The organism is Streptococcus iniae (genome assembly GCF_030732225.1).
Classification (GTDB): Bacteria; Bacillota; Bacilli; order Lactobacillales; family Streptococcaceae; genus Streptococcus; species Streptococcus iniae.
Window position 1 is genome coordinate 32,501 of the sequence record NZ_CP132230.1, and the last position, 52,500, is coordinate 85,000.

The 52,500-nt window shown below is 37.6% G+C and carries 58 protein-coding genes, 3 tRNA genes, 1 rRNA gene and 3 pseudogenes (1 of these 65 running past the window's edge); 60 read left to right on the plus strand and 5 right to left on the minus strand.

What is annotated here, in order from left to right:
- The 13 genes from Q9317_RS00215 to lacD form a co-directional block, all read left to right on the plus strand.
- A tRNA-Ile gene (locus tag Q9317_RS00215) sits at nt 1-42 on the plus strand (it extends 32 nt beyond the left edge of the window).
- Nucleotides 43-52: 10 nt separating this feature from the next.
- Nucleotides 53-140, plus strand: a tRNA-Ser gene (locus Q9317_RS00220).
- Nucleotides 141-209: 69 nt separating this feature from the next.
- The gene (locus tag Q9317_RS00225) at nt 210-1,025 is read left to right on the plus strand and encodes a rod shape-determining protein MreC (RefSeq protein ID WP_003098561.1); all 816 of its coding nucleotides are present in this window, start codon (nt 210-212) and stop codon (nt 1,023-1,025) included.
- Nucleotides 1,025-1,522 (plus strand): rod shape-determining protein MreD, encoded by a 498-nt coding sequence (locus tag Q9317_RS00230; protein ID WP_003098563.1) that lies wholly within the window; start codon nt 1,025-1,027, stop codon nt 1,520-1,522. The genes Q9317_RS00225 and Q9317_RS00230 overlap by 1 nt, the downstream gene beginning before the upstream one ends.
- 98 nt (nt 1,523-1,620) lie before the next feature.
- The gene (pcsB, locus tag Q9317_RS00235; protein WP_003098566.1) at nt 1,621-2,835 is read left to right on the plus strand and encodes a peptidoglycan hydrolase PcsB; all 1,215 of its coding nucleotides are present in this window, start codon (nt 1,621-1,623) and stop codon (nt 2,833-2,835) included.
- Nucleotides 2,836-3,104: 269 nt separating this feature from the next.
- Nucleotides 3,105-4,070, plus strand: a complete 966-nt coding sequence (locus Q9317_RS00240; protein WP_003098567.1) for a ribose-phosphate diphosphokinase — start codon at nt 3,105-3,107, stop codon at nt 4,068-4,070.
- A gap of 141 nt (nt 4,071-4,211) precedes the next feature.
- On the plus strand, nt 4,212-5,390 hold the full coding sequence (locus Q9317_RS00245; protein ID WP_003098568.1) for a pyridoxal phosphate-dependent aminotransferase: 1,179 nt from the start codon (nt 4,212-4,214) through the stop codon (nt 5,388-5,390).
- A complete protein-coding gene (gene recO / locus Q9317_RS00250) occupies nt 5,380-6,147 on the plus strand; it encodes a DNA repair protein RecO (RefSeq protein ID WP_003098570.1) in 768 nt (255 codons plus the stop codon). The genes Q9317_RS00245 and recO overlap by 11 nt, the downstream gene beginning before the upstream one ends.
- A gap of 123 nt (nt 6,148-6,270) precedes the next feature.
- Nucleotides 6,271-7,266: a phosphate acyltransferase PlsX gene (gene plsX, locus Q9317_RS00255; RefSeq protein ID WP_003098571.1), complete on the plus strand. Its 996-nt coding sequence runs from the start codon at nt 6,271-6,273 to the stop codon at nt 7,264-7,266.
- Nucleotides 7,267-7,271: 5 nt separating this feature from the next.
- Nucleotides 7,272-7,508, plus strand: a complete 237-nt coding sequence (locus Q9317_RS00260; RefSeq protein WP_003098573.1) for a phosphopantetheine-binding protein — start codon at nt 7,272-7,274, stop codon at nt 7,506-7,508.
- 204 nt (nt 7,509-7,712) lie between these two features.
- Nucleotides 7,713-8,444, plus strand: coding sequence for a GntR family transcriptional regulator (locus Q9317_RS00265; RefSeq protein ID WP_003098576.1), 732 nt, complete (start codon nt 7,713-7,715; stop codon nt 8,442-8,444).
- A 17-nt stretch (nt 8,445-8,461) separates the two neighbouring features.
- Nucleotides 8,462-9,637: an SIS domain-containing protein gene (locus Q9317_RS00270; protein ID WP_003098577.1), complete on the plus strand. Its 1,176-nt coding sequence runs from the start codon at nt 8,462-8,464 to the stop codon at nt 9,635-9,637.
- A gap of 10 nt (nt 9,638-9,647) precedes the next feature.
- A complete protein-coding gene (lacD, locus tag Q9317_RS00275; RefSeq protein ID WP_003098579.1) occupies nt 9,648-10,628 on the plus strand; it encodes a tagatose-bisphosphate aldolase in 981 nt (326 codons plus the stop codon).
- Nucleotides 10,629-10,668: 40 nt separating this feature from the next.
- Here the strand turns inward: lacD and Q9317_RS00280 are convergent, their stop codons facing one another.
- Nucleotides 10,669-11,388 (minus strand): GntR family transcriptional regulator, encoded by a 720-nt coding sequence (locus Q9317_RS00280; RefSeq protein WP_003098581.1) that lies wholly within the window; start codon nt 11,386-11,388, stop codon nt 10,669-10,671.
- A 160-nt stretch (nt 11,389-11,548) separates the two neighbouring features.
- On the opposite strand from Q9317_RS00280, the gene Q9317_RS00285 reads away from it, so the two are divergent.
- The 3 genes and pseudogenes from Q9317_RS00285 to Q9317_RS00295 all read left to right on the plus strand — a co-directional run.
- Complete coding sequence (locus tag Q9317_RS00285) at nt 11,549-13,333, plus strand: glycoside hydrolase family 35 protein (RefSeq protein ID WP_003098583.1); 1,785 nt, start codon at nt 11,549-11,551, stop codon at nt 13,331-13,333.
- Nucleotides 13,330-13,815, plus strand: coding sequence for a PTS sugar transporter subunit IIB (locus Q9317_RS00290; RefSeq protein WP_121791476.1), 486 nt, complete (start codon nt 13,330-13,332; stop codon nt 13,813-13,815). The genes Q9317_RS00285 and Q9317_RS00290 overlap by 4 nt, the downstream gene beginning before the upstream one ends.
- 45 nt (nt 13,816-13,860) lie before the next feature.
- Nucleotides 13,861-14,136 (plus strand): annotated as a pseudogene (locus tag Q9317_RS00295) (PTS sugar transporter subunit IIC); the annotation flags it as partial.
- Between the two features lies 1 nt (nt 14,137).
- Here the strand turns inward: Q9317_RS00295 and Q9317_RS00300 are convergent.
- A pseudogene (locus Q9317_RS00300) lies at nt 14,138-15,810 on the minus strand (IS1182 family transposase); the annotation flags it as partial.
- 123 nt (nt 15,811-15,933) lie between these two features.
- Here Q9317_RS00300 and Q9317_RS00305 point away from each other — a divergent pair.
- The 3 genes and pseudogenes from Q9317_RS00305 to Q9317_RS00315 form a co-directional block, all read left to right on the plus strand.
- Nucleotides 15,934-16,518 (plus strand): annotated as a pseudogene (locus Q9317_RS00305) (PTS sugar transporter subunit IIC); the annotation flags it as partial.
- The gene (locus tag Q9317_RS00310; RefSeq protein ID WP_003098592.1) at nt 16,505-17,314 is read left to right on the plus strand and encodes a PTS system mannose/fructose/sorbose family transporter subunit IID; all 810 of its coding nucleotides are present in this window, start codon (nt 16,505-16,507) and stop codon (nt 17,312-17,314) included. The pseudogene Q9317_RS00305 and the gene Q9317_RS00310, both read left to right, overlap by 14 nt.
- Nucleotide 17,315: 1 nt before the next feature.
- A complete protein-coding gene (locus Q9317_RS00315; RefSeq protein WP_003098595.1) occupies nt 17,316-17,720 on the plus strand; it encodes a PTS sugar transporter subunit IIA in 405 nt (134 codons plus the stop codon).
- A 242-nt stretch (nt 17,721-17,962) separates the two neighbouring features.
- Here the strand turns inward: Q9317_RS00315 and scrM are convergent, their stop codons facing one another.
- Together scrM and Q9317_RS00325 are read right to left on the minus strand one after the other, a co-directional pair.
- Complete coding sequence (gene scrM, locus Q9317_RS00320; RefSeq protein WP_003098599.1) at nt 17,963-19,099, minus strand: peptidoglycan hydrolase ScrM; 1,137 nt, start codon at nt 19,097-19,099, stop codon at nt 17,963-17,965.
- Between the two features lie 449 nt (nt 19,100-19,548).
- Nucleotides 19,549-20,160: a hypothetical protein gene (locus tag Q9317_RS00325; RefSeq protein WP_016355739.1), complete on the minus strand. Its 612-nt coding sequence runs from the start codon at nt 20,158-20,160 to the stop codon at nt 19,549-19,551.
- Nucleotides 20,161-20,524: 364 nt separating this feature from the next.
- On the opposite strand from Q9317_RS00325, the gene Q9317_RS00330 reads away from it, so the two are divergent.
- The 10 genes from Q9317_RS00330 to Q9317_RS00375 all read left to right on the plus strand — a co-directional run bounded on the left by Q9317_RS00330 (nt 20,525) and on the right by Q9317_RS00375 (nt 33,313).
- Entirely contained in the window at nt 20,525-20,749 is a 225-nt protein-coding gene (locus Q9317_RS00330) for a hypothetical protein (protein ID WP_003098601.1), read from the plus strand.
- Between the two features lie 193 nt (nt 20,750-20,942).
- A complete protein-coding gene (gene purB / locus Q9317_RS00335) occupies nt 20,943-22,235 on the plus strand; it encodes an adenylosuccinate lyase (protein ID WP_016355740.1) in 1,293 nt (430 codons plus the stop codon).
- Between the two features lie 99 nt (nt 22,236-22,334).
- The gene (locus tag Q9317_RS00340) at nt 22,335-23,237 is read left to right on the plus strand and encodes a helix-turn-helix domain-containing protein (protein ID WP_016355741.1); all 903 of its coding nucleotides are present in this window, start codon (nt 22,335-22,337) and stop codon (nt 23,235-23,237) included.
- 217 nt (nt 23,238-23,454) lie between these two features.
- Nucleotides 23,455-24,459 (plus strand): Holliday junction branch migration DNA helicase RuvB, encoded by a 1,005-nt coding sequence (gene ruvB, locus Q9317_RS00345; protein ID WP_003098617.1) that lies wholly within the window; start codon nt 23,455-23,457, stop codon nt 24,457-24,459.
- 249 nt (nt 24,460-24,708) lie between these two features.
- Nucleotides 24,709-25,161 (plus strand): low molecular weight protein-tyrosine-phosphatase, encoded by a 453-nt coding sequence (locus Q9317_RS00350; RefSeq protein ID WP_031239161.1) that lies wholly within the window; start codon nt 24,709-24,711, stop codon nt 25,159-25,161.
- An 8-nt stretch (nt 25,162-25,169) separates the two neighbouring features.
- Nucleotides 25,170-25,571 (plus strand): MORN repeat-containing protein, encoded by a 402-nt coding sequence (locus Q9317_RS00355; RefSeq protein WP_016355743.1) that lies wholly within the window; start codon nt 25,170-25,172, stop codon nt 25,569-25,571.
- Nucleotides 25,568-27,346, plus strand: coding sequence for an acyltransferase family protein (locus Q9317_RS00360; protein ID WP_003098625.1), 1,779 nt, complete (start codon nt 25,568-25,570; stop codon nt 27,344-27,346). Before Q9317_RS00355 ends, Q9317_RS00360 begins: the two co-directional genes overlap by 4 nt.
- 158 nt (nt 27,347-27,504) lie before the next feature.
- On the plus strand, nt 27,505-30,153 hold the full coding sequence (gene adhE / locus Q9317_RS00365) for a bifunctional acetaldehyde-CoA/alcohol dehydrogenase (RefSeq protein ID WP_003098627.1): 2,649 nt from the start codon (nt 27,505-27,507) through the stop codon (nt 30,151-30,153).
- 331 nt (nt 30,154-30,484) lie between these two features.
- Complete coding sequence (gene thrC, locus Q9317_RS00370; RefSeq protein ID WP_305981559.1) at nt 30,485-31,969, plus strand: threonine synthase; 1,485 nt, start codon at nt 30,485-30,487, stop codon at nt 31,967-31,969.
- A 42-nt stretch (nt 31,970-32,011) separates the two neighbouring features.
- Nucleotides 32,012-33,313, plus strand: a complete 1,302-nt coding sequence (locus Q9317_RS00375; RefSeq protein ID WP_003098630.1) for an MATE family efflux transporter — start codon at nt 32,012-32,014, stop codon at nt 33,311-33,313.
- A 347-nt stretch (nt 33,314-33,660) separates the two neighbouring features.
- Here the strand turns inward: Q9317_RS00375 and Q9317_RS00380 are convergent, their stop codons facing one another.
- Nucleotides 33,661-34,827, minus strand: a complete 1,167-nt coding sequence (locus Q9317_RS00380; RefSeq protein ID WP_071794717.1) for an IS30-like element ISSag9 family transposase — start codon at nt 34,825-34,827, stop codon at nt 33,661-33,663.
- Between the two features lie 313 nt (nt 34,828-35,140).
- Between Q9317_RS00380 and rpsJ the strand changes: the two genes are divergently transcribed.
- From rpsJ to Q9317_RS00535, 31 genes are all read left to right on the plus strand, one after another.
- Nucleotides 35,141-35,449, plus strand: coding sequence for a 30S ribosomal protein S10 (gene rpsJ / locus Q9317_RS00385; protein ID WP_003046044.1), 309 nt, complete (start codon nt 35,141-35,143; stop codon nt 35,447-35,449).
- A 247-nt stretch (nt 35,450-35,696) separates the two neighbouring features.
- A complete protein-coding gene (gene rplC / locus Q9317_RS00390) occupies nt 35,697-36,323 on the plus strand; it encodes a 50S ribosomal protein L3 (RefSeq protein WP_003098633.1) in 627 nt (208 codons plus the stop codon).
- 23 nt (nt 36,324-36,346) lie between these two features.
- On the plus strand, nt 36,347-36,970 hold the full coding sequence (gene rplD, locus Q9317_RS00395; protein ID WP_003098635.1) for a 50S ribosomal protein L4: 624 nt from the start codon (nt 36,347-36,349) through the stop codon (nt 36,968-36,970).
- Nucleotides 36,970-37,266 carry a 50S ribosomal protein L23 gene (locus Q9317_RS00400; protein ID WP_003098637.1) on the plus strand — a complete coding sequence of 99 codons (297 nt, stop codon included), beginning with the start codon at nt 36,970-36,972 and terminating at the stop codon, nt 37,264-37,266. The genes rplD and Q9317_RS00400 overlap by 1 nt, the downstream gene beginning before the upstream one ends.
- Before the next feature lie 17 nt (nt 37,267-37,283).
- Nucleotides 37,284-38,117 carry a 50S ribosomal protein L2 gene (rplB, locus tag Q9317_RS00405; protein WP_003098639.1) on the plus strand — a complete coding sequence of 278 codons (834 nt, stop codon included), beginning with the start codon at nt 37,284-37,286 and terminating at the stop codon, nt 38,115-38,117.
- 87 nt (nt 38,118-38,204) lie between these two features.
- Complete coding sequence (gene rpsS / locus Q9317_RS00410) at nt 38,205-38,483, plus strand: 30S ribosomal protein S19 (RefSeq protein WP_000533765.1); 279 nt, start codon at nt 38,205-38,207, stop codon at nt 38,481-38,483.
- Nucleotides 38,484-38,498: 15 nt separating this feature from the next.
- Nucleotides 38,499-38,843 carry a 50S ribosomal protein L22 gene (rplV, locus tag Q9317_RS00415; protein ID WP_000818141.1) on the plus strand — a complete coding sequence of 115 codons (345 nt, stop codon included), beginning with the start codon at nt 38,499-38,501 and terminating at the stop codon, nt 38,841-38,843.
- Between the two features lie 12 nt (nt 38,844-38,855).
- Nucleotides 38,856-39,509, plus strand: coding sequence for a 30S ribosomal protein S3 (gene rpsC, locus Q9317_RS00420; protein ID WP_003098640.1), 654 nt, complete (start codon nt 38,856-38,858; stop codon nt 39,507-39,509).
- A 3-nt stretch (nt 39,510-39,512) separates the two neighbouring features.
- Nucleotides 39,513-39,926, plus strand: a complete 414-nt coding sequence (gene rplP / locus Q9317_RS00425) for a 50S ribosomal protein L16 (RefSeq protein ID WP_003098643.1) — start codon at nt 39,513-39,515, stop codon at nt 39,924-39,926.
- A 9-nt stretch (nt 39,927-39,935) separates the two neighbouring features.
- Nucleotides 39,936-40,142 carry a 50S ribosomal protein L29 gene (gene rpmC, locus Q9317_RS00430; protein WP_003046054.1) on the plus strand — a complete coding sequence of 69 codons (207 nt, stop codon included), beginning with the start codon at nt 39,936-39,938 and terminating at the stop codon, nt 40,140-40,142.
- A 27-nt stretch (nt 40,143-40,169) separates the two neighbouring features.
- Nucleotides 40,170-40,430, plus strand: a complete 261-nt coding sequence (rpsQ, locus tag Q9317_RS00435; RefSeq protein ID WP_003098645.1) for a 30S ribosomal protein S17 — start codon at nt 40,170-40,172, stop codon at nt 40,428-40,430.
- Nucleotides 40,431-40,454: 24 nt separating this feature from the next.
- On the plus strand, nt 40,455-40,823 hold the full coding sequence (rplN, locus tag Q9317_RS00440; protein WP_000615920.1) for a 50S ribosomal protein L14: 369 nt from the start codon (nt 40,455-40,457) through the stop codon (nt 40,821-40,823).
- A gap of 85 nt (nt 40,824-40,908) precedes the next feature.
- A complete protein-coding gene (gene rplX / locus Q9317_RS00445; RefSeq protein ID WP_003098647.1) occupies nt 40,909-41,214 on the plus strand; it encodes a 50S ribosomal protein L24 in 306 nt (101 codons plus the stop codon).
- 26 nt (nt 41,215-41,240) lie between these two features.
- The gene (rplE, locus tag Q9317_RS00450) at nt 41,241-41,783 is read left to right on the plus strand and encodes a 50S ribosomal protein L5 (protein ID WP_003098649.1); all 543 of its coding nucleotides are present in this window, start codon (nt 41,241-41,243) and stop codon (nt 41,781-41,783) included.
- A 15-nt stretch (nt 41,784-41,798) separates the two neighbouring features.
- Nucleotides 41,799-41,984: a type Z 30S ribosomal protein S14 gene (locus Q9317_RS00455; protein WP_002987746.1), complete on the plus strand. Its 186-nt coding sequence runs from the start codon at nt 41,799-41,801 to the stop codon at nt 41,982-41,984.
- A 153-nt stretch (nt 41,985-42,137) separates the two neighbouring features.
- Nucleotides 42,138-42,536: a 30S ribosomal protein S8 gene (rpsH, locus tag Q9317_RS00460; RefSeq protein WP_003098651.1), complete on the plus strand. Its 399-nt coding sequence runs from the start codon at nt 42,138-42,140 to the stop codon at nt 42,534-42,536.
- Nucleotides 42,537-42,735: 199 nt separating this feature from the next.
- Complete coding sequence (gene rplF, locus Q9317_RS00465; RefSeq protein WP_003098652.1) at nt 42,736-43,272, plus strand: 50S ribosomal protein L6; 537 nt, start codon at nt 42,736-42,738, stop codon at nt 43,270-43,272.
- A gap of 95 nt (nt 43,273-43,367) precedes the next feature.
- A complete protein-coding gene (gene rplR / locus Q9317_RS00470) occupies nt 43,368-43,724 on the plus strand; it encodes a 50S ribosomal protein L18 (protein ID WP_003098654.1) in 357 nt (118 codons plus the stop codon).
- 18 nt (nt 43,725-43,742) lie between these two features.
- A complete protein-coding gene (rpsE, locus tag Q9317_RS00475) occupies nt 43,743-44,237 on the plus strand; it encodes a 30S ribosomal protein S5 (RefSeq protein ID WP_003098656.1) in 495 nt (164 codons plus the stop codon).
- A 14-nt stretch (nt 44,238-44,251) separates the two neighbouring features.
- A complete protein-coding gene (rpmD, locus tag Q9317_RS00480; protein WP_003098659.1) occupies nt 44,252-44,434 on the plus strand; it encodes a 50S ribosomal protein L30 in 183 nt (60 codons plus the stop codon).
- A 126-nt stretch (nt 44,435-44,560) separates the two neighbouring features.
- Complete coding sequence (rplO, locus tag Q9317_RS00485) at nt 44,561-45,001, plus strand: 50S ribosomal protein L15 (protein ID WP_003098660.1); 441 nt, start codon at nt 44,561-44,563, stop codon at nt 44,999-45,001.
- Nucleotides 45,002-45,017: 16 nt separating this feature from the next.
- Nucleotides 45,018-46,322 (plus strand): preprotein translocase subunit SecY, encoded by a 1,305-nt coding sequence (gene secY / locus Q9317_RS00490; protein ID WP_003098662.1) that lies wholly within the window; start codon nt 45,018-45,020, stop codon nt 46,320-46,322.
- Nucleotides 46,323-46,461: 139 nt separating this feature from the next.
- Nucleotides 46,462-47,103 carry an adenylate kinase gene (locus Q9317_RS00495; protein WP_003098663.1) on the plus strand — a complete coding sequence of 214 codons (642 nt, stop codon included), beginning with the start codon at nt 46,462-46,464 and terminating at the stop codon, nt 47,101-47,103.
- Between the two features lie 117 nt (nt 47,104-47,220).
- Nucleotides 47,221-47,439 (plus strand): translation initiation factor IF-1, encoded by a 219-nt coding sequence (gene infA, locus Q9317_RS00500; protein WP_001040189.1) that lies wholly within the window; start codon nt 47,221-47,223, stop codon nt 47,437-47,439.
- A 25-nt stretch (nt 47,440-47,464) separates the two neighbouring features.
- Nucleotides 47,465-47,581: a 50S ribosomal protein L36 gene (gene rpmJ / locus Q9317_RS00505; RefSeq protein WP_000868345.1), complete on the plus strand. Its 117-nt coding sequence runs from the start codon at nt 47,465-47,467 to the stop codon at nt 47,579-47,581.
- Between the two features lie 17 nt (nt 47,582-47,598).
- Complete coding sequence (gene rpsM / locus Q9317_RS00510; protein ID WP_003098664.1) at nt 47,599-47,964, plus strand: 30S ribosomal protein S13; 366 nt, start codon at nt 47,599-47,601, stop codon at nt 47,962-47,964.
- A 17-nt stretch (nt 47,965-47,981) separates the two neighbouring features.
- Nucleotides 47,982-48,365: a 30S ribosomal protein S11 gene (gene rpsK, locus Q9317_RS00515; protein ID WP_003098665.1), complete on the plus strand. Its 384-nt coding sequence runs from the start codon at nt 47,982-47,984 to the stop codon at nt 48,363-48,365.
- A gap of 49 nt (nt 48,366-48,414) precedes the next feature.
- Complete coding sequence (locus Q9317_RS00520) at nt 48,415-49,353, plus strand: DNA-directed RNA polymerase subunit alpha (RefSeq protein ID WP_305981560.1); 939 nt, start codon at nt 48,415-48,417, stop codon at nt 49,351-49,353.
- Nucleotides 49,354-49,367: 14 nt separating this feature from the next.
- Nucleotides 49,368-49,754 carry a 50S ribosomal protein L17 gene (gene rplQ / locus Q9317_RS00525; RefSeq protein WP_002986602.1) on the plus strand — a complete coding sequence of 129 codons (387 nt, stop codon included), beginning with the start codon at nt 49,368-49,370 and terminating at the stop codon, nt 49,752-49,754.
- 831 nt (nt 49,755-50,585) lie between these two features.
- Nucleotides 50,586-52,134: ribosomal RNA gene (locus Q9317_RS00530) — 16S ribosomal RNA — on the plus strand.
- Between the two features lie 218 nt (nt 52,135-52,352).
- Nucleotides 52,353-52,425, plus strand: a tRNA-Ala gene (locus Q9317_RS00535).
- The last annotated feature ends 75 nt before the right edge of the window (nt 52,426-52,500 follow it).

The window sequence follows — 52,500 nt, forward strand, 5'->3', positions numbered from 1 at the left end:
CTGATAAGCGTGAGGTCGGTGGTTCGAGTCCACTCGTGCCCATTATTATTTTGGAGAATTACTCAAGAGGCTGAAGAGGACGGTTTGCTAAATCGTTAGGTCGGGTAACTGGCGCAAGGGTTCGAATCCCTTATTCTCCGTATTGTTAAACGATAGTATCTTTGAAAAAAGATATTTCGTTTTTTTTTTGTTTTTTCGTGAGGCTTTTTATGTTTAAATATAGATTTTCGAGGTTCTTTTTTTTCTTCTTCTCTGTTTTAATAATTGCTGTTTCTTCACTCTTTTTTTTAAGTTCATCTTTTACAACGGTTCCATCTTTTTCGAATGAGTTTTTATCACGTTTAGATGTTTTTATTGCTAAACCTTTCCATTCGATTAATTCATCAATTAATGATTTAAAAAAACTATCTAGTGCGGTATCAAAAAATAAATCATTATCTTTAAAACTAGGTCAACTTGAAAACGAAAATCAGTTACTAAAACGCTATAAAAGAGAAAATATAGCGTTAAAAAAAATCCTTGATACTAAAATTGATTCGCCATTCTCACATGTAAGTAAGGTAATTGTAAGAACGCCACAATCTTGGACAGACTCATTAATTATTTCGTCGGGTTCAAATCAAGCTCTAAGAGAGAATATGCTTGTAACATCAGGAGGCTTTTTAGTTGGTAGGGTTTCAGGTGTTACAAGATCAAGTTCACATGTTGACTTATTAACATGTGGAAAACTTTTTAATCTTCCAATCAAAGTTGTGGATAAAAAACGGTCTATTTATGGGAATTTGAAGAACTTTAATACTGATTCTCAACTTATGATTGCTAGTGAATTTAACTCAAGTGACCCTATAGAAATTGGGACAAAGGTATATACTAGTGGTTTAGATGGAGAATCTGTTTCGGGTATTGTTGTTGGAAAGGTAGTTACTATTAAGGAGTCCCCTGATAAATTAAAGAGAGAAATTGGGATTCAATTATTTGCTGATTTTTCAACAATAGATTATGTTGATGTTTTAGGTGAGAAATGATGTCTTATAAATTATTATTTGCTTATTTTTGTTTGATTCCTCTTATGCTATTAGATGCTCATCTTTCTTTAGTAATGAGGTATCTTTTTGGTTTTAAAATCGAGATGGTTTCATTTTTAATGCTTATTTTCTTCTTCCATTTGGCCTGGAAGTCAAATAGGGTTTGTTCTGTCATTTTTTCTATTTTTTATGGTATTTTGTATGACTCTTATTATCTAAATGGAATGCCTAATATGCTCATTTCATTGCCACTTGCAACATGTTTTGCCATTTGCTTATTTGGACAAATGAAAAAAAAAGCAAGTGCTTTTCAGAAAACATTACTATTTTTAATTTTTTTATTCCAAATATTAGGAATTAATTTTCTTATTGTTGGACAATATCATTCAAACCAGGTAGCATTGTCATTTTTTATAACTTATAGTCTTATTCCGACCCTATTTCTAAATCTTTTGTTTTTTGTAATCATAACTCAATATTTTAAACGGTTTTTTTAGTGATTATTACATACAATTGTAACATGTGCGTAATATTAAACACTGTTTTTTCTGGTAAAATATATATTGTCTTATCGAAAAGGAGTAGTTTTTTTAAAATGAAAAAGAGAATATTATCAGCCGTTCTTGTAAGTGGTGTTACCCTAGGAGCAGCAACAACAGTTGGAGCAGATGATCTTGATACAAAGATTGCTGCGCAAAACTCAATTATTTCAAATTTAAATGCAGAACAAAAAGCTGCGCAAAACCAAGTTATTACTTTACAAGGGCGTCTTGGATCATTACAAGCTGAGCAAGAAAATCTTGTAGCTGAAAATGCTAAACTTGAGGCGCAATCAGTTAAGCTTGGTGAAGAAATTCAAACTCTTTCAAGCCAAATTGTTGCACGTAATGAAGCATTGAAAAAACAAGCACGTAGTACTCAAAAAGGGAATACAACTTCAACTTATATCAATACTCTTTTGAATTCTAAGTCAATTTCTGATGCGATTAACCGTGCAGTTGCTATTCGTGAAGTAGTTGTTGCTAATGCTAAAATGTTAGAACAACAAAAACAAGATAAAGCTGCTTTAGAAGAAAAACAAGCTGCTAATCAAGAAGCAATCAATACAGTTGCTGAAAACTTAGAAACAATTGCTTCAAATAAGTTTTCATTAGAAACTCAAGAAGCTAAGTTGCAAGTTGCTAAATTAGATCTTGCTTCTCAAATGACGAGTGCTGAAGGTGAAAAAGCTTCATTACTTAGTCAAAAAGCAGAAGCTGAAAGAGTAGCTGCAGAAGCTGAACGTGCACAAGAGCAAGCTAAAGCACAAGCGCAAGCACAAGCACAAGTTCAAGCAGAGTCAGTTCAGGCTGCACAAGCAGTTGCAACTCCAACTCCACAAGCAGCTCCAGCAGCTCCAGCCCCTGTTGCTCAGTATACACCAGCACCACAAGCAGCGCCAGTAGCACAACCAGTTTCAGCTCCACGCGTTTATAGTGGTGTTAACACTTATCCTGTAGGTCAATGTACTTGGGGTGCTAAATCATTAGCTCCTTGGGTAGGTAACTATTGGGGTAATGGTGGACAATGGGCTGCAAGTGCAGCAGCAGAAGGCTTTGCAGTTGGAAATACTCCAGTTGTAGGTGCTGTAGCAGTATGGACAGGTGGTGGTTACGGTCACGTTGCTGTCGTTACTGCAGTTGAAAGTGCATCTAGAATTCGTGTTATGGAATCTAACTACAATGGAAACCAATACATTGCTGATCACCGTGGTTGGTTTAACCCAACTTCAACATATCAAGGTTCAGCAGTTTATATCTATCCACGTTAATTAAGAGTAGAATAATTTGTTAACATAGGGAGGACTGTTTAGTCCTCTCTTTATTTGTGGCATTTTCTGGCTCTTTGTCAACTGTAGTGGGTTAGTGAAAGCTGGCTCTATAATTTTGCGGTGGATTTACCCACTACAGAAATTATAGAGTTTTATTTATTTAAAAACTTTAAGAATTCTTTATTTCTTTGCTTCATTAATTGAAATATATTTGATTAAATGGTCAAAAAGCGATAAAATGGTAAAGGATTAAAACTTTGGAGGAAAAAATGTCTTATTCTGATTTAAAATTGTTTGCTTTATCATCAAACAAGGAACTGGCTGAAAAAGTGGCTTCAACAATGGGAATTGAGCTTGGAAAATCAACGGTTCGTCAATTCTCAGATGGTGAAATACAAGTTAACATTGAAGAATCTATTCGTGGGCACCATGTGTTTATTTTACAATCAACAAGTTCACCTGTTAATGATAATTTAATGGAAATCTTGATTATGGTTGATGCTTTGAAGCGAGCAAGTGCAGAAACCATTAGTGTTGTTATGCCTTACTATGGTTATGCCCGTCAAGATAGAAAGGCACGCTCACGTGAACCTATCACTTCAAAACTTGTTGCAGACATGTTAGAGGTTGCAGGAGTTAATCGCTTATTAACAGTTGATTTACATGCTGCTCAGATTCAAGGTTTCTTTGATATTCCAGTTGATCATTTAATGGGTGCTCCGCTAATTGCAGATTATTTCGACCGTCATGGCTTAGTTGGTGAAGATGTTGTTGTTGTCAGCCCTGATCATGGTGGTGTAACGCGTGCTCGTAAGTTAGCACAATTCCTCCATACACCTATTGCAATTATCGATAAAAGACGCAGTGTTGATAAAATGAATACAAGCGAAGTAATGAATATTATCGGTAATGTTTCAGGAAAAAAATGTATCTTAATTGATGATATGATTGATACTGCAGGTACGATTTGTCATGCTGCAGATGCACTTGCTGCTGCGGGAGCTACTGCAGTTTATGCTTCTTGTACACATCCGGTCTTATCTGGTCCTGCTATGGATAATATTGAAAAATCTGCTATTGAAAAGTTAATTGTTCTTGATACAATTTATTTACCAGAAGAGCGGTTAATTGATAAAATTGAGCAAATCTCTATTGCAGAATTGATTGGGGAAGCTATAATCAGAATTCATGAAAAACGTCCACTTTCACCCTTATTTGAAATAGGTAAAAAATAAAAAAAGAGACTGTTGAAACAGTTTTCCTTGACAGTGTATTTGGAAAACTTTTTGGCAGTTTTTACTTTTTTAGTGGTGGTAAAGTGCACATTATCTGAATTTTATGTATAATAGGAGTATTATTCAAAGGAGGATGATGGTATGGATTTAAAAAGGAGATTTAATAAAAATCTGGATAATATTGAGGTTTCTTTAATTAGGCTTTTTGATCAGTCAATTTCAGATGTTCCTGGTATTTTAAAATTAACATTAGGGGAACCTGATTTTGCAACTCCAGAACATATTAAGACTGCAGCTAAAAATGCTATTGATGATAATCAGTCTCATTATACTGGTATGAGTGGATTAATGGCTTTAAGACAAGCTGCTTCAGAATTTGTTTTAGAAAAATACCATCTTACTTATAATCCCGAGACAGAAATTATGGTGACTGTAGGTGCTACAGAAGCTCTCTCAGCTAGTCTTTTAGCAGTTTTAGAGCCAGGGGACAAAGTTTTACTTCCGGCTCCTGCTTATCCTGGTTATGAACCAGTTGTGACATTGGCCGGTGCTGAAATTGTTGAGATTGATACTACTGCCAACGATTTTGTTTTAACAGCAGAAGCTTTGGAGGCCTCTCTTTTAGCTGAAGGAGATAAGGTTAAAGCGGTATTATTAAACTATCCAGCAAATCCAACGGGTGTTACTTATTCAAGAGAGCAAATCAAGTCATTTGCTGATGTTTTGCAAAGATACAATGTTTTTGTGATTAGTGATGAGGTTTATTCAGAATTGACCTATAACCAAGAAAGTCATGTGTCAATTGCAGAATATTTACCAGAACAAACCATTTTGATTAATGGTTTGTCTAAATCTCATGCTATGACAGGTTGGAGGATTGGTTTTATTTTTGCTCACCAAAGGCTTGCTGCTGAACTGGTTAAAACACATCAATATTTGGTAACAGCTTCGACTACACTAGCTCAGTTTGCAGCAATTGAAGCTCTAACAGCTGGTAAAAATGATACAGAACCAATGAAGGTTGAATACTTGAAACGTCGTGATTACATTATTGAAAAAATGACAGCATTAGGATTTGACATTATTAAACCAGATGGTGCCTTCTATATTTTTGCTAAGATTCCTAAAGGTTATGGAGAAAAGGATTCCTTTAAATTCTGTCAGGATTTAGCAAGACAGCAAGCTGTAGCTCTTATTCCAGGAATCGGTTTTGGACAGTACGGAGAAGGCTACATTAGGCTTTCTTATGCTGCAAGTATGGAGACAATTTCAGCTGCTATGGAACGGTTAGCATTATTCATGGAGAATTATGGAAACTAAAGAATCACTTGGCATTGTTCTTTATAATCGCAATTATAGAGAAGATGACAAATTGGTCAAAATTTTCACAGAGCAGGCTGGTAAACGGATGTTTTTTGTAAAACATGTTGGTAAGTCAAAATTAGCTTCTGTGATTCAACCATTGACAATTGCAGACTTTATTTTAAAATTAAATGAATCAGGGCTTTCATATATTGAAGATTATAATGGTGTTGAAGCATTTAAACATATTAATGCAGATATTTTCCCCTTATCTTATGCTACCTATGTTTTGGCTTTAGCTGATGCTGCTATTTCTGATAATGAAGCAGATCCTCATCTTTTTGCTTTTTTGAAAGAGACTTTAGAGTTGATGGAGGAAGGTCTCGACTACGAGATTTTGACTAATATTTTTGAGGTTCAAATTTTAGATCGTTTTGGGGTACATCTTAACTTTCATGATTGTGTGTTTTGTCATCGAGTTGGACTTCCTTTTGATTTTTCTCACAAATATTCTGGCGTTCTTTGTCCACAACATTATCAGGAAGATTTACATCGTAGTCATTTAGACCCTAATATTATTTATTTATTGGATAAATTTCAAGGCATTCATTTTGATGATTTAAAGAGCATCTCCCTGAAAAAAGATACAAAGGAAAAACTGCGTCATTTTTTAGATAGTTTATATGATGACTATGTCGGTATTCACCTAAAAAGCAAAAAATTTATTGATGATTTGGGAGAGTGGGGCAATTTGATGACATCTGATTCTAAGTAATGATGAAGATAAAAGGGTTTGGTTATCAAGCTCTTTTGCCATTTAGAGCGGTGTAAAGAACGTTTTTTTGTGCTATAATAAGGTCATTCTTATAGCTAGAAGGAATAGAGTTAAGGAGTAAGTATGAGAAAAATTGCTGTTGATGCTATGGGCGGAGATAATGCTCCCAAAGCTATTGTTGAAGGGGTTAATCAAGCTATTCAAGCATTTCCGGATATTGAAATTCAACTTTATGGAAATCAAGCTGCTATTGAAAAATATCTGATGGTGTCTGAACGCGTGTCTATTATCCATACCGATGAAAAAATAAATTCTGATGATGAACCAGTGAAGGCTATTCGTAAGAAAAAAACTGCTTCAATGGTATTAGCTGCTAAGGCAGTTAAAGAGGGTGAAGCAGATGCGGTCCTTTCTGCAGGAAATACAGGTGCTCTTTTAGCAGCGGGTCTATTTGTAGTGGGACGTATTAAAGGTGTTGATAGACCAGGTTTGATGTCAACCTTGCCAACTAATGATCAAAAAGGTTTTGACATGTTAGATTTGGGTGCCAATGCTGAAAATACAGCTGATCATTTACATCAATATGCTATTTTAGGGTCATTTTATGCCAAAACCGTTCGTCACATTGCCAACCCCCGTGTAGGGTTATTGAATAATGGAACAGAAGAAACAAAAGGTGATCCACTACGTAAAGAAACTTATGCCTTGTTAAGTGAGGATAAAACCATTAACTTTATTGGTAATATTGAAGCGCGTGATCTTTTGTCTGGGGTAGCGGATGTTGTTGTTGCGGACGGTTTCACGGGAAACGCTGTCTTGAAATCTATTGAAGGAACAGCAATTAGTATCATGGGACAATTGAAAACATCTATCAAATCAGGTGGCCTTAAAACTAAGCTAGGAGCTCTTCTGTTGAAAGATAGCCTTTATGCAATGAAAGACTCTCTGGATTACTCAAGCGCTGGTGGTGCTGTTTTATTCGGCTTAAAAGCACCAGTTGTTAAGTCACATGGGTCTAGTGATGCCAAAGCTATTTTTTCAACCATCAAGCAAGTTCGTACCATGCTTGATGCAGATCTTGTAGAACAACTGACTCAAGTGTTTGCAGAAGGAGATTAATACTAATGACCAGAGAAATGATTGTCAATCAATTAATTAGTTTAGCAAAGGAAAAAGATAGTCATAAAGATATGCAATTGTCAGAGAGTTCACGATTAGCTGATGATTTACTTCTTGATTCCATTGAATTAATGGAATACATTGTGAGTATTGAAGATGCTTTTAAAGTGAGTATACCAGATGAAGTTGTTGAACATATGGTAACTCTTAGTGACCTTGCTGATTATCTTATGGAACAGTGAATTTAATAAGAGAAAAGGAGTTTGGCTCCTTTTTTTGGTGCCAAAAATTGTTATATTGTGAAAATTGCTGCTAATCTTGTCTTTTCATTAACGGGAAATAGGAACGCATTTAGTGATGTTATGGATAATGCAATGATACTATTGACTTAAATGAAATAGTATAATATAATCTTAAGTGTTTATAACCAGTTGAAAGGAGAAGGTATGACAAATCAACAACCTTTATATATGCAAATGGTTGATGTTTTGGAAGTGAAGATTAGAGAAACGATGTCCCCTAATGATAAATTGCTTTCAGAGCGTGAATTGAGTGAAACCTATGGAGTTAGTCGAATAACGGTTCGATTAGCCTTAAAAGAGTTGGAAATTAGAGGTTTAATTTATAAGAAACAAGGAAAAGGAACTTATGTTTCAGCTATAAAAGAGCCTGCAACAGATTTATCTTCAGCTTATAGTTTTACAGAGGAAATGAAAAAGCAGGGACGCCAGCCCCAAACCAAAATTTTGTCATTCCAAAAAATGGCAGTAACCCCTTACTTATCAGGTCTATTGGGATTAGAAGTTGGGGTAGAAGTTATCGAGATAGAGCGTTTGCGCCTTGCTGATGGGATGGCTCTCATGCTTGAGAGAACTTTTCTGCCTTCAGAAGTATTTACTAGTTTAACAGAAGAAATGGTTAGTCAAAAACCCCTTTATGATATTTTTTCAGAAGATTATCAACAAGTTGTGCGCTTTGCTGAGGAAGAATTTTATGCAAGTATTGCTTTAGATTACGAGGCTTCTTTACTTGACATTAAAAAAGGGGATCCAGTTTTGCATTTAGTTCGTAAAACGAATAACGATAGAAATCTTATGATTGAATATACCTTTAGTATTGCGCGTGCGGATAAATTCCGTTACCGTATCACCCATCAACCGACACATATGAAAAGCTAATTTTGGGAGGATAGCTGATGTTTAACTTATCAAAAACAGAACTTGAAACATTAGGGGCTGAAATCACAACACGTGAAATTAAGCAACAGCCAGAACTTTGGCAGGAAGCATTTGAATACTTTCTTCAAAATAAAGAAAGTATAGATGCTTTTTTAAACCGCGTAAATGAAAGCGCTAACGGAGAAAAAATAAAAGTTATTTTCACGGGAGCAGGAACTTCAGAATATGTTGGTAATAGTATTTGGAGTTATCTGCAAACTTATGGTAATCGCGACCGTTATCTTTTTTCAAGTATTGCATCAACGGATTTGGTAGCTGCACCACATTATTACTTATATGAAGAAGATACTGTTATTTTGGTATCATTTGCTCGTAGTGGCAATAGTCCAGAAAGTGTTGCTTCTGTTGACTTAGCCAGTCAACTTGTTACCAATTGTTACCATTTGACAATTACTTGTGCTAAAGAAGGTCAATTGGCTAAGAATGCAGTAAATGATGACCGTAATTTATTACTGTTAATGCCAAGCCGTTCAAATGATGCCGGCTTTGCTATGACGGGTAGTTTTTCTTGTATGATGCTAACAGCTTTGCTTATTTTTGATCAACAGTTTGATCTTAAAGAGAAACAAAGAATTCTGACACACATGCAAGTTATGGCTAATGATATCATTCAAAGAGAAGCCGAACTTAAAGCACTCACCGATTTAGATTTTGAACGCTTGGTTTATTTAGGTTCAGGTAGCTTAGCAGGGTTGACACGTGAAGCGCAACTAAAAATGTTAGAATTGACAGCTGGCAAAGTAGCGACTGTTTTTGATTCGTCAATGGGATTTAGACATGGTCCTAAATCATTTGTTAATGGGAAAACACTTGTGATTGACTTTGTTAATAATACTCCTTATGTTCGCCAATATGATCTTGATATTTTGGAAGAAGTTTATGCAGATGGAATTGCCTTGAAGACACTTGCAATTGGGCAAATTGGTGACATGAATTTTTCAGGTGATCGCTTTGACTTGATTTCAGACGTTTTGTTACCTGATGTTTACCTTGCTTTTCCAATGATTTTAACAGCTCAGGCACTTGCTTTATTAACATCTGTTAAGAATCATAATTTACCAGACACCCCATCAGCGTCAGGGACTGTAAACCGAGTTGTTAAAGGTGTTACGATTCACCCCTATCAAGCCTAAGGAGGATTTTATGTATCAATTAACAGAAGCTAAAAGAACATCACTAGAAAAACTGAGTTACAATGGCATCATTTCAGCACTTGCTTTTGACCAACGCGGTGCTTTAAAACGAATGATGGCTGCACATCAAGAAGGAGAGCCAACAGTACAACAAATGGAGGCTCTAAAAGTGCTGGTTTCTGAAGAGTTGACGCCTTACGCGTCATCAATCTTGTTGGATCCAGAGTTTGGTCTTCCTGCCACAAAGGTTCGTGATGAGGAGTCAGGTCTTCTTTTAGCCTATGAAAAAACTGGCTATGATGCCACAACAACAAGTCGCTTGCCAGACTGTTTAGTCGAATGGTCAGCAAAACGGCTCAAAGAAGCTGGAGCTGACGCTGTTAAATTCTTGCTTTACTATGATGTGGATGGTGACGCCTCTGTCAACTTACAAAAGCAAGCCTATATTGAACGCATTGGTTCAGAATGTGTGGCTGAGGATATTCCATTCTTCCTGGAAATCTTAACTTATGATGAAAAAATTGCTGATAACGCTAGTATTGCCTTTGCAAAAGTTAAAGCTCATAAGGTCAACGGAGCCATGAAAGTCTTCTCGGAGGAACGATTTGCTGTTGATGTCCTAAAAGTGGAAGTGCCAGTAAATATGCTGTATGTTGAGGGCTTCGCTGACGGTGAGGTTGTTTACACGCAAGAAGAAGCAGCGCAAGCTTTTAAAGAACAAGAAGAAGCGAGTCATTTGCCATACATCTATCTTAGTGCAGGTGTTTCAGCAGAAATGTTCCAAGAGACCTTAGTATTTGCTTGGGCATCAGGGGCGAAATTTAATGGGGTTTTATGTGGTCGTGCCACTTGGGCGGGGGCTGTTCCAGTTTATATTAGAGATGGTGAAAATGCTGCGCGTGAATGGTTGAGAAATCAAGGGTTTAAAAACATAGATGAACTCAATAAAGTGCTTGAAAAGACAGCTACTTCTTGGGAAAGTAAGGTATAAAAATAGCGTCTATGAAAAAACCATAAACGCAAGTAAGTGTTTAGTAACCAACTGAAGAGGTACTAAAAGTAAAAAATGCTAAAGATTTGTAGAGCTCACAATACTCAAGAACACGACCATTATTTCTTGCTTGAGTCACTTTAATTTGACGAACACATGGATTGTCATCACTAAGTCCTAGAAAGTTTTTTGCCTGATTAGGAACATGAGTTGTTAGATCAGTCGTTGACTGAAATTGTTCATCCATTAATTGAATTTCAAAATCTTTATAAAATCTCCTATAAAGAGATTGGTAGACATTCAAATCAGCATCAGGATTTAAAATGTAGTCATGTGGAATGTAAGAAATTTGATAGAGATAAGGTTGATCATTGAGTCGACGTGTTCTACAAATAGCATAGTACCATTGCGTTTGGTGTAAACCTAATTTTTTCAAATAGTAAGGGTCATTTCCTCTTGTTAGTGAGAGGACATTAACGACTTCACTTTGGAAAGATTGGGTATCTAGTGAAGCAAAGGCAACAATTTTCTCTTTTCTTGTACGAGAAATAAAAGTGCCAACACCTTGTTTGCGGGTGATATAACCTTCTTTTTCAAGTTCTTTCAGTGCACGAATAATGGTAATTGAACTGACTTGAAAAGTTTGGATAAGTTCTGCTTCCGTAAAAAAACGATCGCCTTTTTTGTAGTGTCCGGAGAGGATTTTATTTCTTAGATTATCTTTGATTTGTTGGTATTTAGGAATTTTACTAACCATCATACGAGTTCTCCTTGGCTAGATATATTAATCTAAAACCATTATATCAGAAAAGTAAATGAAACTGAAAAAAATGTCAAAAACATCTTGATATAACCACCATATAGTGTTAATATAAAAACAAAAGGAAGCGTTTACAGAATTTTTAATAAAGGAGTTTAAAATGACCTCTTTTGAAATAAAAGATGACTTTTATTTAAATAACAAACCTTTTAAAATTTTATCTGGAGCTATTCATTATTTTCGTTTAGCCCCGGGTTCTTGGTATAAATCGCTTTATAATCTGAAAGCTCTTGGTTTTAATACGGTTGAAACTTATGTTCCTTGGAATCTGCATGAACCTCAAAGAGGAAAATTTAATTTTGAGGGTTTAGCAGATTTAGAAAAATTCTTGGATTTAGCACAAGAAATGGGACTATATGCAATTGTTAGGCCAACTCCCTATATCTGTGCGGAGTGGGAGTTTGGTGGTTTACCAGCTTGGTTATTAAAAGAAAATGTCAGGGTAAGATCACATGATGCAAAGTATTTAGCTTTTGTTAAGGATTATTATCAAGTTTTGCTGCCTAAACTTGTTAAGAGACAAATTAGTCAGGGTGGCAATATCCTTATGTTTCAAGTTGAAAATGAATATGGTTCCTATGGTGAAGATAAACAATACCTTAAACAATTAATGCAAATGATGCGAGAATTTGGTATTTCTGTTCCTCTTTTTACCTCAGATGGCCCGTGGCAATCAGCTTTGCAAGCAGGAAGTTTGATTGATGAGGATGTTTTGGTGACTGGAAATTTTGGGTCACAATCAAAAGCTAATTTTTCCAATTTAAGAGCTTTCCTTGATGCGCACGACAAAAAGTGGCCACTCATGTGTATGGAATTTTGGGTTGGTTGGTTTAACCGTTGGAAAGAGCCTGTTATTAGACGAGACCCGAAAGAAATGGTAGATGCTATCATGGAAGTCTTGGAAGAAGGCAGCATCAACCTTTACATGTTTCATGGTGGAACAAACTTTGGCTTTATGAATGGTTCATCAGCCCGTTTACAAGAAGATTTGCCTCAGGTGACTTCTTATGATTACGATGCCATTTTAGATGAAGCGGGAAATCCAACGAAAAAGTATTTTCTGCTACAAGAAAGCCTGAAAAAAGCATTCCCTGATTTGGATTATAGTACCCCTTTATATAATGAAACGATTGAAATTAAAGATATTGCTTTATCAGAAAAAGTTAATTTGGTTAGCACTCTAGATGCAATTAGCCAGATGCATGAGGAATATTACCCCCAGAATATGGAGGAGCTCAATCAACAGACAGGTTATATTTTCTATCGCACCACTTTACCTAAGGACAGTCCTAAAGAATGTTTACGACTTATAGATGCTAGAGATCGTGCACAGGTCTTTTTAGATCATCACTTTGTGACAACACAATATCAATTTGAGATTGGTGAGGATATTTTTATAGAGCAAAACAGTGAAAAAAGTCAACTGGATGTTCTGGTGGAAAATATGGGACGCGTCTGCTATGGGCATAAACTAACATCAGTAACACAAAGAAAAGGTTTAGGTCGTGGCTTAATGGCAAATTTACATTTTGTTGGTGAATGGCAACACTACGCTTTACCTTTAGAATCAGTTGAAAACGTTGATTTTTCAGGAGACTATCAAGAGGGTCTACCAAGTTTTTATGCATTTGATTTTAATTGTGACATAATTGGCGATACTTATTTAGATTTAACTTCTTTTGGTAAAGGCGTTGCATTTATCAATAATATTAATCTTGGTCGCTTTTGGAATGTTGGACCTCACTTATCACTTTATATTCCGGCAGATTTCTTAACACAAGGAAAGAATAGAATTGTTATTTTTGAAACAGAAGGCATATGGTCTGACACACTTCATTTGGTAGAAAAACCTATCTTTAAAGAAATAATAGGAGAAAACTTATGACAATTATTGCTACTCGTATAGATGGCCGTTTGATTCACGGTCAAGTCGCAAACTTATGGACAACTAAATTGAACATCAGTCGAATTATGGTTATTGATGATTCAATTGTTACTAATGATCTTGAAAAAACAGCGTTGAAATTAGCAACACCAACGGGTGTCAAATTATCTATTCTAACTGTTGAAAAAGCAGCAAACAATATTTTAGAAGGTCGCTATGACTCACAAAGACTGATGATAGTTGCTAAAAAACCAAGTTATTTCCGCCGTTTAATTGAAGCAGGTGTCAGTCTTTTAGAATTAAATGTTGGAAACATGTCTCAATCATCAGAAACAAGAGCAGTAACACATTCTGTCAATGTTGTTGACAAAGATATTGAAGATTTCGATGCCATTAAAGCTAGTGGAACAAAGTTGATTGCCCAAATGGTACCCGGTGATTCACCAGCTGATTTTATGCCTTTATTAGATAAGGTCAGATAATTTTTTTGTAATTCATTTTTCATATATATTTAAGGAGGAAACATCATGATTCAATGGTGGCAAATTTTACTACTGACCATGTATTCAGCTTATCAAATTCTTGATGAGTTGACGATCAATACGTCAGCTGGATCCCCTGTATTTGCAGGGTTTATTACAGGTCTTGTTATGGGTGATCTTAAAACAGGACTTCTCATCGGAGGAAGTTTACAATTAATGGTACTTGGTGTAGGTACTTTTGGTGGAGCTTCTCGTATTGATGCCACTTCTGGTGCTGTTCTTGCCACAGCCTTCTCTGTAGCACAAGGGTTAAATCCAGAAAAGAGGCTGGGCAAAAAGTAGCTTCAAATAAAACCACGCAGAGATTTCAGTCTTGAAAACAATCAAGATGAAAAAATCACTGTGTGGTTTTTGAGTATTTGAAGTTTTAGAGTCGAGATTCTTAGCTAATTTCGTGAGATTCATACTCATGAAGAGGAATCCAACCTCCGTTTGGACGGCTTGATTGCCTCTGACATGGACTCTACGCACGCCAAAAACACTCTTCAATCGGCCAAAAACGGGTTCGACATCGATTTTCCGTTTGGCATAGATTCGAGAGCCATCTTCGCTATGTAATTCTTCCTTTATGAGTTCTTTAAAGTAATTCCAAGTTGGATTGTAATGGATCTGTTTCTGGCGACCACTTTCTGTTTTGGAAAGTTTTTCCAACTCTTCCGTGCTTTGTATTTTTTCTGCCTCATAAATCTTGAAATCCCGTTCAAAGCCATACTTATCTTTTCTACGAGAGTAATATTTAAAGGAATAAACAACACCATCTGGTTTAATGAATTGGTCTGTTTCTTCAAGGTAGTCCCAATTATTTGGATTAGTAGGACTGTTTTTATATTTCTTAGTCAATTCCTTCTGGTACATGCCATAGGGAATCAGAGGAGATTTCTCCAACTCATCAATGATAAAACTATAATTCTCCTCACTGCCATAACCGGCATCGGCGACAATATTTTGGAAGAGGTCCAGAGTTTGAATGGATTGGAGAAATGGTTTCAGGGTTCGGGTGTCCGTTGGATTTGGAAATATATCATATGCAAGAACATATTGACCATTGGTGGCAGCTTGAACATTATAGCCAGGTTTGAGCTGGCCATTCATCATGTGGTCCTCTTTCATTCGCATAAAAGTGGCATCGTGGTCCGTTTTGGAGAAAGAGTTACGCTCTTCTAGAATCTCTCTAGCCTCCTCATAGCGTTGCTTACGAGGGAGATAATCCTTTCTCAACTGGTTGCGCAGTTTCTTAATACGACGTCGCTTTTGTTTATTGGCAGAACCTCCCTTGATAACTTTTGGTTCCTCAGAAATTGATTTCTCAACTTCCGCCAAGGCCTGTTCAGTGTCTTCTAAAAGGCGCACTAACCCCTCGCTGGTTTCGCATTCTTCTTTAGACAGAGCTAGGTTTACCCCCTCTTGAACCAGCTGGTCATAGAGTTCTGAGATTTTTCCGTTTAGTGCCTCTTCGTATTTATCAACAGCTCTTTTCCAAGTGAAAGAGTAGAGATTAGCATCAGCTTCTAGCTTGGTGCCATCGATAAAGAGAGCATCATCTTCAATCATGCCATTCTCACGCATGAGGAGGGTGAAATAAATAAAGGCGGTCTTAATTAGGTTATTGGCATGTTTACTAGAACGAAAATTATTGATGGTTTTATAGCTAACGTAGGTGTCCTGGCTCAACCATTTCATGGGAATGACTTCTTCATTCATCTGAACTATTTTGCGACCAGAAAAGACCTGGCGGGCATAGGCGAAGAGCGTCATCTTCAAAAGCATGGCAGGATGAAAGGCAGGACGACCAGTGTGAGACGTCTCTTCAAGCAAAATATGATTTGGAATACTGTCCACAAAGAGACTGATTAATCTAACCTCATGATTCATTGGAATATCGTAGGCAAGATTTAATTCCAAACTGAGTTGATTTGTGTTATACTCTTTATACATAGTCATGGCTTTCTAGTTGTTTTGTCGTTATTATAATTATAAACCATGACATAGGAAAACGAGCATCTCCAACTGCGGAAATGCTCGTTTTTTCTATTCTGAAGCTACTTTTTGCCCAGCCTCGTTCCTGTAGCAGCGCTGTTGGTATATACGGACATTCTTGGCCGTTTCTCAACCACTTACTTTGCTCACCGTATTGATCGTCATGTTGATAATTTTGACTACAAAGCTATTGAGCGTAATTACTTATTAGGAGCAGTTCCTTGGGCGCTTTCTCGTGCGCTTCCAGTATTTTTAGCCCTTGCTTTTGGTGCAGGATTGGTTGAAAGTCTTAATGCAGCCGTTGACTCAGTTCCTTGGATTGCAAGTGGTTTAACACTTGCAGGGAAAATGCTTCCTGGACTTGGGTTTGCCATTTTACTTCATTATTTGCCAGTAAAACGCAATATCCACTATTTAGCTCTTGGATTTGGTTTAACAGCGATGCTTACTGTTGTTTATGGTAACTTACAAACAGTAGGTGGAGCTCTTGCAGGAGTTGTAAAAGGATTTGATGCAACACCATTTAAAGGCTTGCCAATGATTGGTATTGCAATTATTGGAGCAGCCCTTGCGACCTTACACTATAAAAATAGCCAAAATGTAACAGTTATTGAGAAAAAACCAGAAGTCTCAGAAAGCGGGGAAATTGAAGATGACGAAATCTAATTATAAATTAACCAAAGAAGATTTTAATCAAATCAATAAACGTAGTATCTTGACTTTCCAGTGGGGTTGGAATTATGAGCGTATGCAAGGCTCAAGTTACCTTTATATCATTTTGCCACAACTTCGAAAAATGTATGGAGATGGCACACCAGAATTAAAGGAAATGATGAAGACCCATACGCAATTTTTCAATACATCGAATTTCTTCCATACAATCATTACAGGGATTGACTTAGCGCTTGAAGAAAATGAAGGTTTAGAAGCTAAAGATGCCGTAAATGGTGTTAAGACTGGTTTGATGGGGCCATTTGCCCCAATTGGAGATTCCTTATTTGCCTCACTTGTTCCAGCAATTATGGGATCAATTGCCGCTGGAATGGCTAAAAATGGGAATCCGACGGGGATTTTCATGTGGGTAGCAGCAACTTGTGCTATTAATATTTTCCGCTGGAAACAATTAGAAATTGCCTACAGAGAAGGCACAAAACTTGTGACAACAATGCGTGATAAATTATCTGCACTGGTTGATGCAGCATCTGTTATGGGTGTTTTCATGGTTGGTGCTTTGATTGCCACAATGATTAACTTTAAGTTTATTGCCATGCCAAATGTTGGTGGTAAAGTTATTAATATTCAAGATTTGTTCGATCAAATTTTCCCACGTTTGGTACCAGCCCTCTTTACAGCAGCAATTTTTTGGTTGCTTGGACGTAAAGGCATGACATCAACAAAAGCAATTTTGATTATTATTGTCTTTGCACTTGCCATGTCATTCTTTGGTATTTTAGGTGTTTAACATGGGAAAAAAATTAATCTTAGTTAGCCATGGAGATTTCTGTCATGAATTGAAAAAAAGCACAGAAATGATTATGGGCCCACAAGAAGACATTATTTCAGTTGGTTTATTACCTTCTGAGGGGGCTGATGACTTTAAGGTAAAATTTTTAGAAGCTATTGATGGTTTAGAGGATTTTACAGTTTTTGCAGATTTAATGGGTGGCACTCCATGCAATGTTGTTTCACGATTGATTTTAGAGGGAGCTCACTTTGATCTCTACGCAGGAATGAACATGCCGATGGTGATTGGATTTTTAAATAGCCAACTTTTAGGAGAAGCCGTTGATTACAAAGAGTTTGCTATTGAAAATACCCATAAAGTCAATGATTTACTGATGGCTTTTGCTGATGACGATGAGGACTGATATTTCTTGTGAGCAAGAGTAATTAAATCATTTAAAAGGATTTAGATTTCTTAGAACTAAATCCTTTTCATTTGGCTTAGAGTTCCTTGTTGGTAAAGTAATTAATAGAGCTTTTAGACTGACTTTAGCAATTGTTAATAGACAATAGAAAACTCTTTTAAAAGGCGAATAAGCAAAATCAATTACTAGTCTTGCTTGACTGGGAAAAGCACTCAGTAGGACATTACAGAGCGCTTTTTTTATTACTGTTTTAGAACCCTGTCCATCGTTACCCAACTAGCTCGTGAGCCTATTTGGATATAAAGTCCTCTACTAGGCAAATCAACTTGTAGAACCTTGTAAGTTCCAGGGATGGTAAAATAGTTATCTGGACTTAAGATTTGATTCGCTTCTTTTTGTCCACTAGCGTTAGTTTTATCAACAGGACCTGGATCAATCCAGTTGAGTTGACTAGGTTGACCACCAGCTAAATCAGCACTGGAAACAAGATTTCCATGAATCTGAGTGACTTTAAATGTTCCTTGGAAGGATACGGTATCGCCAACCTTGAAAATTCTTTCTGACTTAGGTGTTTCAGGAGACTCACTTTTTCTTTCTTCCATTTTGACAACAGGAATGTAGCGACGGTTGCCACTAAAACCAATATATGAGATCCATTGGTAGCCATCTGCAACCATAGTTTGATCGTAATGAACGTACTGTCCAGCACTATAAGAAGTTAATGTCAGACTTTGAAAACGAGCTTCTTCTTTGACAGGACTCATTGCCTTAAAGTAATAAGTCCCCTTATTGGGGAGAAGTTTGGTACTTTCAGCTAATATGTGGTTAGAAGATGGGATGGTAGATTGCTCAGTCGTTATGTCTTTAAAGTGAATAAAGCCACTTACCTGCTGACGATGAATTTGTCGGCGGTGGTATTTTTCAGGCCCTTGACCAGCATTGTAATTGTATTCTTCAAGGGTTACATAGTCTCCTGAAACTTCAGCTACCCAAGCCACATGTCCATAGTCGCGATGTGAGTAATTGACACCTTTGTCAAACCAGGCTACGGCGCCAACTTGGGGAATTTGATTAACCAAGAAGCCTTGAGCTTTGGCTATATGTCCCCAACTGTCAGCATTGCCATATCCAGCAGGTAAATTAAAGCCATTAGTTGTACTTAGGCGAAAAGCAACAAAGGACGTGCATTGTCGCAAGTACATGCCCCAAGAATCAGCTCCCCAGCCTTTTTGCCATTTATGAGGATAATTATCTCCTAAAACAGCAGCTTTTACAGTTTTGGAAAAGGCAAGTGATTTGTTAGTTAGCGGCAGCGTCTGTATTCCCCAGAGACTGGTTAGTACTAGAGTTAGTGATAAGACTTGTTTGAGTGTTTTCATTTGTTTCCTCCTCTATCTAACTAATTCGAAGAAGAGATTTGAAAACAGACAAAAAAGTCAGAAGTTGTAAAAAAAACAGTTTTTGCTATTTTACGGAAGTATAAAAACCCACCCTTAGGGGGCAGGTTTAAATCCTAATGATTATTCTAATTGACTACTTGTAAGTTTTTTTTATTTAGCTGTTATACTAATTTTGTTTGGATGAAGAAAGCATTATCATTAATGAGGAAATAAAAACAAACCAAGTAAAGGAAAGTAACCCTCTTAAGTCAAAGTAAACTAGTAGACTGAAAATAATAGTAAAAAAGAGACAAAGGTAGAAAATTTTCTTGGTATCATTGGTTATTTGCATTGGCATTTCCTCATTTCTTATTTTAAATACTTACTTGGAACAACATGATAACAAACTTTGGAAACTTAGTAAATAGCAAAAATGTCAGGTTTAAAGATTAAGGCACATTAACCGTGTAAACTAATTCGACTCCTGGAACATAGACGACAGCAAGAGTTGTTGATTTCTGGCTTTCTACGGCAGTTTTTACAGACCATCCAATTGCTCCAGAGATGACAGCAACAAGTCCTGCTGTAACGGGATTAGCAGCAAATTGTTTTAAATGCCAACCAGCGTAACCAGCAGCAAAGGTTCCAGCAGCCCAACCGGACATTCCACGAACGGTTGGTCCTAAGTTGAAACGTATCCCAACTGGTCCTCTAAAATAAGTGTTTGGAAGTTCTTTAACAGCTTCAAAAAGCAAATTAGCATCTTCTTGAGAAATATTAAGCACTTGTGATAGTTCTGCCGCATTTCCCCTTAGACCAACGGATCCATTATCTTGCACATAGAAATAGTTCTCAAGGCGTTGTGCATTGTCTTGCATGCCTTTGTCAATCTTAGGTTTTGTGATATTACCATTACTATCAGAAATAACGATTTTTTTGTCATTTTCAACACTACTTTGATTAATCGGAGTCTTGTGTTCAGCTAATACAGCTGGGATTGGCGTATTGACTAACATGGATGATAGCAGTAATGTTGATGTCAATTTAATAATTTTGTTCATATTATAAATATCCTTTCTTTGTTTTAATAAAATAGACGAGAAGCCCTCTAACACAGTATTGTTTCCGCTATTTAATGTTCTCCTTTCTTGTTAGGTGCTCTGATAAGATGTAGACCTCCTTATCTCATTATTCGAAAAAGAAGCCAAATTTCTTGTCAAAAAAATATTTTTTCTATCAAAAAATCAAAAAACATTAGAAATTCCAGGAACCTTAGACTATAAAAAATTTAAAAATCATCTAAAAAACGGATAAAAAAATAGACTCTTAGTAAAAATCCTAACCCCACTTCCATTAATATGGTAAAATGGAACTAAGATAGAAACATAAAATGAAGTGGGAAAATTGAAGAAGGATGAAAAGTTGATGATAAAAATAATTGTTCATGCTTTTATCGAAGATAGGAAGCTAGGCATTTTTGAAGTTTTATATGCTTCAGAAGATGATAGTTTGATTGCTGAAAAAATGGCTGAATATAAAGAGGAATTCAGTCAAGATTATTTAGCAGTATATGATTTACCTTTAGATACAGACTTAAATCATTTATCTCATTACCCTTCAGTTGCTATTGGAAAAGAAGAATTTGAATAGGGTGTAAATACTTTGCCTATTCTTTACAAATTTAAGTTCATAAACTTAAGGTGAAAAAGAAAGGAGCGAGGGTGTTCCGGATATTTGAACTCGGACTAAAAGCTTCAGAAAAAGATAAACTGCCTTGTGTGCAAGCACACTGCGTTAGTTTCCTGTTTTTCTTTTGCTTTTGACGCCCTCTGTATCATAAAATATGCTTGATCGTTACTCACGCCCTGAGATGGCGAACATTTGGAGTGAAGAAAATAAATACCGTGCTTGGTTAGAGGTTGAGATTTTGGCCGATGAAGCTTGGGCGGAATTGGGTGAGATTCCTAAAGAGGATGTGGCTAAGATTCGTGCCAATGCTGATTTTGATGTGGATCGTATTCTTGAGATTGAAAAAGAAACCCGTCATGATGTAGTGGCTTTTACTCGTGCGGTTTCAGAAACTCTTGGTGAAGAGCGCAAGTGGGTTCACTACGGCTTGACCTCAACGGATATTGTTGATACGGCTTACGGTTACCTTTACAAACAAGCCAACGACATTATTCGTCGTGACCTTGAAAACTTCACAAACATCGTGGCTGAAAAAGCCAAAGAACACAAAATGACTATCATGATGGGTCGTACTCACGGTGTTCATGCGGAGCCTACAACCTTTGGTCTTAAATTAGCCACTTGGTACAGCGAAATGAAACGTAACCAAGAGCGTTTTGAGCATGCTGCGGCTGGTATTGAGGCTGGGAAAATCTCTGGCGCGGTAGGTAATTTTGCTAATATCCCACCATTTGTGGAAGAGTATGTTTGCGACAAACTTGGCATCCGCCCGCAAGAAATTTCGACTCAGGTCTTACCACGTGACCTACATGCAGAATATTTTGCAGTGCTTGCTAACATCGCAACATCTATCGAACGTATGGCAACTGAGATTCGTGGCTTGCAAAAATCAGAACAACGCGAAGTGGAAGAGTTCTTTGCTAAAGGGCAAAAAGGGAGCTCTGCTATGCCACACAAACGTAATCCAATTGGTTCAGAGAACATGACAGGCCTTGCGCGTGTGGTTCGTGGACACATGGTGACGGCTTTTGAAAACGTTGCTTTGTGGCATGAACGTGATATTTCACATTCATCAGCAGAACGTATTATTACACCAGACACTACTATTTTAATCAACTACATGCTTAACCGATTCGGTAATATCGTTAAAAACTTAACAGTTTTCCCTGACAATATGTTGCGTAATATGAATTCAACCTTTGGGTTAATTTACAGCCAACGTGTCATGTTAACCCTCATTGAAAAAGGTATGACACGCGAAGAAGCTTACGACTTGGTGCAACCTAAAACAGCTTTCTCGTGGGATAATCAAGTGGATTTCAAACCCCTCTTAGAAGCAGATGAAGCTGTAACGTCACGTTTAACACAAGATGAAATTGATGAACTTTTTAATCCTGTTTACTACACCAAACGTGTAGATGATATTTTCAGGCGTTTAGGCTTGTAATGAAAAGGCTATCAAGCCTTTTTTTCTTGCAAAAAAACATTTTTATAATATAATGAAAATAAGATTAATTAAAAATGTCAATAAGTGAGAGGAGAACAAGTGACAGACTTTGGTCTAAAAATCAAAGCCCTAAGAGAAGAACAAAATAAAACGAGAGAAGAAATATGTGGAGATGAATCGGAGTTATCGGTTAGACAGTTGGCACGTATTGAACAGGGTCAATCGATTCCTAGTTTAGCAAAAGCGGTTTATATTTCAAATGAGCTTGGGGTCAGCTTATCAAGTATTACAGAAGATGGTGAATTTGATTTGCCTAAACGGTATAAGGAATTGAAGCATCTTATCCTTAGAACACCAACTTATAAAGATAAAGAAAAAGTTAGAATTCGTGAAAAACAATTTGATGAAATTTTTATCAATTATTATGATAATTTGCCTGAAGAAGAGAAGTTAGTTGTTGATGGATTGCAAGCATCATTAGATGTTGCATTAAGTAAAAATATTAATTTTGGTTCAGATATTTTGAATGATTATTTTGAGCAAATAAAAGTAAAGAGTTGCTTTACGCGAAATGACTTAATCATTATTGATTTATATTTAATCTGTGTCAGGACTTCTAAGTTTAGTGATGCTATTTATGATGCAGCTGTTTATAAAAGTCTATTGAAGAAAACGATTGCGCAAATTGATTGTGCCGAAATTGATGATTTCTATGTTTTAAATCAAGTTTTGATTACTTTTTATACGATATCTATTCAACTTGATAGGCCAAAGGAACTGGAGTTAATTATTTCAAATTGTAATAGGATTATGTCGGTAGTAAATGATTTTTATAGAATGCCTATTCTTTACGTGATGGAATGGAAGTATTCTATAAAATACCTTGATGATTTAAAGAAAGCAACTAGTTTTTATCATAAGGCCAAATTGTTTGCACAAATGACAGGAGATAGTGATTTGGCTAACAAAATTGAAAAAGAGTGGGCAATGGATTGTCAATGACAAATATGTCATGTTCCAAATTAGTTATTTGATGTAGAATATGCTTATCAAATAAAAGATTGGAGAAACAATGAAACATTCTTTGAAATACAAATTACTTTTAGTCTTAAGCTTATTATTACCGGTATTAGCTAAATCTAGTCAATCAGAATGGTGGTGGCTATAAATATAGAAGTAATCGTGTATAAAATTTGAGGTTTTTTGCTATAATAGTCCTATGACTAGGATATTAGATAATGACGTTATGGGTGATGAAGAATTTATTGAAAGAACGCTTCGTCCTCAATATTTAAGAGAATACATTGGGCAAGATAAGGTCAAAGACCAGCTCAATATTTTTATAAAAGCGGCTAAGATGCGTGATGAATCTTTGGATCATGTTTTATTATTTGGGCCACCAGGTCTTGGTAAGACGACAATGGCTTTTGTTATTGCAAATGAATTAGGTGTCAATCTAAAGCAGACTTCGGGTCCAGCTATTGAAAAGGCTGGTGATTTGGTTGCTGTTCTTAATGATTTGGAACCGGGCGATGTCTTATTTATTGATGAAATTCATCGTATGCCAATGGCTGTTGAGGAAGTGCTTTACAGTGCGATGGAAGATTTCTATATTGATATCATGATTGGTGCGGGAGATACCAGCCGTAGTGTTCACTTGGATTTGCCCCCATTTACTCTTATTGGGGCAACAACTCGAGCAGGAATGTTATCTAATCCCCTTCGTGCGCGTTTTGGGATTACAGGTCATATGGAGTATTATCAGGTTGATGATTTAACGGAAATTGTTGAACGTACAGCCGATATCTTCGAAATGGAAATTATCCATGAGGCAGCCTACGAATTAGCTCGACGCAGTAGAGGGACACCTCGAATTGCCAATCGCCTTTTAAAACGTGTTCGAGATTATGCTCAAATTATGGGAGATGGCTTGATAACCACTCAGATTACAAATAAAGCTTTGGAGATGCTTGATGTTGATCATGAAGGATTGGACTATGTTGATCAAAAAATTCTTCGCACGATGATTGAAATGTATAATGGTGGTCCCGTTGGATTAGGAACCTTATCAGTTAATATTGCAGAAGAACGTGATACGGTTGAAGACATGTATGAACCTTATTTGATTCAAAAAGGTTTTATTATGAGGACTAGAAGTGGCCGAGTTGCTACAGAGAAAGCTTACCAACATCTTAATTATCCCTATTTAGACAGTAAAAAATAAGACAAAAACTTGTTTAACCTTTGGTTAAGCAAGTTTTTGTATACTCTAAAAGCCGTGCATTTCTGCACAGCTGTTAGAGGTATATGAAAAAGAAAAGTTTAGGATAATAATAGTATAGAAAAGATAGCTTAAGCAATTCTTAAATGCTTAAGGCAATTATCTCCTATGGTATTTTTAGAAATGTTTAAAAATAATAAAATGATTTCATTTATGATACAATTATTTGTTATAATGAAATAGAGGAGCACTATTATGAAAGTTTGTTTTGTTTGTCTAGGAAATATTTGTCGCAGTACAATGGCAGAATTTGTTATGAAGTCTTTGGATGAATCAGGTGCTCTTTGGGTTGAAAGTAGAGGGACTTCGAGTTGGGAGCAAGGGAATCCTATTCATCAGGGAACACAAAAAATACTGATAAAGTATGGGATTCCTTTTGATGTTACCAAGCAATCGCAACAAATCAAATTGTCTGACTTAAAAAACAATGATCTTCTTATTGCTATGGACACTGAGAATCTTACAGATTTATTGGATTTGTCAAACGGTCAATGGGATGATAAAATAAAACTTTTTGTTCCTGGAGGAGTTCCGGATCCGTGGTATACGGGTGATTTTGAAGAGACCTATCAACTTGTTATGGAAGGTTGTCGCAAATGGCTATCCTATTGCCTCAATAGATTGGAAAATGTAGAGAATAGATGAATAATGTAATGGAAAAATTAAGTGCCTTTATTCAAAGGTTCAATGTTACAAGAGCAAAATTGGAAATTGTAACGCTGATTATTATTGTTGTTTGTGGTCTTTCTGTGGTGACCACTAATCACAAATCAAAAACAGCTTTGACATATGATAATGGTAACATTCACTATACAGGATATGTTGTTAATTATCGGATGACAGGAAAAGGAAAGTTGGTTTATGCTAACGGAGATACCTATGTTGGTGATTTTAAAAAAGGTATTTTTGATGGCAATGGAACATTTAAGGCAAGTACAGGTTGGACCTATACAGGTGACTTTAAAAAAGGTCAAGCTGATGGGAAAGGTGTCTTAAAAGCAAAAAATAACAAGGTTTATAAAGGAACCTTTAAACAGGGGATTTATCAAAAATGAGAATAAAATGGTTTTCCTTGATTAGGGTAACGGGACTACTCCTTGTTTTACTCTATCATTTTTATAAAAATGCTTTCCAGGGTGGATTTGTTGGGGTAGATGTCTTTTTTACCTTTTCTGGATTTTTAATTACAGCTTTATTAATTGATGAATATTCTAAATCGCAAACAATTGATGTGATTAGTTTTTACAGAAGACGATTTTATCGTATTTTTCCACCATTACTGTTAATGGTTTTAGTGGTTATTCCTTTTACCTTTTTAGTAAAGACTGATTTTGTGGCAAGTATCGGGCAACAAATTGCAGCAACCTTAGGGTTTACCACTAATTTTTATGAAATTTTGACTGGAAGTAGTTATGAAAGTCAATTTATCCCACATCTTTTTGTTCATACTTGGAGTTTGGCAATTGAGGTTCATTTTTACATTTTGTGGGGCTTAGCCGTTTGGTTTTTAGCAAAACGTGATTATACAGATAAACAGTTCCGTGGCATTCTTTTTATGCTTTCAAGTGGTATTTTTCTGATTAGTTTTGTGAGTATGTTTGCGCGTGCTTTTATGGTAAATAATTTTTCCTTGATCTACTTTTCAAGTTTTTCGCATGCCTTCCCGTTCTTTATAGGAGCTATGTTTGCGACAACGACAGGGGTTAAAGACACAACGGTTCGTTTTCAAAAAAATGTTCGCCACTGGCCTCGAAAATACGTTATTGGGGTTTTGGGGCTGTCCTTTGCACTCTTATTCCTATTAACCTTAACTCTTGATTTCAATCATATCTTCACTTACCTTTTCGGCTTTGTTCTTGCAAGTCTATTTACTGCTATGATGATTTATGCCGCAAGAGTTTTGAGCGACCAAACACCTGAGTGGCAAGAACCTAAAGTGCTGACATACTTTGCGGATATCAGTTATGGAATCTATCTTTTTCATTGGCCATTTTACATCATTTTTACACAATTGATGCCAAATTGGGCTGCTGTTATCCTAACCATGTTTTTCTCAATCCTCTTTTCAAGTCTCTCTTACTATATCATTGAGCCTATGCTTCAGGGTAAAGATATTAAGCTGTTTGATTTCAAACTGGATTTACAGCCTTATAAACTGTGGATTGCTCTATCAGCTTTTGCCTTAGTTTTGATGATGATGATTAGAAGTGCTACTGCGCCAAGCATTGGAAAGTTTGAAACGGATTTATTGGTGAGTACGCTGCAACAAAACCAAAATAATATTAACCGGACCCATACGTTGGCAGCAGGAGATGCTTCAGCTTTAGGAGATGTAAGTATCATTGGAGATTCGGTTGCTTTAAGATCAAGTCATGCCTTTACCAAACATATGCCAGAAGTACAACTAGATGCGGCGGTTAGTCGTAATTTTGGACTTGCTTTTGAAATTTTTGAAAATAGGATTAAAAGCAATAGTTTATCGCGTATTACAGTTTTAGCGGTAGGGGTTAATTCACTTGATAATTATAAGGAAGATTTACAAAACTTTATTGATGCGTTACCAAAAGGACATCGGTTGGTATTTGTTTCACCTTATAATTCTAAAAATCCAGCTCAAGTTGCTGAAGCTAGGGATTACGAGTTGCAATTATCTAAGAAATATTCTTATGTTACTGTTGCAGACTGGTATAAAGAAGCTATCAGTAAACCAGAAATTTGGTATGGAAGTGATGGGGTACACTATAGTGATGCAGATACTGTAGGTGCTGATTTGTATGTGACAACCATCAAAAATGCTATTGAAAGAGCGGCAAAAAATGATGCAAAATAAGGCCAAATAAGGTCTTATTTTTTTGCTAAAAAAAGATTGAAAAAAAGTTCACAAATTTATTGTGAAACTATTTACAAACTATTTTTTTGTGTTATAATTAATTCATAAACAAATTGTGAAACTTTTAACAAATAAGTTTTCTAGAGGAGATATATAGAATGGCTGACAAAAAACTTTCACCAGAACAAAAATTACAAGAAGCTCAAGCACATGTTGATGAACTTGTTCAAAAAGGTTTGGTTGCTTTAGATGAATTTCGTCAATTAAATCAAGAGCAAGTAGACTACATCGTTGCTAAAGCATCTGTAGCTGCCTTAGATGCTCATGGTATCTTAGCTATGCATGCGCACGAAGAAACAGGACGCGGTGTTTTTGAAGATAAAGCTACAAAAAACCTGTTTGCTTGTGAGCATGTTGTTAATAATATGCGTGGTGTTAAAACTGTTGGTGTTATTGAAGATGATCCAATGACTGGATTAACAAAAATTGCTGAGCCTGTAGGTGTTATTTGTGGGGTTACACCAACAACGAACCCAACGTCAACAGCAATCTTTAAAGCTTTGATTGCTTTGAAAACACGTAACCCAATCGTATTTGGTTTCCATCCATCAGCACAAGAGTCTTCAGCACATGCAGCACAAATCGTTCGTGATGCAGCAATTGCAGCTGGTGCTCCTGAAAACTGTATTCAATGGATTTCAAAACCATCAATGGAAGCTACTGGTGCATTGATGAATCATGATGGTATTGCAACTATCCTTGCAACTGGTGGTAATGCAATGGTTCGCGCAGCCTATTCATGTGGGAAACCAGCACTTGGTGTAGGTGCAGGTAACGTTCCTGCTTATGTTGAAAAATCAGCAGATATCCGTCAAGCGGCTCATGATATCGTTATGTCTAAATCATTTGATAATGGTATGGTCTGTGCCTCAGAGCAAGCAGTTATTATTGATAAAGAAATTTACAAAGCTTTTGTTGAAGAATTCAAATCTTATAAAACTTACTTTGTTAACAAAAAAGAAAAAGCACTTCTTGAAGAATTCTGTTTTGGTGTAAAAGCTAACAGCAAAGACTGTTCAGGTGCTAAATTAAATGCAGATATCGTTGGTAAACCAGCAGCTTGGATTGCAGAACAAGCAGGATTCAAAGTTCCAGAAGGTACTAACATCTTGGCTGCAGAATGTGCTGAAGTTGGTGAAAATGAACCATTAACACGTGAAAAACTTTCTCCAGTTATTGCAGTATTGCAAGCAGATTCAACTGAAGATGGTCTTAAAAAAGCACGTCAAATGGTTGAATTCAATGGTCTTGGTCACTCAGCTGCTATCCATACTAAAGATGAAGAGCTTGCAAAACGTTTCGGTACTGAAATGAAAGCAATGCGTATTATCTGGAATTCTCCATCTACTTTCGGTGGAATTGGTGATGTTTACAATGCCTTCATTCCATCATTAACACTTGGATGTGGATCATATGGACGCAACTCAGTTGGTGATAACGTTAGTGCTATCAACCTTCTCAACATCAAGAAAGTAGGGAAACGTAGAAATAATATGCAATGGTTTAAAGTTCCTTCAAAAATCTACTTCGAACGTAATTCAATCCAATACCTTCAAACTTGTGAAGATATGGAACGTGTTATGATCGTTACTGATAAATCAATCGAAAAACTTGGCTTTGTTCAACGTGTCATTGATCAATTAAACCTACGTCATAACAAAGTTGCTATTCAAATCTTCTCAGATGTTGAACCAGATCCAGATATCACAACTGTTCAACGTGGTGCTGAAGTGATGCGTGCTTTTGAACCAGACACTATTATTGCTCTTGGTGGTGGTTCACCAATGGATGCTGCTAAAATTATGTGGCTCTTCTACGAACAACCAGAAGTTGACTTCCGTGACCTTGTTCAAAAATTCATGGATATCCGTAAACGTGCTTTCAAATTCCCAGCTCTTGGTGAAAAAGCAAAATACATTGGTATTCCAACAACTTCAGGTACAGGTTCAGAAGTAACACCGTTTGCCGTTGTTTCTGATAAAGCAAACAACCGTAAATACCCACTTGCTGACTACTCATTGACACCAACACTTGCAATTGTTGACCCTGCTTTGGTTGAATCAGTTCCTGGTTTCATCGCAGCTGATACAGGTATGGATGTCTTGACTCACGCAACTGAAGCTTATACTTCAAACTTTGCTAACGACTACACTGATGGGCTTGCTCTTCAAGCAATCAAACTTGTTTTTGAATATTTAACAAAATCTGTTAAAGAAAATGATGTTGAAGCTCGTGAGAAAATGCATAACGCATCAACAATGGCTGGTATGGCATTTGCCAATGCATTCTTAGGAATGAGTCACTCAATGGCACACAAAATTGGTGGTGTTCACCATACTGTTCATGGGCGTACAAATGCTATCTTGTTACCATATGTTATCCGTTACAACGGAACTCGTCCTTCAAAAACAACAACATGGCCAAAATACAACTACTGGAAAGCTGATGAAAAATTCCAAGACATCGCTCGCATGTTAGGGTTGCCAGCATCAACTCCAGAAGAAGCTGTAGCATCCTATGCGAAAGCTGTTTATGACCTTGGTGTAGCGGTAGGCATTAAAATGAACTTTAAAGATCAAGGAATTGATGAAAAAGTTTGGATGGATAGCCTTCACGATATTGCTCTTCTTGCTTATGAAGACCAATGTTCACCAGCTAACCCACGTTTACCAATGGTTGCTGATATGGAAGAAATCATGGCTGATGCATACTATGGTTATGCTGACCGTCCAGGACGCCTTAAATAAAATCTGTTTACGTAATGCACTTACCCATTGAAGTTTCGGCTTTAGTGGGTATTTTAGGGCGAAATAGTGACACTAAATAGAAACAAGTTAACTGTGCTTGATGGCACGAAGAAGAGATATAGGGGAAGTATAATGGCAGAGCGCTTTTATGATGTTTTAGCAATGGTGTGGATTGGCATTGCTGGAGCAGACTCTCGTTGGGAAAATTAATATAGAAGTAACACTGATTCTTTTGGAATTGGTGTTATTTTCTTTAAAAATTAAAGATTTAAAGAAACAAAGCAAAATAAAATGTGGTACAATATGTAAAAGTCTTTAGAGGTGAGAAGTTATGGTGTTAGTCTATCAATCAACGCGTGATGCAAAAAATCAAGTATCTGCAAGTCAAGCGATTTTATCAGGTTTAGCAAAAGATGGTGGGCTGTTTACACCTCTTAAGATGCCAGAGCTTCATTTAGATTTTGACAAGCTACAGTTTGCAAGCTATCAAGAAGTTGCTAAACTTATTTTGAAAGCATTTTTTGATGACTTTACAGATCAAGAGTTGGATGATTGTATTCACTCAGCTTACGATAGCAAGTTTGACACAAAAACAATAGCACCTCTGGTTAGTCTGTCTGATTCTTATCATTTAGAGCTTTTTCATGGTTCAACCATTGCTTTTAAAGACATGGCCTTATCAATCCTACCTTATCTATTAACGACAGCAGCTAAAAAGCAAGGTGTTAGTGATAAAATTGTTATCTTAACCGCAACTTCAGGAGATACAGGTAAGGCTGCTATGGCAGGTTTTGCAGGTGTTGACAATACTGAAATTATTGTTTTTTATCCTCGTGACGGCGTTAGTAAGATTCAAGAGTTGCAAATGACAACTCAAGAAGGTGACAATACCCATGTTATTGCTATTGATGGTAATTTTGATGATGCTCAAACAGATGTTAAACGGATGTTCAATGATCCTCAATTCTCAGAAAAACTTGCAAAAAATGGGATGCAGTTGTCTTCAGCAAACTCGATGAATATTGGTCGTCTGATTCCGCAAGTTGTTTATTATGTCTATGCCTATGCGCAATTGGTTAGAAGCGGAGCCATTAAGCAAGGAGAAAAAATTAACATCACTGTCCCAACTGGAAATTTCGGAAATATTTTAGCCGCTTATTATGCTAAAGCAATTGGTCTTCCAGTTAATCAGCTCATTTGTGCTTCTAATGAAAACAATGTTTTAACAGATTTCTTTACGGAAAAGGTTTATGATAAAAACCGCTCCTTTAAGGTAACAACAAGTCCTTCAATGGATATTTTAGTCTCATCTAATTTAGAGCGCCTGATTTTCCATCTTTTGGGGAATGATGCTGAGAAAACTAAGGAATTGATGCTTGCTTTGCAAAGCCACGGAAAATACCAATTAAACCACTTTAACAAAGAGATTATGGGCCTCTTTAAAGCAGGCTCTGCCGATGAAGCTATGACGGCAAAAGAGATTGAAACTATTTTTGCTAAAGATGGTTATGTTATCGACCCTCATACGGCAGTTGCTTCTGCGGTTTATCGTAAGTACTGTGAACAAAGTGGTGATAAAACACCTACTATTATTGTTTCTACAGCAAGTCCTTATAAATTCCCGCGAGTGGTTGTTGAAGCTATTCAGGGTGTAGAACCAAGAGATGACTTTGAAGCTTTGCAAATCTTGGAAGAACTGTCAAAAGTGCCACTTTCTAATGCTGTTAAAGGCTTGCAAGAAAGTCCGGTTAGACATCAAACACAGATTGAGCATAAACAAATGCAAACGGCTGTTGAAAAACATTTAGGAGTATAAAAAAGGGAGGGGAGCTTATAAGCTCCTTTCTTAAATCAGAAAATGACATTTAAACACGGAAAACATATTTTACAACTAGCTATTCCTTCCATGGTAGAAAATATTCTTCAGATGCTCATGGGAATGGTTGATAGTTATTTGGTTGCACAAGTTGGTTTATTAGCTGTTTCAGGGGTATCCCTTGCAACTAATATTATTACCATTTATCAAGCTTTATTTATTGCTTTAGGCTCAGCAATTTCAAGTTTGATTGCAAGAAGTTTAGCAGAAAACAATCCTGACAAGCATCAGAAATACATTTCAGATGCCCTTCTAATAACCTTGCTTTTATCCTTAGGATTTGGAGTGATTAGTTTATTTTTCGGCCAAAAAGTCTTAGAAGTTCTTGGAGCTGATAGGGTGCTTGCTCAAACAGGTAGTCTCTACCTTGCAATTGTAGGTGGCATGATTGTTAGTTTAGGCTTGTTAACGAGTCTTGGTGCAATTGTTCGAGCTCAAGGAGATGCTAAATTGCCCATGCAGGTTAGTTTAGTAACAAATATCATTAATGCCATTCTATCAACTCTTGCTATTTATAGTTTTGGACTGGGTTTGATAGGTGTCGCTTGGGCGACAGTCATCTCAAGGTTTGTTGGGATAATGATTTTACTACAGAAAGTCCCACTTAAAGGGCTTGTTAAACACTTTAGTTTTAGATTGGATCAAGAAATGCTCAATCTGTCATTGCCAGCAGCAGGAGAACGCTTGATGATGCGACTGGGTGATGTGCTGATAGTAATGATTATCGTCCGATTAGGAACAAAAGTGCTTGCAGGAAATGCTATTGGAGAAACGATTTCTCAGTTTAACTACATGCCAGGAATGGCTATAGCAACAGCAACAATTATTCTGGTTGCAAGACAGTATGGCCAAGAAAACTATAGTGACATCCAAGAGTTAATTAAAGAAGTTTTTCTACTTTCTACTATTATAATGTTAGCCTTAAGTCTAATAACCTTTTTATTAGGCCCTCTTGTTAGTTCCTTGTTTACAAATGATCCCCAAGCCCTTAAGGCCAGCATGATTGTCTTACTTTTTTCATTAGTGTGTGCCCCTGCAACAGCAGGAACCTTAGTCTATACAGCTCTCTGGCAGGGACTAGGGAATGCCAGATTACCGTTTTATGCAACAACTGTTGGAATGTGGTTGGTTCGTATTGTTTTAGGATATGTCCTTGCAATATGGTGTAACCTGGGCTTAACAGGTGTCTGGTTGGCAACCGGATTAGACAATGGTAGTAGATGGCTCATCTTAGCAAGTTGTTTTAAAAGATATAATAGAAGAATTGCTATAAAAAAAGAATAACAAGATCCCCATTATTACCTTGATTCATGAGATGATGAGGTTTGTAGTGGGGATTTTACAATGTCACAAATAAAGCTAAATTCTCAAAGTAAGTTCCACCTCTAGTAGAAATGGAATTTAGTCTGATAAAAACCAATAAAAACCAACGAAAATCCGTCTCAGACTAAGTTCCGTTGGTTTTTATAATACTTGATTTCATAGGTTTTCAGAGTTAAAAATCGCAAAAAAAGGGTACAAGAAAACCTCCTCATCTGAAAGCGTTTCAGATTAAGTTCCGCTATGGTTGAAGTTAGTGTGAGACGTTTAGGTTGTATCAGTTAGTTGATTAGGTTAGATTTTGTCTTTTATTAGATTTTGTCTTTTAATAGTTTGGGAGATTGGCAGACGTCTTCCGCAGTAATTTCCTCAATACCGAGTATACTTGCGATGTCTTTTCCGTAAGTAAAAGAGAATAGCTCATAAGCCGTTTTACCATTTAGAGCCTGTCTCTTAACGCTGTTGATATGAGATAGTGCCAGATTAATGTCCTCTTGAGTCAAGTTGTCGAAGGAAGTCCCCTTAGGCAGTATGTCTCTCACGAGGGTATGATTCTTCTCGATTCTTGCTTTCTGGTCAGACCGATTAGGGTCACAAAAGAAGAGTTGAGACTGTCCACAAACATCTATCTCAATATCATCCACTCTAGCGAATTCCCCACCATTATCCGTTAGGATAACAGGAAAGAGTTTGAAGAAGTCTCTCTTGTTATCATAGAGTGTCCTCTTAATGACCTGTATGTGTTTAGCAGTTTCGATAGCTGTCTTAGAATCCATCAGTTTGGCAAAGATGAAGTTACAGAAGGCGACATTGAAGGTGAGAAGGACCTTTCCACCAATCCGTCCAATAACCGTGTCCATTTCAAGCCAGGAGTTCAGCTCTGATTGGTTCATGAGTTCTATAAAATCCTCGTACCGTCGCCCTTCTTTAATCGCTTTTGGAATAGGAGGGAGTGTGCTCTTTCGCCTTTTTTTGAACTTCACAGCTCTAGGTAGGTCGATTGGTGTGATGGATAGGTAGCCTTTCTTGATGTGTCGATAAACGGTTGAAGAACTCACTTCTAGATCGTTGGTTTTGAGGATATGATAGATACGTTGGCCCTTCTTGACCCCATTAGAAAGGACTCTATCTATTTTCCAGAAGGTCTCTTTGTTCAAAGGGATTCCTTCTCTAGATTCAACTAAAAGTTTTTCGTAGTTCCTTTGAGCTTGCTTAGCAAGATAGAAGGTCTTCTTGTAACCACAGTTGATCCTCCTCTTTGGACACCCATTACAAACATAGGGAGCTTTTCTTAGTAGCGGACAGTCTAGGCAGTCTTTGGTTGATTCTCTTAGTTGCTTATTTCGTTTGACTTCTTTTGCGATAGTAGTAGGGTGTTTCAGTAGATTAAGCCCGATGGCTTTAAAGGTTTCTCCTCTATCCAAACCAGATTGGATGTCATTACGGTCTGAGAGAGTTAGGTGTTTGTGTTTTGTCATGATGGATAAACTCATTTCTAATCCAAACGTCTCAGACTTAATTCCACCATAAAAATCCTTTTCACACTAACTTCCGGTTTTGGAGGGCAGACGTAACTTACTTTGAGAAATTACTTGTCACAAATAAAGTAAAAAAAGTTTGTATAAATGCTTGCAATGCCAGTTTGAATCTGTTATCATATTATGGTGCTGTAAAATACAGCCTTAGCTAAGATACGAGAGGTTGCGACACGCTCGGTTGCATTGCCACGCAACACGTGTTGGTTTTCTCGAGGAGCTAGCCTATTATCGTAAATAGACGAGAGGAGAAAAGATGGCAAACAAAAAAATCCGTATCCGTTTGAAAGCGTACGAACACCGTACACTTGACACAGCGGCAGAAAAAATCGTTGAAACTGCAACACGTACAGGTGCGACAGTAGCTGGACCAGTTCCACTTCCAACAGAACGTAGTCTTTACACAATTATTCGTGCGACTCACAAATATAAAGATTCTCGCGAACAATTTGAAATGCGTACACACAAACGTCTTATCGACATTGTGAACCCAACTCAAAAGACTGTTGATGCTCTTATGAAATTGGACTTACCAAGTGGTGTAAACGTAGAAATCAAGCTTTAATCAGTGAGATTTCGCAAGTACAGTTAGTGTTTAATGAAAATTAAACACGAGCTAAACTCTAAGTGAAAAAAGATAAATCTTCTTCGAAACTGAAGTTTCTGTGTCAGATTGCTATTTTCATTTTGAGTTTGACGCTCTTTGTATCTTGTTTGGAGCACAAAAAACGCTCGTAAAAAACTTTTTTGAGCATAAAAAACGCTCATAAAAAACTTTTTGAAATAATATTAAGAAAAGGAAATATTTTCTCATGACAAAAGGAATCTTAGGGAAAAAAGTGGGAATGACTCAAATCTTCACTGAATCTGGTGAATTTATCCCTGTTACTGTCATCGAAGCAACTCCAAACGTTGTGCTTCAAGTTAAAACTGTTGAAACAGACGGTTATGAAGCGGTTCAAGTTGGTTTTGATGACAAACGCGAAGTATTGAGTAACAAACCTGCCAAAGGCCATGTAGCTAAAGCTAACACAGCTCCTAAGCGCTTCATTCGTGAATTCAAAAACATTGAAGGCTTAGAAGTTGGTGCAGAAATTACTGTTGAAACATTTACAGCTGGAGATGTCGTTGATGTAACGGGTACTTCAAAAGGTAAAGGTTTCCAAGGGGTTATCAAACGTCACGGACAATCACGTGGACCAATGGCTCACGGATCTCGTTATCACCGTCGTCCAGGTTCAATGGGACCTGTAGCGCCTAACCGTGTTTTCAAAAACAAACACTTGGCAGGACGTATGGGTGGCAACCGTGTTACAATTCAAAACCTTGAAATTGTACAAGTTATCCCAGAAAAGAACGCTATCTTAATTAAAGGTAACGTACCAGGTGCTAAGAAATCTCTTATCACTATCAAATCAGCAGTTAAAGCTGCTAAATAATAAGAAAGGAGAAAACAGTTAAAATGGCAAACGTAAAACTATTTGACCAAACTGGTAAAGAAGTTAGCTCAGTTGAATTGAATGACGCTATCTTCGGTATTGAACCAAACGAATCAGTTGTTTTTGATGTTGTAATCAGCCAACGTGCAAGTCTTCGCCAAGGTACTCACGCGGTTAAAAACCGTTCAGCAGTATCAGGTGGTGGACGTAAACCATGGCGTCAAAAAGGAACTGGACGTGCTCGTCAAGGTTCTATCCGCTCACCACAATGGCGTGGCGGTGGTGTTGTCTTCGGACCAACTCCACGTTCTTACGGATACAAACTTCCACAAAAAGTTCGTCGCCTTGCTTTGAAATCAGTTTACTCAGCAAAAGTTGCTGAAGATAAATTTGTAGCTGTAGAAAGCCTTTCATTTGCAGCACCAAAAACTGCTGAATTTGCAAAAGTTCTTTCAGCGCTAAGTATCGATTCAAAAGTACTTGTTCTCGTTGAAGAAGGTAATGAATTTGCAGCACTTTCTGCTCGTAACCTTCCAAACGTTAAAGTTGCAACTGCAACAACAGCAAGTGTTCTTGACATTGTAAATAGCGATAAACTTCTTGTTACTAAAGAAGCAATCTCTACAATTGAGGAGGTTCTTGCATAATGAATTTGTACGACGTAATTAAAAAACCAGTTATCACTGAAAAATCAATGTATGCCCTTGAAGAAGGAAAATACACATTTGAAGTCGACACACGTGCGCACAAACTTTTGATTAAGCAAGCTATTGAAGCTGCTTTTGAAGGAGTTAAAGTTGCAAGTGTAAACACTGTTAACGTTAAACCCAAAGCTAAACGCGTTGGTCGTTACACAGGTTTCACTTCAAAAACTAAAAAAGCTATCATCACTCTTACAGCTGATTCTAAAGCAATCGAGTTGTTCGCAGCTGAAGCTGAATAATCTAAGGAGGAAATAACGTGGGTATTAAAGTTTATAAACCAACGACAAATGGCCGTCGTAACATGACTTCTTTGGATTTCGCTGAAATCACAACAAGCACACCTGAGAAATCATTGCTTGTTTCTCTTAAAAACAAAGCTGGTCGTAACAACAATGGTCGCATCACAGTACGTCACCAAGGTGGCGGACACAAACGTCATTACCGTGTGATTGATTTCAAACGTAATAAAGACGCTGTTGAAGCAGTTGTTAAAACTATTGAATATGATCCAAACCGTACTGCTAACATCGCTCTTGTACATTATACAGATGGTGTTAAAGCTTACATCATTGCACCTAAAGGTCTTGAAGTAGGTCAACGTATTGTTTCTGGTCCAGATGCAGATATCAAAATTGGTAATGCACTTCCATTAGCAAATATTCCAGTAGGTACAGTTATTCATAACATCGAGTTGAAACCTGGTAAAGGTGGAGAACTAGTTCGTGCTGCTGGAGCTTCTGCTCAAGTATTAGGTCAAGAAGGTAAATATGTTCTTGTTCGTCTTCAATCAGGCGAAGTTCGTATGATTCTTGGAACTTGCCGTGCTACTGTTGGTACTGTAGGTAACGAACAACAATCACTTGTTAACATTGGTAAAGCTGGACGTAACCGTTGGAAAGGTATCCGCCCAACAGTTCGTGGTTCTGTAATGAACCCTAACGATCACCCACACGGTGGTGGTGAAGGTAAAGCACCAGTTGGACGTAAAGCGCCATCTACTCCATGGGGTAAACCTGCGCTTGGTCTTAAAACTCGTAACAAGAAAGCTAAATCTGACAAACTTATTATTCGTCGTCGTAACGCTAAATAATAAAGTTCGTTAGCATTTATTCCGCCAACTCGGTAGTTCTATAGAACAAGCCGTTGTGGTACATCATTTAAAGGAGAAAACTACAAAATGGGACGTAGTCTTAAAAAAGGACCTTTCGTCGATGAGCATTTAATGAAAAAAGTTGAAGCTCAAGCAAATGACGAAAAGAAAAAAGTAATTAAAACTTGGTCACGTCGTTCAACGATTTTCCCAAGTTTCATCGGATATACAATCGCAGTTTATGATGGACGTAAACATGTACCTGTTTACATTCAAGAAGACATGGTAGGTCACAAGCTTGGTGAATTTGCACCAACTCGTACTTACAAAGGTCACGCAGCTGACGACAAGAAAACACGTCGTTAATAGGAGGAGGACACAATGGCAGAAATTACTTCAGCTAAAGCAATGGCTCGTACAGTGCGTGTTTCACCTCGTAAAACACGTTTAGTACTTGATCTTATCCGTGGTAAGAACGTTGCTGACGCAATCGCAATCTTAAAATTCACTCCAAACAAAGCAGCTCGTGTTATTGAGAAAACTCTTAACTCAGCTATTGCAAATGCAGAAAACAACTTTGGTTTGGAAAAAGCTAATTTGGTAGTATCTGAAACATTCGCAAACGAAGGACCAACGATGAAACGTTTCCGTCCACGTGCGAAAGGATCAGCTTCACCAATCAACAAACGTACAACTCACGTAACTGTAGTTGTATCAGAAAAATAAGGAGGTAAAATCGTGGGTCAAAAAGTACATCCAATTGGTATGCGTGTCGGAATCATCCGTGACTGGGATGCGAAATGGTATGCTGAAAAAGAATACGCGGATTACCTTCATGAAGATTTAGCAATCCGTAAATTTATTCAAAAAGAATTAGCAGAAGCTTCAGTTTCAACAATTGAAATTGAACGTGCTATTAATAAAGTTATTGTTTCACTACACACTGCAAAACCAGGTATGGTTATCGGTAAAGGTGGAGCAAACGTTGACGCTTTACGCGGAAAACTTAACAAATTAACTGGAAAACAAGTACACATCAACATTATTGAAATCAAATCACCAGATCTTGATGCTCACCTTGTTGGTGAAAACATTGCTCGTCAACTTGAGCAACGTGTTGCTTTCCGTCGTGCTCAAAAACAAGCTATCCAACGCACAATGCGTGCAGGTGCAAAAGGGATTAAAACTCAAGTATCTGGTCGTTTAAACGGTGCTGATATCGCTCGTGCTGAAGGTTATTCAGAAGGAACTGTTCCTCTTCATACTCTTCGTGCTGATATCGATTACGCTTGGGAAGAAGCAGACACTACATATGGTAAACTTGGTGTTAAAGTTTGGATCTATCGTGGTGAAGTTCTTCCAGCTCGTAAAAACACTAAAGGAGGCAAATAACATATGTTAGTACCTAAACGTGTTAAACACCGTCGTGAATTCCGTGGGAAAATGCGTGGTGAAGCAAAAGGTGGAAAAGAAGTTTCATTTGGTGAATACGGTCTTCAAGCTACAACAAGCTCATGGATTACAAACCGTCAAATCGAAGCTGCTCGTATTGCGATGACTCGTTATATGAAACGTGGTGGTAAAGTTTGGATTAAAATTTTCCCTCACAAATCTTATACTGCTAAAGCTATTGGGGTTCGTATGGGTTCTGGTAAAGGGGCACCTGAAGGTTGGGTATCACCTGTTAAACGTGGCAAAATTATGTTTGAAATCGCTGGCGTTTCTGAAGAAGTTGCACGCGAAGCTCTACGTCTTGCTAGCCACAAATTACCAGTTAAATGCAAAATCGTAAAACGTGAAGCAGAATAAGGAGAAGACATGAAACTTGAAGAAATCAAAAAGTTTGTTGCTGAGCTTCGTGGCTTGTCTCAAGAAGAGCTTGCTAAGAAAGAAAACGAACTCAAAAAAGAACTTTTCGACCTTCGTTTTCAAGCTGCAGCAGGTCAACTTGATCAAACTGCTCGTTTGAACGAAGTTAAAAAACAAATTGCACGTGTTAAAACTGTGCAATCTGAAATGAAATAATAGATTGGGAAAGGAGAAATTCTAATAATGGAACGTAATCAACGTAGAACCCTTGTTGGACGTGTCGTATCTGACAAGATGGATAAAACAATCACTGTTATAGTTGAAACAAAACGTAACCACCCAGTCTATGGTAAACGTATCAACTATTCTAAAAAATATAAAGCACATGACGAAAAGAACCTTGCTAAAGAAGGCGATATCGTTCGTATCATGGAAACTCGTCCACTATCAGCTACAAAACGCTTCCGTCTTGTAGAGGTATTGGAAGAAGCTGTTATTATCTAATCAAACTAAAAGGAGAAAATTGAAATGATTCAACAAGAAACTCGCTTAAAAGTTGCTGATAATAGCGGTGCCCGTGAAATCTTAACTATCAAAGTACTTGGTGGTTCAGGACGTAAATTCGCTAACATCGGTGACGTAATCGTTGCTTCTGTAAAACAAGCTACTCCTGGTGGAGCAGTTAAAAAAGGTGATGTTGTGAAAGCAGTTATCGTTCGTACAAAAACTGGTGCTCGCCGTCCAGACGGTTCATACATCAAATTTGACGATAATGCTGCAGTAATCATCCGTGATGACAAAACTCCTCGCGGAACTCGTATCTTTGGTCCAGTTGCACGTGAATTACGTGAAGGTGGATACATGAAGATCGTTTCACTTGCACCAGAAGTACTTTAATTTTTAATAATTAAACAAACTAAGTCCCCTAGGGAAACCTAGGGTGCCCATCAGGGCGTAAGAAAATCATAGGAGAAAAACTCAAATGTTTGTAAAAAAAGGCGACAAAGTTCGCGTTATTGCTGGTAAGGATAAAGGAACTGAAGCAGTAGTTCTTAAAGCCCTTCCAAAAGTTAACAAAGTTGTTGTTGAAGGTGTTGGAATAATCAAAAAACACCAAAAACCTAACACTGAAAACCCTCAAGGAGCTATCGTAGAAAAAGAAGCTCCAATCCATGTATCAAACGTACAAGTTCTTGATAAAAATGGTGTAGCAGGACGTGTTGGTTATAAAGTTGTTGACGGCAAAAAAGTTCGTTACAGCAAAAAATCAGGCGAAGTGCTTGATTAATCACGAAGGAAAGGAGAAGCATTATAATGGCAAATCGTTTAAAAGAAAAATATACTAACGAAGTAATTCCTGCGTTGTCAGAGAAATTCAATTACACAACAGTTATGGCTGTGCCAAAAGTTGAGAAAATCGTTCTTAACATGGGTGTTGGTGATGCTGTGTCAAACGCAAAAAACCTTGAAAAAGCTGCTGCTGAATTAGCACTTATCTCAGGTCAAAAACCACTTATTACTAAAGCTAAGAAATCAATCGCTGGCTTCCGTCTTCGTGAAGGTGTTGCGATCGGTGCGAAAGTAACACTTCGTGGCGAACGTATGTACGAATTCCTAGACAAACTCGTTAGCGTTTCACTTCCTCGTGTTCGTGACTTCCACGGAGTTCCAACAAAATCTTTTGATGGACGTGGTAACTACACACTTGGTGTGAAAGAACAACTTATCTTCCCAGAAATCAACTTCGATGATGTTGATAAAGTACGTGGTCTTGATATCGTAATCGTCACTACTGCAAATACTGACGAAGAAGGTCGCGAATTGCTTAAAGGCCTTGGAATGCCTTTTGCAAAATAATAGGGGGTAAATAAATTGGCTAAAAAATCTATGATTGCTAAGAACAAACGTCCTGCGAAACACTCTACGCAAGCTTATACTCGCTGTGAAAAATGTGGCCGTCCACATTCAGTTTACCGCAAGTTCAAACTTTGCCGTGTTTGCTTCCGTGAATTGGCTTACAAAGGTCAAATTCCAGGTGTTGTAAAAGCTTCTTGGTAAGAATATAATAGCTGCTTTGCAGTTGTTATCAAATAACTAAAGTGAGTTAACACTCACATTCAAATAGACTCTCGTTTACTTGAATATTCTGCCCTAAGGCACATTAACTAGCAAGTGATTTTATCAAACTACTAGTAAGAGGAGAAAAATAAAATGGTTATGACTGACCCAATCGCAGACTTTCTAACACGTATTCGTAATGCTAACCAAGCAAAACACGAAGTATTAGAAGCACCTGCATCAAACATCAAAAAAGGGATTGCTGAAATCCTTAAACGTGAAGGTTTTGTAAAAAACGTTGAAATCATCGAAGATGACAAACAAGGAATCATCCGTGTATTCCTTAAGTATGGTCAAAATGGTGAACGCGTTATCACTAACTTGAAACGTATTTCAAAACCGGGACTTCGTGTTTACTCAAAACGTGAAGATGTTCCTAAAGTTCTTAACGGACTTGGAATTGCTATCATTTCAACTTCAGAAGGTCTTATGACTGATAAAGAAGCTCGCCAAAAAAATGTTGGTGGAGAAGTGATCGCATACGTTTGGTAATCTAAGATACTAAGAGCATCGTGGACAAAGTGAAAATAGGAAATCTGACGTATAGTGTTGACACTCAAGCAAGATTTATCTTTTTCACACAGGCCACAGCTCGTGTTCAATTCAACATTTTTGTTGTTTTGGTATCTCATTCTATCAACCCCCGTGAAAACTAGTCGTAAATGGCTTGATAATTTAACAGGAGAAAAAAATGTCACGTATTGGTAATAAAATTATTAATTTACCTGCAGGTGTTGAAATCAGCAACAACAACAATGTTGTTACTGTAAAAGGCCCTAAAGGTGAACTCACTCGTGAGTTCAACAAAAATATTGAAATCAAAGTTGAAGGGACTGAAATCACTTTAGTTCGTCCTAACGACTCAAAAGAAATGAAAACTATCCATGGGACAACTCGTGCAAACTTGAACAACATGGTTGTTGGTATTTCTGAAGGTTTCAAAAAAGATCTTGAAATGAAGGGTGTCGGTTACCGTGCTCAACTTCAAGGAAATAAACTAGTTCTTTCAGTAGGTAAATCTCACCAGGATGAAGTTGAAGCTCCAGAAGGCATTACTTTTACTGTTGCAACTCCAACTACTATCTCAGTAGAAGGAATCAACAAAGAAGTTGTTGGTCAAACTGCTGCTTACATCCGTAGCTTACGTTCACCAGAACCTTATAAAGGTAAAGGTATTCGTTATGTTGGTGAATATGTACGCCTTAAAGAAGGTAAAACTGGTAAATAATGTTTTCAGTGCGGTAAGGGATTTTTTCCCTTTATGCTATTGCAAACAGGCTTTCCAAATATGGAAACAAACTTATAAATTAAGAGGTGAAAATTGTGATTTCTAAACCAGATAAAAATAAAATCCGCCAAAAACGCCATAGTCGTGTGCGCGGTAAACTCTCTGGAACTGCAGAACGCCCACGTTTGAACGTTTTTCGTTCTAATACAGGCATCTACGCTCAAGTGATTGATGACGTAGCGGGTGTAACGCTCGCAAGCGCATCAACTCTTGATAAAGACGTTTCTAAAGGAACAAAAACTGAACAAGCCGTTGTAGTCGGCAAACTTGTTGCTGAACGTGCAGTGGCTAAAGGTATTTCTGAAGTGGTGTTTGACCGCGGTGGATATCTCTATCACGGACGTGTAAAAGCTTTGGCTGATGCAGCTCGTGAAAACGGATTGAAATTCTAATAGGGAGGACACAAAAAAATGGCATTTAAAGATAATGCAGTTGAACTAGAAGAACGCGTAGTTGCAATTAACCGTGTTACAAAAGTTGTAAAAGGTGGACGTCGTCTACGCTTTGCTGCTCTTGTAGTTGTCGGTGATGGCAATGGTCACGTTGGTTTTGGAACTGGTAAAGCTCAAGAAGTACCAGAAGCTATTCGTAAAGCAGTAGAAGCTGCTAAAAAGAATATGATTGAAGTACCAATGGTTGGCACAACAATTCCTCACGAAGTTTTCACAAACTTTGGTGGAGCAAAAGTATTGTTGAAACCAGCTGTAGAAGGTTCTGGAGTTGCTGCTGGTGGCGCAGTTCGTGCCGTAGTAGAATTAGCTGGTATTGCTGATATTACTTCAAAATCACTTGGTTCTAACACTCCAATCAACATTGTTCGTGCAACTGTTGAAGGAATGAAACAACTTAAACGCGCAGAAGAAGTTGCTGCACTTCGTGGCATCTCAGTTTCTGACTTAGCTTAAGAAAAGGGATAATAATGGCTCAAATTAAAATTACTTTGACTAAGTCTCCAATCGGACGTAAGCCAGAACAACGCAAAACTGTTGTTGCTCTTGGACTTGGTAAATTAAACTCTTCAGTTATTAAAGAAGAAACTCCTGCTATCCGTGGTATGGTTACAGCGATTTCTCATTTGGTTACTGTTGAAGACGTTAAATAATACTATTTAAGTCGCAGGGATTTCTTTGCGGCTTAATCTTAATTAAATTAATATGTATAGGCGAGTTTCTATGGGGAGTCCTTTCCCCTCATAGAGGCGATAGCATTTTACAAAAAAGGAGAAAAAATGAAACTTCATGAATTAAAAGCTGCTGAAGGCTCACGTAAAGTACGTAACCGTGTTGGACGTGGATCATCATCAGGTAACGGTAAAACATCTGGACGCGGACAAAAAGGTCAAAAATCACGTAGTGGTGGTGGCGTTCGTTTAGGTTTTGAAGGTGGACAAACACCATTGTTCCGTCGCATGCCAAAACGTGGGTTCTCAAACATCAACGCTAAAGAGTACGCTCTAGTTAACCTTGATCAATTAAACGTATTTGAAGACGGTACAGAAGTAACTCCAGTAGTTCTTAAAGAAGCTGGAATCGTTCGTGCTGAAAAATCAGGCGTTAAAGTTCTTGGTAACGGCGAATTAACTAAAAAATTGACTGTTAAAGCAGCTAAATTCTCAAAATCTGCTGAAGCAGCAATCACTGCTAAAGGTGGTTCTATCGAAGTCATCTAATGAGGGGTAACTCATTATGTTCTTAAAAATACTAAAAGATTCCTTGAAGATAAAGAGTGTTAGACATAAAATTTTCTATACAATCTTTATCATTCTAGTATTCCGAATTGGAACGCATATCACCGTCCCAGGTGTTAATGCAAAAAGCTTAGAGCAATTGAGTGAACTTCCTTTTCTAAATATGTTGAACCTGGTTAGTGGTAATGCCATGAGAAACTTTTCGGTTTTCTCAATGGGGGTTAGTCCTTACATTACTGCTTCAATCGTTGTTCAATTATTACAAATGGATATTTTGCCAAAATTCGTTGAATGGGGAAAACAAGGTGAAGTTGGTCGTCGTAAGTTAAATCAAGCGACACGTTATATTTCACTCGTTCTTGCTTTCGTACAATCAATAGGTATTACGGCAGGTTTTAACACTTTATCAAGTGTTGCTCTAGTATCAACACCAAATGTCAAAACATATTTGCTGATTGGTGCTTTGCTAACAACAGGTAGTGTTATCGTAACATGGCTTGGAGAACAAATTACTGATAAAGGATTTGGTAATGGAGTATCGATGATTATCTTTGCAGGTATTATCTCATCTATTCCAAATGCTATTGCAAATGTTCACGAAGACTATTTTGTCAACGTGCGCGGCAACGAAATGCAAACATCATATATGATTGTTGGTATTTTGATATTTGCCATCCTTGCAATTGTCTTTTTCACAACATATGTTCAACAAGCGGAATACAAAATTCCAATCCAATATACAAAACTTGTACAAGGTGCACCTACAAGTTCATACCTTCCTTTGAAAGTTAATCCAGCTGGCGTTATTCCCGTTATCTTTGCTAGCTCGATAACAACTATTCCAAGTACAATCATACCTTTCTTTCAAAATGGTAAAGATATTCCTTGGTTAACAAAACTACAAGAAGTTTTTAACTATCAAACACCAACTGGTATGATAGTTTATGCATTTTTGATTATCTTGTTCTCATTCTTCTATACATTTGTTCAGGTTAACCCTGAAAAGACAGCTGAAAATCTTCAAAAGAATTCATCTTATATCCCAAGTGTACGACCTGGTCGAGAAACAGAACAATACATGTCATCATTGCTTAAGAAACTAGCTACTGTAGGATCTGTTTTCCTAGCCTTTATTTCTTTAGCGCCAATAGCAGCTCAACAAACCCTTAACCTTTCTTCTGGAATTGCTTTGGGTGGAACAAGCTTGCTCATTTTGATTTCGACTGGTATTGAAGGCATGAAACAGCTTGAAGGATACTTACTCAAGAGAAAATATGTCGGATTTATGAATACAGCAGAATAGTATATAGGTTGACTCTGTCAACCTACTATTTTGTTTTTAGGTGATAGTAAGAAAGAATACAGTTCTTATTATCATTTAAAAACAAAAACAAAAATGAATGACTCATTTTTCATTATTTTAAGTCAAAGAGGAGACTGACATGAATCTTTTAATTATGGGATTGCCAGGTGCCGGAAAAGGAACACAAGCAGCAAAAATCGTTGAAGAATTTGGAGTTATCCATATTTCAACTGGTGATATGTTCCGTGCAGCAATGGCAAATCAAACTGAGATGGGCAAGTTAGCAAAATCATTTATCGATAAAGGCGACTTAGTTCCAGATGAAGTGACAAACGGCATTGTTAAAGAACGCCTTGCTCAAGATGATATTAAAGAAAAAGGTTTCTTACTAGACGGGTACCCACGTACTATTGATCAAGCACATGCATTAGATTTAACTTTAAAAGAATTAGAGTTAACTTTAGATGGTGTTATTAATATCGAAGTGGATCCAGCATCATTATTAGAACGTCTTAGTGGTCGTATCATTAACAAAAAAACAGGAGAAACTTTCCACAAAGTCTTTAACCCACCAGTTGGAGATTATGATGAAAATGATTTTTATCAACGTGAAGATGACAAACCTGAAACTGTTAAACGTCGCTTAGATGTTAATATTGCTCAAGGCCAACCAATTATCGATCATTATCGTGAGGCTGGAATTGTTAAAGATATTGAAGGAAATCAAGACATTTCAGATGTTTTTGTTGACATCAAGTCAGTTATTGAAAAGCTAAAATAAATTACCACAAATCACTTGCGAAAGTGAAAGTTGCGTGATATAATAGGCTAGTCTGACTTATAATTGTTACCTCTGTGCTCAGAGGACATCAAATCGAAATTTAGGGGGTACTTTTGCGTGGCAAAAGAAGACGTGATTGAAATTGAAGGCAAAGTTGTAGAAACGATGCCAAATGCAATGTTTACTGTTGAACTAGAAAATGGACATCAAATTCTAGCAACTGTTTCAGGAAAAATCCGTAAAAATTACATTCGTATTTTAGTAGGTGATCGTGTGACAGTAGAAATGAGTCCGTATGACTTAACACGTGGACGCATCACATACCGCTTTAAATAATCGAAATAATTGGAGGGATTAAAACATGAAGGTAAGACCATCGGTTAAACCAATTTGCGAATACTGTAAAGTAATTCGTCGTAACGGTCGTGTTATGGTGATTTGTCCAACAAATCCAAAACACAAACAACGTCAAGGATAATATAGAAAGGAGAAAACATGGCTCGTATAGCTGGAGTTGATATTCCAAATGATAAACGCGTAGTAATTTCACTTACTTATGTATATGGAATTGGTCTTGCAACATCACAAAAAATCTTAGCAGCTGCTGGTATCTCAGAAGATATCCGTGTTAAAGATTTAACATCTGATCAAGAAGACGCAATCCGTCGCGAAATCGATTCAATCAAAGTTGAAGGTGACCTTCGTCGTGAAGTGAACTTAAACATCAAACGTTTGATGGAAATCGGATCATACCGTGGAATTCGTCACCGTCGTGGACTTCCAGTCCGTGGACAAAACACTAAAAACAATGCTCGCACTCGTAAAGGTAAAGCTACTGCGATTGCAGGTAAGAAAAAATAAAATAGGAGGTAAAGAAATTGGCTAAACCAACACGTAAACGTCGTGTGAAAAAGAACATCGAGTCTGGTGTTGCACATATTCACGCTACATTTAACAACACTATTGTTATGATTACAGATGTTCATGGTAATGCTCTTGCATGGTCATCAGCTGGTGCTCTTGGTTTCAAAGGTTCACGTAAATCAACACCGTTTGCTGCTCAAATGGCTGCTGAAGCTGCTGCGAAATCTGCACAAGAACACGGACTAAAAACTGTTGAAGTTACTGTTAAAGGCCCTGGTTCAGGTCGTGAGTCTGCTATTCGTGCACTTGCTGCTACAGGTCTTGAAGTTACTGCAATTCGTGACGTGACTCCTGTACCACATAACGGTGCTCGTCCTCCAAAACGTCGTCGTGTATAATCATATTTACTAAATTAAGTACACAAGTTTCGTTTCGAGGGGTGAAAAAATGATTGAGTTTGAAAAACCAATAATAACAAAAATTGATGAAAATAAAGATTACGGTAGATTTGTGATTGAGCCACTTGAACGTGGTTATGGAACAACTCTAGGTAATTCGCTTCGTCGTGTACTCTTGTCTTCACTTCCAGGTGCAGCAGTTACATCAATTAAAATTGATGGAGTATTACACGAATTTGATACAATCCCAGGTGTACGTGAAGATGTCATGCAAATTATCCTTAACGTTAAGGGTCTTGCAGTGAAATCATACGTTGAAGACGAAAAGATGATTGAACTTGATGTTGAAGGACCAGCAGAAGTTACAGCTGGAGGTATTTTAACTGACAGTGATATCGAACTTGTTAACCCAGATCATTATCTCTTTACTATCGCAGAAGGTCATTCTTTAAAAGCGACAATGACTGTTGCAAAAAAACGTGGCTACATTCCTGCTGAAGGTAACAAAAAAGATGATGCACCTGTTGGAACATTGGCAGTAGATTCAATCTACACACCAGTGAAAAAAGTTAATTATCAAGTTGAACCTGCCCGTGTAGGTAGCAATGACGGCTTTGATAAATTAACAATTGAAATCATGACAAATGGAACAATCATTCCTGAAGATGCATTAGGTCTATCTGCTCGTGTTTTAATTGAACACTTAAATCTCTTTACTGATTTAACATCTGTTGCTAAAGCAACAGATGTAATGAAAGAAACAGAAACAGTGAACGATGAAAAGGTACTTGACCGCACAATTGAGGAACTTGATTTGTCCGTACGCTCTTATAACTGTTTAAAACGTGCAGGAATTAATACTGTATTTGATTTGACAGAAAAATCAGAGCCTGAAATGATGAAAGTTCGTAACTTAGGCCGTAAGAGTCTTGAAGAAGTTAAAATCAAACTTGCAGACCTAGGTCTCGGACTAAAAAACGATAAATAATATAGGAGGACAAAATGGCTTACCGTAAACTAGGACGCACTAGCTCACAACGTAAAGCAATGCTTCGTGATTTAACGACTGATCTTTTAATCAACGAATCTATTGTAACAACAGAAGCACGTGCAAAAGAAATCCGTAAAACAGTTGAAAAAATGATTACTCTAGGTAAACGTGGTGATCTTCATGCACGTCGTCAAGCAGCAGCTTACGTACGTAATGAAATTGCATCAGAAAACTATGATGAAGCTACTGATAAATACACATCAACTACAGCTCTTCAAAAACTATTCTCTGAGATTGCACCTCGTTATGCTGAACGTAACGGTGGATACACTCGTATTCTCAAAACAGAACCACGCCGTGGAGATGCTGCTCCAATGGCAATTATTGAATTAGTATAATTTTTATCAATTTTGTTGAGTGTTATGATGATGGAATAACGTTTGTTTATTCTTAGTCTAGCTCTGGTCTACCGCTAGGAAATTTTTCCTAGCGGGAACACTCATCATATTGTTAGTGGTAACGCTTGTTTACGAAATATTTCTAATAATAGAAGTATATCGTAAGCAGGCGTTTTGTTATATGTAAAAGACTCTATAAGCTTCCCTAGATTAAAAGGAAATATATTTAGCTATAGGATGCACCCAAAGCAGCGAGAGAGCAAAATATGGGTGTAAAACAGCAAGTAATTGGAATATAAGGGTTAAAAATTTTCCTTTCGACAAAAGAATCTATTTATTCTTTGGTATATTTTATGTAAATTTAGATATTGCATTAGAGTTTTTTTATCAAGTCATGATAAAAAATCATTATACTCTCACCGGTTCAAAAAATTTTTTTCTAAGTAAGTGATAAATTGTCTTTAAGACGCAATCAATTTCAGATATTTTAGTGCATAAGAAAAAGATTTTTTCCCTTTATTTAAAAAAACATGTTAAAATCTATTGACAAAGGAGAGATAAGTAGGTATACTAATAAAGCTGTCAGGAAGCGAATCAGCTTTAAGTTAGAAAGAAAAAAGTCAAAAGAAAACTAAAAAAACTGTTGACAAAGTCTTCCTAAGCTGATAGAATATAATAGTTGTCTCGTAAGAGGGACAAAGACCTTTGAGAACTGAATAAGACAAAAAAACCAAACGTGCAGGGTGATATGTTAACGCATATTACCTGTCAATAAAGAAACAACGAAATAAATCTGTCAGCGACAGAAACAATGAGTAAAGAACTCAAACTTTTAATGAGAGTTTGATCCTGGCTCAGGACGAACGCTGGCGGCGTGCCTAATACATGCAAGTAGAACGCTGAGGATTGGTGCTTGCACTAATCCAAGGAGTTGCGAACGGGTGAGTAACGCGTAGGTAACCTACCTCATAGCGGGGGATAACTATTGGAAACGATAGCTAATACCGCATGACACTAGAGTACACATGTGCTTAAGTTAAAAGGAGCAACTGCTTCACTATGAGATGGACCTGCGTTGTATTAGCTAGTTGGTGAGGTAAAGGCTCACCAAGGCGACGATACATAGCCGACCTGAGAGGGTGATCGGCCACACTGGGACTGAGACACGGCCCAGACTCCTACGGGAGGCAGCAGTAGGGAATCTTCGGCAATGGACGGAAGTCTGACCGAGCAACGCCGCGTGAGTGAAGAAGGTTTTCGGATCGTAAAGCTCTGTTGTTAGAGAAGAACGGTAATGGGAGTGGAAAATCCATTACGTGACGGTAACTAACCAGAAAGGGACGGCTAACTACGTGCCAGCAGCCGCGGTAATACGTAGGTCTCGAGCGTTGTCCGGATTTATTGGGCGTAAAGCGAGCGCAGGCGGTTCTATAAGTCTGAAGTAAAAGGCAGTGGCTCAACCATTGTATGCTTTGGAAACTGTAGAACTTGAGTGCAGAAGGGGAGAGTGGAATTCCATGTGTAGCGGTGAAATGCGTAGATATATGGAGGAACACCGGTGGCGAAAGCGGCTCTCTGGTCTGTAACTGACGCTGAGGCTCGAAAGCGTGGGGAGCAAACAGGATTAGATACCCTGGTAGTCCACGCCGTAAACGATGAGTGCTAGGTGTTAGGCCCTTTCCGGGGCTTAGTGCCGCAGCTAACGCATTAAGCACTCCGCCTGGGGAGTACGACCGCAAGGTTGAAACTCAAAGGAATTGACGGGGGCCCGCACAAGCGGTGGAGCATGTGGTTTAATTCGAAGCAACGCGAAGAACCTTACCAGGTCTTGACATCCCTCTGACCGTCCTAGAGATAGGATTTTCCTTCGGGACAGAGGAGACAGGTGGTGCATGGTTGTCGTCAGCTCGTGTCGTGAGATGTTGGGTTAAGTCCCGCAACGAGCGCAACCCCTATTGTTAGTTGCCATCATTAAGTTGGGCACTCTAGCGAGACTGCCGGTAATAAACCGGAGGAAGGTGGGGATGACGTCAAATCATCATGCCCCTTATGACCTGGGCTACACACGTGCTACAATGGTTGGTACAACGAGTCGCAAGCCGGTGACGGCAAGCTAATCTCTTAAAGCCAATCTCAGTTCGGATTGTAGGCTGCAACTCGCCTACATGAAGTCGGAATCGCTAGTAATCGCGGATCAGCACGCCGCGGTGAATACGTTCCCGGGCCTTGTACACACCGCCCGTCACACCACGAGAGTTTGTAACACCCGAAGTCGGTGAGGTAACCTTTTAGGAGCCAGCCGCCTAAGGTGGGATAGATGATTGGGGTGAAGTCGTAACAAGGTAGCCGTATCGGAAGGTGCGGCTGGATCACCTCCTTTCTAAGGATAAGGAAGTACGTTTGGAAGTCTTATTTAGTTTTGAGAGGTCTTAAAAAAGTAAAGAGAACGTTAAGAAATCTGTATGAAAATAGGAAAGAGACGCAGTGTCAAAAGACACAAGGAAGTTTATCATTTTCACTAAGATTTTAGTTCGAATACAATTTAGATCCATAATATAGTATGAGTAACAAGATAAGAAACGTTAACATATTAACTGTGGGGCCTTAGCTCAGCTGGGAGAGCGCCTGCTTTGCACGCAGGAGGTCAGCGGTTCGATCCCGCTAGGCTCCATAGACAAGGAAGTCTCTAAAATACGTGAAGTCCATTGAAAATTGAATATCTATATCAAATTCCACGATCATGAAA

Bases quoted from the DNA above. Each gene is read 5' to 3' on its own strand.
- Q9317_RS00225 (WP_003098561.1), top strand. From the start codon at position 210: ATGTTTAAATATAGATTTTCGAGGTTCTTTTTTTTCTTCTTCTCTGTT.
- Q9317_RS00230 (WP_003098563.1), top strand. From the start codon at position 1,025: ATGTCTTATAAATTATTATTTGCTTATTTTTGTTTGATTCCTCTTATG.
- pcsB (WP_003098566.1), top strand. From the start codon at position 1,621: ATGAAAAAGAGAATATTATCAGCCGTTCTTGTAAGTGGTGTTACCCTA.
- Q9317_RS00240 (WP_003098567.1), top strand. From the start codon at position 3,105: ATGTCTTATTCTGATTTAAAATTGTTTGCTTTATCATCAAACAAGGAA.
- Q9317_RS00245 (WP_003098568.1), top strand. From the start codon at position 4,212: ATGGATTTAAAAAGGAGATTTAATAAAAATCTGGATAATATTGAGGTT.
- recO (WP_003098570.1), top strand. From the start codon at position 5,380: ATGGAAACTAAAGAATCACTTGGCATTGTTCTTTATAATCGCAATTAT.
- plsX (WP_003098571.1), top strand. From the start codon at position 6,271: ATGAGAAAAATTGCTGTTGATGCTATGGGCGGAGATAATGCTCCCAAA.
- Q9317_RS00260 (WP_003098573.1), top strand. From the start codon at position 7,272: ATGACCAGAGAAATGATTGTCAATCAATTAATTAGTTTAGCAAAGGAA.
- Q9317_RS00265 (WP_003098576.1), top strand. From the start codon at position 7,713: ATGACAAATCAACAACCTTTATATATGCAAATGGTTGATGTTTTGGAA.
- Q9317_RS00270 (WP_003098577.1), top strand. From the start codon at position 8,462: ATGTTTAACTTATCAAAAACAGAACTTGAAACATTAGGGGCTGAAATC.
- lacD (WP_003098579.1), top strand. From the start codon at position 9,648: ATGTATCAATTAACAGAAGCTAAAAGAACATCACTAGAAAAACTGAGT.
- Q9317_RS00280 (WP_003098581.1), bottom strand. From the start codon at position 11,388: ATGATGGTTAGTAAAATTCCTAAATACCAACAAATCAAAGATAATCTA.
- Q9317_RS00285 (WP_003098583.1), top strand. From the start codon at position 11,549: ATGACCTCTTTTGAAATAAAAGATGACTTTTATTTAAATAACAAACCT.
- Q9317_RS00290 (WP_121791476.1), top strand. From the start codon at position 13,330: ATGACAATTATTGCTACTCGTATAGATGGCCGTTTGATTCACGGTCAA.
- Q9317_RS00310 (WP_003098592.1), top strand. From the start codon at position 16,505: ATGACGAAATCTAATTATAAATTAACCAAAGAAGATTTTAATCAAATC.
- Q9317_RS00315 (WP_003098595.1), top strand. From the start codon at position 17,316: ATGGGAAAAAAATTAATCTTAGTTAGCCATGGAGATTTCTGTCATGAA.
- scrM (WP_003098599.1), bottom strand. From the start codon at position 19,099: ATGAAAACACTCAAACAAGTCTTATCACTAACTCTAGTACTAACCAGT.
- Q9317_RS00325 (WP_016355739.1), bottom strand. From the start codon at position 20,160: ATGAACAAAATTATTAAATTGACATCAACATTACTGCTATCATCCATG.
- Q9317_RS00330 (WP_003098601.1), top strand. From the start codon at position 20,525: ATGATAAAAATAATTGTTCATGCTTTTATCGAAGATAGGAAGCTAGGC.
- purB (WP_016355740.1), top strand. From the start codon at position 20,943: ATGCTTGATCGTTACTCACGCCCTGAGATGGCGAACATTTGGAGTGAA.
- ruvB (WP_003098617.1), top strand. From the start codon at position 23,455: ATGACTAGGATATTAGATAATGACGTTATGGGTGATGAAGAATTTATT.
- Q9317_RS00355 (WP_016355743.1), top strand. From the start codon at position 25,170: ATGGAAAAATTAAGTGCCTTTATTCAAAGGTTCAATGTTACAAGAGCA.
- Q9317_RS00360 (WP_003098625.1), top strand. From the start codon at position 25,568: ATGAGAATAAAATGGTTTTCCTTGATTAGGGTAACGGGACTACTCCTT.
- adhE (WP_003098627.1), top strand. From the start codon at position 27,505: ATGGCTGACAAAAAACTTTCACCAGAACAAAAATTACAAGAAGCTCAA.
- thrC (WP_305981559.1), top strand. From the start codon at position 30,485: ATGGTGTTAGTCTATCAATCAACGCGTGATGCAAAAAATCAAGTATCT.
- Q9317_RS00375 (WP_003098630.1), top strand. From the start codon at position 32,012: ATGACATTTAAACACGGAAAACATATTTTACAACTAGCTATTCCTTCC.
- Q9317_RS00380 (WP_071794717.1), bottom strand. From the start codon at position 34,827: ATGACAAAACACAAACACCTAACTCTCTCAGACCGTAATGACATCCAA.
- rpsJ (WP_003046044.1), top strand. From the start codon at position 35,141: ATGGCAAACAAAAAAATCCGTATCCGTTTGAAAGCGTACGAACACCGT.
- rplC (WP_003098633.1), top strand. From the start codon at position 35,697: ATGACAAAAGGAATCTTAGGGAAAAAAGTGGGAATGACTCAAATCTTC.
- rplD (WP_003098635.1), top strand. From the start codon at position 36,347: ATGGCAAACGTAAAACTATTTGACCAAACTGGTAAAGAAGTTAGCTCA.
- Q9317_RS00400 (WP_003098637.1), top strand. From the start codon at position 36,970: ATGAATTTGTACGACGTAATTAAAAAACCAGTTATCACTGAAAAATCA.
- rpsS (WP_000533765.1), top strand. From the start codon at position 38,205: ATGGGACGTAGTCTTAAAAAAGGACCTTTCGTCGATGAGCATTTAATG.
- rplV (WP_000818141.1), top strand. From the start codon at position 38,499: ATGGCAGAAATTACTTCAGCTAAAGCAATGGCTCGTACAGTGCGTGTT.
- rplP (WP_003098643.1), top strand. From the start codon at position 39,513: ATGTTAGTACCTAAACGTGTTAAACACCGTCGTGAATTCCGTGGGAAA.
- rpmC (WP_003046054.1), top strand. From the start codon at position 39,936: ATGAAACTTGAAGAAATCAAAAAGTTTGTTGCTGAGCTTCGTGGCTTG.
- rpsQ (WP_003098645.1), top strand. From the start codon at position 40,170: ATGGAACGTAATCAACGTAGAACCCTTGTTGGACGTGTCGTATCTGAC.
- rplN (WP_000615920.1), top strand. From the start codon at position 40,455: ATGATTCAACAAGAAACTCGCTTAAAAGTTGCTGATAATAGCGGTGCC.
- rplX (WP_003098647.1), top strand. From the start codon at position 40,909: ATGTTTGTAAAAAAAGGCGACAAAGTTCGCGTTATTGCTGGTAAGGAT.
- rplE (WP_003098649.1), top strand. From the start codon at position 41,241: ATGGCAAATCGTTTAAAAGAAAAATATACTAACGAAGTAATTCCTGCG.
- rpsH (WP_003098651.1), top strand. From the start codon at position 42,138: ATGGTTATGACTGACCCAATCGCAGACTTTCTAACACGTATTCGTAAT.
- rplF (WP_003098652.1), top strand. From the start codon at position 42,736: ATGTCACGTATTGGTAATAAAATTATTAATTTACCTGCAGGTGTTGAA.
- rpsE (WP_003098656.1), top strand. From the start codon at position 43,743: ATGGCATTTAAAGATAATGCAGTTGAACTAGAAGAACGCGTAGTTGCA.
- rpmD (WP_003098659.1), top strand. From the start codon at position 44,252: ATGGCTCAAATTAAAATTACTTTGACTAAGTCTCCAATCGGACGTAAG.
- rplO (WP_003098660.1), top strand. From the start codon at position 44,561: ATGAAACTTCATGAATTAAAAGCTGCTGAAGGCTCACGTAAAGTACGT.
- secY (WP_003098662.1), top strand. From the start codon at position 45,018: ATGTTCTTAAAAATACTAAAAGATTCCTTGAAGATAAAGAGTGTTAGA.
- Q9317_RS00495 (WP_003098663.1), top strand. From the start codon at position 46,462: ATGAATCTTTTAATTATGGGATTGCCAGGTGCCGGAAAAGGAACACAA.
- rpmJ (WP_000868345.1), top strand. From the start codon at position 47,465: ATGAAGGTAAGACCATCGGTTAAACCAATTTGCGAATACTGTAAAGTA.
- rpsM (WP_003098664.1), top strand. From the start codon at position 47,599: ATGGCTCGTATAGCTGGAGTTGATATTCCAAATGATAAACGCGTAGTA.
- Q9317_RS00520 (WP_305981560.1), top strand. From the start codon at position 48,415: ATGATTGAGTTTGAAAAACCAATAATAACAAAAATTGATGAAAATAAA.
- rplQ (WP_002986602.1), top strand. From the start codon at position 49,368: ATGGCTTACCGTAAACTAGGACGCACTAGCTCACAACGTAAAGCAATG.